At 43.2% G+C, this 49,519-nt stretch carries 39 protein-coding genes and 1 other RNA gene (1 of these 40 running past the window's edge); 9 read left to right on the top strand and 31 right to left on the bottom strand.

What is annotated here, in order from left to right; genetic code table 11:
* Positions 1-914 (bottom strand): Ig-like domain-containing protein (locus tag H509_RS26425; RefSeq protein WP_036698739.1); only part of this gene is annotated, 914 nt, incomplete at its 3' end.
* 97 nt (positions 915-1,011) lie between these two features.
* Positions 1,012-1,182: a hypothetical protein gene (locus H509_RS28090; protein ID WP_169450997.1), complete on the bottom strand. Its 171-nt coding sequence runs from the start codon at positions 1,180-1,182 to the stop codon at positions 1,012-1,014.
* A gap of 283 nt (positions 1,183-1,465) precedes the next feature.
* Here H509_RS28090 and H509_RS26420 point away from each other — a divergent pair, with 283 nt between their 5' ends.
* Entirely contained in the window at positions 1,466-5,968 is a 4,503-nt protein-coding gene (locus H509_RS26420; protein ID WP_281169767.1) for a helix-turn-helix transcriptional regulator, read from the top strand.
* A gap of 363 nt (positions 5,969-6,331) precedes the next feature.
* Here the strand turns inward: H509_RS26420 and H509_RS0123030 are convergent, their stop codons facing one another.
* The 6 genes from H509_RS0123030 to H509_RS0123005 form a co-directional block, all read right to left on the bottom strand.
* Positions 6,332-6,952: a class I SAM-dependent methyltransferase gene (locus H509_RS0123030; RefSeq protein WP_028547141.1), complete on the bottom strand. Its 621-nt coding sequence runs from the start codon at positions 6,950-6,952 to the stop codon at positions 6,332-6,334.
* A 27-nt stretch (positions 6,953-6,979) separates the two neighbouring features.
* Positions 6,980-7,741, bottom strand: coding sequence for a class I SAM-dependent methyltransferase (locus tag H509_RS0123025; protein ID WP_028547140.1), 762 nt, complete (start codon positions 7,739-7,741; stop codon positions 6,980-6,982).
* 22 nt (positions 7,742-7,763) lie between these two features.
* Positions 7,764-8,603: a LicD family protein gene (locus tag H509_RS0123020; protein ID WP_028547139.1), complete on the bottom strand. Its 840-nt coding sequence runs from the start codon at positions 8,601-8,603 to the stop codon at positions 7,764-7,766.
* Positions 8,600-9,331: a phosphocholine cytidylyltransferase family protein gene (locus H509_RS0123015; protein ID WP_028547138.1), complete on the bottom strand. Its 732-nt coding sequence runs from the start codon at positions 9,329-9,331 to the stop codon at positions 8,600-8,602. The genes H509_RS0123020 and H509_RS0123015 overlap by 4 nt, the downstream gene beginning before the upstream one ends.
* A 124-nt stretch (positions 9,332-9,455) precedes the next feature.
* The gene (locus tag H509_RS0123010) at positions 9,456-10,502 is read right to left on the bottom strand and encodes a pyridoxal-phosphate-dependent aminotransferase family protein (RefSeq protein WP_211234376.1); all 1,047 of its coding nucleotides are present in this window, start codon (positions 10,500-10,502) and stop codon (positions 9,456-9,458) included.
* A 161-nt stretch (positions 10,503-10,663) separates the two neighbouring features.
* Positions 10,664-12,115: a CDP-glycerol glycerophosphotransferase family protein gene (locus H509_RS0123005; RefSeq protein ID WP_028547136.1), complete on the bottom strand. Its 1,452-nt coding sequence runs from the start codon at positions 12,113-12,115 to the stop codon at positions 10,664-10,666.
* 835 nt (positions 12,116-12,950) lie between these two features.
* Between H509_RS0123005 and H509_RS0123000 the strand changes: the two genes are divergently transcribed.
* Both H509_RS0123000 and H509_RS0122995 read left to right on the top strand, forming a co-directional pair.
* On the top strand, positions 12,951-13,568 hold the full coding sequence (locus H509_RS0123000) for a TetR/AcrR family transcriptional regulator (protein WP_245596234.1): 618 nt from the start codon (positions 12,951-12,953) through the stop codon (positions 13,566-13,568).
* Between the two features lie 65 nt (positions 13,569-13,633).
* Positions 13,634-15,475 (top strand): alpha/beta fold hydrolase, encoded by a 1,842-nt coding sequence (locus tag H509_RS0122995; protein WP_028547134.1) that lies wholly within the window; start codon positions 13,634-13,636, stop codon positions 15,473-15,475.
* Between the two features lie 129 nt (positions 15,476-15,604).
* Here H509_RS0122995 and H509_RS0122990 read toward each other — a convergent pair whose 3' ends face one another.
* From H509_RS0122990 to H509_RS0122970, 5 genes are all read right to left on the bottom strand, one after another.
* A complete protein-coding gene (locus H509_RS0122990) occupies positions 15,605-16,594 on the bottom strand; it encodes an SPFH domain-containing protein (RefSeq protein WP_028547133.1) in 990 nt (329 codons plus the stop codon).
* Between the two features lie 30 nt (positions 16,595-16,624).
* Complete coding sequence (locus H509_RS0122985) at positions 16,625-17,419, bottom strand: TPM domain-containing protein (RefSeq protein WP_036698736.1); 795 nt, start codon at positions 17,417-17,419, stop codon at positions 16,625-16,627.
* The gene (locus H509_RS0122980) at positions 17,416-18,453 is read right to left on the bottom strand and encodes a TFIIB-type zinc ribbon-containing protein (protein ID WP_028547131.1); all 1,038 of its coding nucleotides are present in this window, start codon (positions 18,451-18,453) and stop codon (positions 17,416-17,418) included. Before H509_RS0122980 ends, H509_RS0122985 begins: the two co-directional genes overlap by 4 nt.
* A 27-nt stretch (positions 18,454-18,480) precedes the next feature.
* A complete protein-coding gene (locus H509_RS0122975) occupies positions 18,481-19,155 on the bottom strand; it encodes a PspA/IM30 family protein (protein ID WP_028547130.1) in 675 nt (224 codons plus the stop codon).
* A gap of 244 nt (positions 19,156-19,399) precedes the next feature.
* Positions 19,400-19,870, bottom strand: coding sequence for a GNAT family N-acetyltransferase (locus H509_RS0122970; RefSeq protein ID WP_028547129.1), 471 nt, complete (start codon positions 19,868-19,870; stop codon positions 19,400-19,402).
* 190 nt (positions 19,871-20,060) lie between these two features.
* On the opposite strand from H509_RS0122970, the gene pdxR reads away from it, so the two are divergent.
* Complete coding sequence (gene pdxR / locus H509_RS0122965) at positions 20,061-21,503, top strand: MocR-like pyridoxine biosynthesis transcription factor PdxR (protein ID WP_342663676.1); 1,443 nt, start codon at positions 20,061-20,063, stop codon at positions 21,501-21,503.
* A 157-nt stretch (positions 21,504-21,660) separates the two neighbouring features.
* Here the strand turns inward: pdxR and H509_RS0122960 are convergent, their stop codons facing one another.
* The 4 genes from H509_RS0122960 to H509_RS0122945 all read right to left on the bottom strand — a co-directional run bounded on the left by H509_RS0122960 (position 21,661) and on the right by H509_RS0122945 (position 24,958).
* The gene (locus H509_RS0122960) at positions 21,661-21,999 is read right to left on the bottom strand and encodes a cupin domain-containing protein (protein ID WP_028547127.1); all 339 of its coding nucleotides are present in this window, start codon (positions 21,997-21,999) and stop codon (positions 21,661-21,663) included.
* A gap of 35 nt (positions 22,000-22,034) precedes the next feature.
* On the bottom strand, positions 22,035-23,018 hold the full coding sequence (locus H509_RS0122955; RefSeq protein ID WP_028547126.1) for an ABC transporter substrate-binding protein: 984 nt from the start codon (positions 23,016-23,018) through the stop codon (positions 22,035-22,037).
* Positions 23,019-23,076: 58 nt separating this feature from the next.
* Entirely contained in the window at positions 23,077-23,931 is an 855-nt protein-coding gene (locus H509_RS0122950) for an AraC family transcriptional regulator (RefSeq protein WP_028547125.1), read from the bottom strand.
* A gap of 379 nt (positions 23,932-24,310) precedes the next feature.
* Positions 24,311-24,958: a 2OG-Fe(II) oxygenase gene (locus H509_RS0122945; RefSeq protein WP_028547124.1), complete on the bottom strand. Its 648-nt coding sequence runs from the start codon at positions 24,956-24,958 to the stop codon at positions 24,311-24,313.
* 856 nt (positions 24,959-25,814) lie between these two features.
* Here H509_RS0122945 and H509_RS0122935 point away from each other — a divergent pair.
* The 3 genes from H509_RS0122935 (at position 25,815) to H509_RS0122925 (ending at position 27,363) form a co-directional block, all read left to right on the top strand.
* On the top strand, positions 25,815-26,210 hold the full coding sequence (locus H509_RS0122935) for a VOC family protein (protein ID WP_028547123.1): 396 nt from the start codon (positions 25,815-25,817) through the stop codon (positions 26,208-26,210).
* A 515-nt stretch (positions 26,211-26,725) separates the two neighbouring features.
* Positions 26,726-27,031: a hypothetical protein gene (locus H509_RS0122930; protein ID WP_028547122.1), complete on the top strand. Its 306-nt coding sequence runs from the start codon at positions 26,726-26,728 to the stop codon at positions 27,029-27,031.
* Positions 27,032-27,072: 41 nt separating this feature from the next.
* Entirely contained in the window at positions 27,073-27,363 is a 291-nt protein-coding gene (locus tag H509_RS0122925; RefSeq protein WP_028547121.1) for a transporter, read from the top strand.
* 375 nt (positions 27,364-27,738) lie between these two features.
* Here H509_RS0122925 and H509_RS0122920 read toward each other — a convergent pair whose 3' ends face one another.
* The 11 genes from H509_RS0122920 to H509_RS0122870 all read right to left on the bottom strand — a co-directional run bounded on the left by H509_RS0122920 (position 27,739) and on the right by H509_RS0122870 (position 40,717).
* A complete protein-coding gene (locus tag H509_RS0122920) occupies positions 27,739-28,497 on the bottom strand; it encodes an ABC transporter ATP-binding protein (protein ID WP_028547120.1) in 759 nt (252 codons plus the stop codon).
* Positions 28,498-28,501: 4 nt separating this feature from the next.
* Positions 28,502-30,820, bottom strand: coding sequence for an ABC transporter permease (locus H509_RS0122915; RefSeq protein ID WP_028547119.1), 2,319 nt, complete (start codon positions 30,818-30,820; stop codon positions 28,502-28,504).
* A gap of 140 nt (positions 30,821-30,960) precedes the next feature.
* Positions 30,961-31,611, bottom strand: coding sequence for a TetR/AcrR family transcriptional regulator (locus tag H509_RS0122910; protein WP_028547118.1), 651 nt, complete (start codon positions 31,609-31,611; stop codon positions 30,961-30,963).
* A gap of 375 nt (positions 31,612-31,986) precedes the next feature.
* Positions 31,987-32,351, bottom strand: a transfer-messenger RNA (tmRNA) gene (ssrA, locus tag H509_RS27420).
* Positions 32,352-32,725: 374 nt separating this feature from the next.
* On the bottom strand, positions 32,726-33,199 hold the full coding sequence (gene smpB / locus H509_RS0122900) for an SsrA-binding protein SmpB (RefSeq protein ID WP_028547116.1): 474 nt from the start codon (positions 33,197-33,199) through the stop codon (positions 32,726-32,728).
* Between the two features lie 634 nt (positions 33,200-33,833).
* The gene (rnr, locus tag H509_RS0122895) at positions 33,834-37,097 is read right to left on the bottom strand and encodes a ribonuclease R (protein WP_028547115.1); all 3,264 of its coding nucleotides are present in this window, start codon (positions 37,095-37,097) and stop codon (positions 33,834-33,836) included.
* A 265-nt stretch (positions 37,098-37,362) separates the two neighbouring features.
* Positions 37,363-37,599 (bottom strand): preprotein translocase subunit SecG, encoded by a 237-nt coding sequence (secG, locus tag H509_RS0122890; RefSeq protein ID WP_028547114.1) that lies wholly within the window; start codon positions 37,597-37,599, stop codon positions 37,363-37,365.
* 240 nt (positions 37,600-37,839) lie between these two features.
* Positions 37,840-38,664, bottom strand: a complete 825-nt coding sequence (gene pdxK, locus H509_RS0122885) for a pyridoxine/pyridoxal/pyridoxamine kinase (protein ID WP_028547113.1) — start codon at positions 38,662-38,664, stop codon at positions 37,840-37,842.
* A 74-nt stretch (positions 38,665-38,738) separates the two neighbouring features.
* Positions 38,739-39,596 (bottom strand): DUF4097 family beta strand repeat-containing protein, encoded by an 858-nt coding sequence (locus tag H509_RS0122880; RefSeq protein WP_028547112.1) that lies wholly within the window; start codon positions 39,594-39,596, stop codon positions 38,739-38,741.
* Entirely contained in the window at positions 39,593-40,240 is a 648-nt protein-coding gene (locus H509_RS0122875; protein ID WP_028547111.1) for a DUF1700 domain-containing protein, read from the bottom strand. The genes H509_RS0122880 and H509_RS0122875 overlap by 4 nt, the downstream gene beginning before the upstream one ends.
* Before the next feature lie 111 nt (positions 40,241-40,351).
* Positions 40,352-40,717: a PadR family transcriptional regulator gene (locus tag H509_RS0122870; protein ID WP_028547110.1), complete on the bottom strand. Its 366-nt coding sequence runs from the start codon at positions 40,715-40,717 to the stop codon at positions 40,352-40,354.
* Positions 40,718-41,250: 533 nt separating this feature from the next.
* Here H509_RS0122870 and H509_RS0122865 point away from each other — a divergent pair.
* Entirely contained in the window at positions 41,251-44,097 is a 2,847-nt protein-coding gene (locus H509_RS0122865) for a 2-oxoglutarate dehydrogenase E1 component (protein WP_028547109.1), read from the top strand.
* 34 nt (positions 44,098-44,131) lie between these two features.
* Entirely contained in the window at positions 44,132-45,418 is a 1,287-nt protein-coding gene (odhB, locus tag H509_RS0122860; protein ID WP_028547108.1) for a 2-oxoglutarate dehydrogenase complex dihydrolipoyllysine-residue succinyltransferase, read from the top strand.
* A gap of 179 nt (positions 45,419-45,597) precedes the next feature.
* On the opposite strand, the gene H509_RS26410 is transcribed toward odhB, so the two are convergent.
* The 3 genes from H509_RS26410 to eno form a co-directional block, all read right to left on the bottom strand.
* Complete coding sequence (locus tag H509_RS26410) at positions 45,598-47,832, bottom strand: bifunctional 2',3'-cyclic-nucleotide 2'-phosphodiesterase/3'-nucleotidase (RefSeq protein ID WP_084159359.1); 2,235 nt, start codon at positions 47,830-47,832, stop codon at positions 45,598-45,600.
* Between the two features lie 216 nt (positions 47,833-48,048).
* Positions 48,049-49,260 (bottom strand): hypothetical protein, encoded by a 1,212-nt coding sequence (locus H509_RS0122850; protein WP_028547107.1) that lies wholly within the window; start codon positions 49,258-49,260, stop codon positions 48,049-48,051.
* 246 nt (positions 49,261-49,506) lie between these two features.
* Positions 49,507-49,519, bottom strand: partial view of a phosphopyruvate hydratase gene (gene eno / locus H509_RS0122845; RefSeq protein ID WP_028547106.1) — the final stretch only. It continues 1,274 nt past the right edge of the window; only the last 13 of its 1,287 coding nucleotides appear in the window; its start codon lies beyond the right edge, outside the window; it ends in the stop codon at positions 49,507-49,509.

Genomic DNA, 49,519 nt, shown 5'->3' with positions numbered 1-49,519 from the left:
AGCTTCACTGTCACGCTGCTCTGACTGCTCCCGTCAGCAGGCAGCGTACTGCTGCTTACTGCAAGCGTGCTAGTGGTCGCCGATGGCGCTCCTGCAACAAACTGCACGGTTCTCTTCTGGGCGATCTCTACTCCGCCTACGCGGGCGCTTATCGTCGCTGTCCCTAACGTGTTCGGCGATGTTAACGTCGCTGTGTACGTGCCATCCTGCTTGTCTGTCACTGGGCCTACCGTGCCTAGTGTCGATTCTATCGACACAGTGGCGCCGCCGCTTGTCAGGGCGTGGCCCTGCGCGTCTTTGAGCTTCACCGTTACGGTCGTCTGACTAGTACCATTAGCTACTACACTTGAATGAGCAGTTGTCACCTCACTCTCCGCAGGAGAGATCGAATAGTCCGGCATCATGTAAGTCGCAAAACAAAAGTCACGGCCAATAGCCGGAGAGTACCCCCCACCGTAAACATCGCTTTGGCTAAGATACCAGCCATACCCCGCACTGCCTCCAAGCTCTGATGCAGCTACCATTCGATACATCGTATTTTTCTTTAGATACGGCTCCACTCCTGTGAAATCAAAAGACACCCAGCCTACGTTAGTAGGCGGCAGCTGAGCTTGAGCAAGTGGCGTCGAAAGATCTCCTTCTTTAAATATGCTTAATTGAAAGGCCCCCGTTGCGCCATAATAATCAAATATTTGAATATCTACCTTGCTTAAATGACCCGTAATAGCCGGAGTAAACGTCTGATAACGTGGATTATCATGGTTAACCCATACATTCCCGAAACAATTTACCTGCTCTTGATCCCTTATTACGGGATTAGCAGCATACACTGCTTCACTTGAAAATGCTTGTACTCCCATCATTAATAGGATGAGTATGACAACCCACCGCTTGTATTGTCCAAAGCTGTTCATGAATGTCCTCCATTCAGGGATTTCGTGTAGTCTAACTTCTTATAGCCTCTCATCACATTGCTTGCGTTTACGTATGCAACTGATGCGTACAATCAGATTAAGCCATCCAAAAGGTGTACAATCCCCCCACGAATGCCGCCACAAAAAAGAGCGCAAAAAACCACCTTGTGAATCGCATACTTATACCTGCACCATCCCACCAAATTTTAACGAAAATAACGACACCTAACAGCATAATACTTACAAATGCTATTATTGCATTTTCCATCTTTACTCCACCTAAACCTCTCTTTTCAGCATACATCTCGTCATTTTTGTTCCTAATTTATAAAAACTTACGTCAATTTTCCATACCTATAAAGGAGTATTTTGAGAATAAATGCTTGGTACATAGGCTTAAATGCGGCTACCAAAAGCCGTTGTGTAGTTATGAGCAACCGTTCTGCTAGAAAAGAGTAGCCCACTACAAAATAAGTCCAACATTTTGAAAAGACGCTGTAATTTAGCTGTATCGGGGACACGTCTTCTATTACAATAGAAACTAATTCTGCATGTTGAAGTTAGAGGTGTTCAAAATGAAAGTCAGACCGCTTATTGAAGGGTATGCGTCCAGTTCAGAAAGTGATGTGCAAATAACAAAATTGAAGTCAGAGCATGTGGCAGAGTTAACCATTAGAGCGTGGATGCATGAGCCGACTGGCATCCAGCCAGAACGGTTTCTCCCCCTTGCCAGGGCGATAGCATCCGCTGTAGACAAGCTTCATCAGCAGCAAATGATCCATCTCGATTTGCGACCCGAGCGGATAACTGTTCTATCAAATGGAACAGAAGTTGATTTAAAACCATCTAGTTATGTGGTGTATCGCTCTAAGGAAGGCTACATCCTCTCCGATTACGGCATTTACGAGGCAGGTCTGCCCTATTGCTCACCTGAACATACAGGTCGAATGGGACGAACAGTAGATGAGCGGAGTGACCTCTACTCCTTAGGTGTTATATTTTATGAAATGCTGTCTGGCCAATTGCCTTTTAAAGCTGACAATCCCCTGGAATGGGTCTATATGCATCTTGCGCAAAGTCCCCCGCCACTGACGAATCTGGCGACATTAATGCCTGAAGGCATTGTGCCAATTGTAATGCGATTGTTGGAAAAAAATCCAGATAAACGTTACCAAAATGTCAAAGGTTTAATAGCCGATCTGGATAAAATTGAACGTTTATCGGATACCCTTTTCATCGAGACTTGCTTTCATGGTCGTGACCATGAATGTTCGGTGCTGAACCAAGCCTTTTATGCCGCCTGCTTCGGCTCTACGGAAATGGTTTATGTATCTGGTGACGCCGGTATTGGCAAAACGAGTTTAATCGAGGAAGTGTTTCGGAAACAGGAGCATACGAGTAGTTTTTTCTATATAACCGGCAAGTTTGAGCAGTTTTCAAATGAAAGTCCTTATCATCCGATCGTTCAAGCCTTTAGTGGATTAATGCGCCATTTACTAGGAGAACGACAAGACCAATCACAGCAATGGAAGCTAAAGCTGCAAGCGGCCCTAGGTTCAAATGCTAACCTTATTACGGAGATGATCCCTGAAGTAGGTTTAATTTTAGGTAGAACCCCCGCCACGGAGGAACTCCCTGCCCACGAATCCAAGAAAAGATTCCTACATGTATTTCGGAAATTTGTACAAGCGTTAGCAACGAAAGAACACCCACTTGTGTTGTTTATTGACGACTTGCAGTGGGCCCATTCATCATCTCTTCAGTTGATTCATGCCTTGTTATGTGACCCAGAATGCCAATACATCATGTTTATTTGTGCCTATCGACAGCAGGAATGGAACAAAAACGAGCTTCCAGGCTACGAGTTGAACGGCAACGTAACAGGCCAAGCCGTTATTCGACATCTTCAACTGTCACCACTAAGCTTGGAACAAATGAATGAAATCGTGGTAGAGATGCTGCATTTGCCAGCCGCAACTACATTATCTCTAACTGAATTGCTGTATCCAAAATCCAAGGGTAACCCTTTTCATTTCAAACAAATTTTGCTTCATCTACAAGACGATCGGATGTTGTATTATCATCACGAAAAGCAATGCTGGCAATGGAATCTAGGTCAAATTATCGAACAGGAACCAAGCTACTCCATTCATAATCTGATGCAGCATAAGCTGCACCGGCTCTCATCTGGCACACAAGCGCTGCTTCAAATAGCCGCCTGTGTCGGAAGCACATTTCATCCACATTTGATTGCTCAGATTGCGGAACGGGAAAAAGAAGATCTGCTACAAGAGTGGCACGATATAGAAACGGAAGGAATCATCACACCATATGAGACCGACATGTACCGCTTTACCCACGACCATATCCAGCATGTGATATATAGTCAGATTGATAATCAAATGAAGCAGACCATTCATCTGAGAATAGGCAGATGCTTAAACAAGCATGAAACGTTATATGGAGAGAGCCCATTTGATCGAGTCAACCATCTTAATCAGGGCTCACATCAAATGACAGAGACAAGTGAGATTCTACAACTTGCCTATTTAAATCTGGATGCAGGTAACCGTGCCAAAACCGCTACCGCCTACGATATTGCATTAGCATACTATGGAAAAGGGGTCGATCTCCTTGTGTTGGTAGGGGATTGGGAGCAGAAATTTGAACTTTGCTTTGACTTGCATATCCAAAAAGCAGAATGTGATTATTTATGCGGAAATTATACGGAATCTGAACGTGAGCTTGATGCACTGCTTGACCGCGCACGCAATCCGGTTGAACGGAGCAGAGTACAAATGATTCGGATTACCCAATATATTAACCAAGGTAAATATTTGGAAGGAACCGCACTTGGTCTTGACTGTCTGCGGGAGCATCACATCCTAATCTCACCTAATCCAAGCAGCTTCATGCTTTATATAGAAGGAGTCCGAATTGAATTATTGCTGCGCGATCGGTACGACAAGCTCTTACAACTTACGGAAATGTCAGATCAGGATCGTATTTCTGCAATGAAGCTTATTTTTGCCATTACACCCTCGACCTTTTTCACAAATAAGAAGGTATTTTTTCTGCTCATGTGCAGGGCCATACAGCTATCGCTGAAATATGGAAACACCCCTGTATCAGCAGCTGTCTACTCTTCATTCGGCATGCTCTTAGGGCAAGCACTAGGCAAGTACGATAAAGGCTACGCTATTGGCAAAGTAGGCGTTGAACTAGCCGAGCATTACAATATTAGTTCACTTAAAAGCCAAACCTATACGATGTTTGGTGGAGTCCTTTGCCAATTTGCAGGAAATGCGCTTGAAGGAGAGCGCTTTTTAGTTAATGCTCTGCGTTTCGGTATGGATTCCGGTGACTATGTATTTGCAAGTTATGCTATGGGGGCGCACGTCAATTCGTTGTATACGAGGTCTTCTTTGAGTGGATTGTCCAAAACTATTGCCGATTACATGGGCGTGCTAGAAACCACAAAGGATGAGTTTGTAAGGCAAAACTTCTATTTGTATCAGCAATACATTCTAGCTCTGCAAGGGAAGACAGCTGCTCCCGATTCATTTAGCAGTGTTGGGTTTAGGGAAGAGCAATTTATATCTCGCATTCATAAAGAAGAAACTTCAGCTACTACTTTGTATCAGTACAGCACTTATAAAACGCAGCTTTACTATTTTTTAAATCGCTATGAGGAAGCTGTCCGTTCAGCCCAACAAGCCAAAGTATATGAGACGTATGCCACTCATTTGCCTCATCTACCAGAATGCCTCCTTTACGAGTCGCTTGCGGTAATGAGCCTGAATATACCATCATGGACACGCTCTCCTATGAAGAAATTGGTGTATCAAAATCTTCGTCGCTTTAAACAGTGGGCGGCTTGGAGCTCCACGAATTACAAAGCCAAGTACACGCTTCTTACTGCTGAATTAGCACGTGTCTCTGGTCAGTTCAGCCTAGCGGAGGAAAGGTATGACAAAGCCATACGCGAAGCAAGAGAACACCATGATATACAGGTGCAAAGCCTCGCCGGGGAAGCTGCTGCCCGTTACTATTTTACATGCAACAAACGCAAAACCGCTTTATACTACTTGGAGTTAAGTTTAGCGGCTTATCAACAATGGGAGATATCCATCAAGGTCGATCAGATGGAGACACTTTTACTGCACTGGAAATCAGAGGAGCATAATGACTCTACTGCTGCAAGTTTAGAAATGACCCAACAACGACGTGCTCATGATCAGGAGACGCCCGTTTCGACACCATTGCGGGATGAACCTCATTTTGTGAATAGCTTTGATCTTGCCGCTATTTTAAAAACGTCTCAGGCTATAACGAACCAGATGGACGTGGATACTGTACTTGCAGAAATTATGAATACCATTATGAAATATGCAGGCGCAAGCAAAGGGGCCCTGCTTACGAGCAGTAAAGATACCGTTCATATTCAAGTATATGCCGATTCGATGCTACAAACCGTCACATCCCCTTTGGAGGTTAATGACAGTCACCTAGTGCCAGAGGGACTTATCCGATATGTATTACGAACAAAGGAGAATGTTTATTATACCGCGGAAGAGGAAAGCTGGCTTATACATAATCCGTATATTGAAAAGCATCGCCCCCAATCTGCGCTCTGTATTCCCGTAACGGTTCACGGCACGATGCTTGGTGTCCTGTACCTTGAAAACAAGCTGACAAACGGGGTATTCCCATACGATCGCACGCCTGTGCTTCTTACGATGGCGTCACATGGCCTGTTTCTGTGTGTACTTCAAAGCTTGCCTAATCCAGCTAATACGGATCATCATAGCGAAGAACTGCCTGAATCGTCACCAAGTACGATGGAAGAACCTCTTACAGATCGTGAATTGGAGGTACTCGCCCTGTTAGCAGCAGGACTATCCAATAAGGAAATTGCTGATCGCCTTATTATCGCTGTAAGCACTGTCAAAGTTCACGTAAAAAATATATTTGCCAAGTTAAAAGTGAATCGACGCATCAATGCCATTGCGCAGGCCAAGGAGCTCAAACTGCTCACTCCTGACACTCGGTAGCGCTTGCGTTGAGCAACTGGGGAATGCCCCTTAGTCCACTTATATGCGGAGTAGCACTGGCACGGTCAGCTTATAGGTGAAGGCTAAAGGGGCATTCACCTCGGCGAAAAAAGTAATTTTTGTAGGATATTCGTTCGGAGGATAACACTCACCAGATGAGCAGGTCGACTACCAATTAGCATTTACTAATAACAACACCCCCCAGTCCATATTGGATCTAGGGGGTGCTGTTGAAAGCAAGTCGGTGATGATCGCTCCAATACTTACTGCTAGAATTCATCATCGATCGACATTTGATTGTTGTTCTCTTCTTTTATTGCAACAAATCCTTCAGAACAGGTTTTCATCCTTATTCTTCATCAATTACTTCTTTGCGATTACTCGGATAACTACCGGATTTTCATCTTTATAAACAGCATAGTTATTTCCCTCAACCATAGAGCTTATTTGAAACCCTATAAGCTGTAACTTTTGTACTAATTCATCTAATACAATAAATCTTCTATAGTGCTCGTTATAATAGTACGAATTCTTACCCACTTGTTTTCCCAAACCATAAATTTCATCTTTAATACTTCTGGCCTCTATAAAAAACTGTCCTCCTGTTTTCATAGAGTTGTATACATTATTAAGCAGGATATCTTCTTCTTCCTCCGTAATTGAATGTAATGTAAAGCGACTATATACATAATCATAGTTATTCGTTTTTAGCACATTCGAGCGAATGAAATCTTTTGCTGCAAACTGAATATTCTCATTGGCATAGTTCGACTGCAATTTCGAAATTGCATTTTTTGATTGATCGATCGCAATTACTCGTATATCGTTCGCAGCAAAAAATAAAGAATCCCTTCCATTTCCACAACCTAATTCTATTAAAGTTTTTCCTTTTTCCAAAACAGACAAAATATCGGTTGCAAACTTAGTAGGTTCATTTGAAGCCTCAGCTTTTGTATAATAATTATCCCAATACGAATAGTCCATCAGTTATTTCCCCTTGTAGCTACTTTATTATTTCTTACTTCTTTGTAATATAAATATCCATTGCTTCGTTTCATTTTGAGCCTTGATGTCATCATAAAAAAACTCTTCACTTACTTTTAATTCAAAACCTTCTTTATATAAGACTTCAAAAATATCATTATATTGCTTTTCAGTTCGATAAATTGCACTATATTCACTTTCTAGATTTTCAGAATAAAATTTATTTAAAGTTAATCTTTCTTTCAATGCAATTGGCTCAGATAAGTAGATAATACACTCTTCATCAAATCTTCCAACAAGACTGTTAAGTGCCATCTTTACTTCATCGTCATTAATATACATTAGAACTCCACCCGATATAATAAATCGGTTGAATTTTTCCTTTATAGGAAATTTATCCTCTTTATTCATTAGTTCCTGAATGGATGAATGAATAAAATAGGTCGTATCTTTTTTCTCAATATCTTCTCGCGATTGTATTAAGTCAATAAATTCCTCTACATAATCAACACCAACATATGTATCTGCAACAGAAGTAATATACTTTGATATACGTCCTGTCCCACATCCAACTTCAAGCACACGACTATTGCTATCTAAACATAAAAGAGGAAGTCTGTGTTCTATTTCAAAGCTGGTCCATATTTCAATCTTGCTTTTGTCCTTGTCACCACATAAAACTACTGGCGCATCAACATCGATAGAAACCTTTTCAACAGCTCTCTTTCTATAAAAATCTTGTAGACTTTCATGATCAATGTCAACATGTTCATTATATATTCTGTTCATAAATCTTCTCCTTACTCCGCCTTTATAGTTTCAGCTGTAGTCCATTCGAAAACTTTATAAATGACGCATAGCTATGTCCGTGTTGTTTATCAAGCGGTGGTATCTCCATGTATTCTCCATACCTTGATGTCAATATATCGTCATATCTCTCCGGTGCACGAAATGCATGCCCTTCAAAATTTACAATTATAGCTTGATCATACCATTCACGTTTATAAATATGACCTACTAAATTATGACACACTAGGAAAGGTGTTTCTTTTTTGTTATATAATTTAGAAAAGTAATCAAAAATAAAAATAGTAACCCTTCGAGGTATGAAAGATAATGCTTTAAATAGCATTTTGCTGTATATAGTACTCGCAGCCTTTTTTCCAACCTGCGCCCATAATATTTTTCTACAAATTTTGCATATAAACATAGAAAGTTTTTGTTTATACTTGTTTGGTGAAATATTATCTATTGGAAAAATATCCATACATATGCCGTCTTTTTGTTTTAAATGTTCTTGCCCTGACCGTACGTAGGATGTATTTTTTAATCGTAACTTTCCAAAAACCCAATTATAATGTTTATCGTTTTGTTGGTTTTGTAAAAAAAACTTTTCATTATTCAATTCACTTTTGCAAATTTCGCAAAATCTTTCATAATCCGATCTAAACATTTGGATATCCACGTCATCATCCCACGGAATAAATCCTTTATGTCTAATTGCCCCCAGCAATGTCCCATCAGATAAAAAGTATTGTATATTATGTTTTTCACATATACGATCAACTTCTATAAGAAGTGAAAACATCTCCATCTTTAATTGTTTTAATTGCTCATCATTTAATTTTATATAATCTACTCCCGGTTTCACACTCCGCCTCCTACAGTCTTTTCTTTTTTGTTATCCTTACTTGTGTAAGCTAATATTCTTTCGTAATCATCAAAATAATCGATTTCCGACCAGAACATCCCTTTTATATCAATAGTTTCTATGTTTTTCTCTTCTATAAGAGAATATAATATATTTTCCCACCATAGTTGATGCTGTTGATCCCCGATTAAACTTTCCAATTTCCCTTTGAATTCAAGAAGGAATTTTGATCTTATTTTTCCCATTCCTACATATTCACACGTTCGTTCCTTTAAAGGTAAATCCTTGCCGTATTTTTTTATATATCCGTTTTCCAGCTGCAAAAAATAATCGCCTTCTACTGTTCTACCTGTATCAACCATTAAAGCACAATCTTTTTTCGTCTTTACAATCAGATTTAAAATAGCATCATCAATATAAACGTCACCATTCATAATAATAGTATCTTCTGTTAATTCTTCTCTAGCAAACCAAAACGAGGCAATACTGTTAGTTACATTATAGAATGGATTAAAATAATAAGTAACATCTAGGCCTTCTAAGGCCTCATAAATTTTAGTTTTGCAATATCCAACACATACGATTGGCTGAATATTTCTTTCTAATAACATCATTACACTTCTTCTAATCAACGGAATACCATCAACTGGCAATACACATTTGGGGATTTCCTCAATCATTCTTGATATTCTTGTTCCTCTTCCTGCCGCCAACAAAATAGCTTTCATGATTTCACCCTCCCCCAACTTTATATATTTCTTACTTGGTTATTTCAAAAATATGAATTGTACTGGAATATCAATATGGGTTATCATTAGCTGGCCTTCCTGCACTGCCAGTAGCATCCCCTTGTTATAACAAACCTTTCTTATTCATATCAATTAAAGCATTTACTAACTCACTGTTATCATCTTCTGTTAATGCACCTATGTGACCAACTCTAAACAAGACCTTACTAAGTGACCCACCATTTGGGCAGACATATATTTGATAATGATCCTTTAAACATTTAAAAATTTCATCTGCAGGAACTTTCCCTATTGGCTTTAAAGGCGTGACAGCATTCGAAAGGGCACTAGACGCTATCATTAATGGTAATCCTTTAATCTTCGTTCTAAAATCTTGAGCAATACGAGCTACTTCTTCTACAGTCTTATCTACCCCTATATTATCTATTATCCGTAATCGTTCTCTTAACTGTAAGAGTATCCCAACAGCAGGAGTATACGGGGTTTGCCCTCTCAATCCGTCCAATAAGTAATTCTTAAAATTAAAGTACAGGCTTTTCACATTGTTTCTCAAAACTCTTTCCTGGGCTTTTCCATCCAACACGACAAAAGACATCCCAGGTGGTAGGGCAATTGCTTTTTGTGAACTTAATATTGTTGCGTTAACATTATATTCACTCATATCATAACGATCAGCTAGAAATGAACTTATGGCATCAACTACAAGCATCAAATTATTTCTTTTACAAAAGTCACCAACTAGCTCCATATCATACAAAACGCCAGTAGATGTTTCATGCATATTTATTAAGAAGCCAGTAAAATTCTTATTTTCATATGATTCTAAATGTTGATTCGTTAATATCTCACCATGATCTAAACAAATTTCTTCCGATAAAAATCCGTGTATATCACAGATCTCTTTAAACCTGGTGCCGAAGGTCCCTCCATTTACTATGAGCAGTTTATCGCTCGTATCAAATAAATTCATAATTGTTGCTTCCATTGCTGCTGTTCCAGAGGCTGTTAGAAAGATTACTCGAGCTGATTCCGATGCCTTTACACATTTATTCATAAGCATTTCATTCTCAAGCATAAGATTGGAGAATTGTTCTGTGCGGAAATACGGTATTTGTTCAGAACCGATCTTTAAAATATCTTGCTCCATCATAACCGGACCTACCGAAAAATTTAGCATTCTTGCCTCCAGTTAATTATAAAATAGTTTCTGTTTTTTGGTTTCACCCAATCATTACCACAATAACATTCAGAATGACGTTAGAATCCAATGCAACACTATTATCACATTGCGTCGGCAAGATTAAGAATAAACTAGTTATTAATAACTTCATTTTTAATGGTTCGATGAATCACTTGTCCACACGTACCATCTGCATTGCTTATGCTATTTTTAAATCTGGAAATTCGCTCTTCTTTTTTTAAATCTTCATTGCATGTTACCATCTCAACAAATTGAGATACTGATACTTCTTGATTTGTAAAATAACATCCCAAATAGTCAGCAAAATAATATTTATCTTGTTCCAGCTTCGTTTTACTCAGCAAACCTAACACAGGCTTCTCGGTAATAATGTATTGCAGCATAACAGAACTATAATCACTAATGATAGCATCAGATACAGCAACTGCTGGATAAATATCACCATTATTATCGATAATAATGTTCGTAGCTTGTTTCAGCCTGTTCTCCATCTGTTCAAATGCTTCCAAAAGACGAGGCCGCAATGTTTTTATTGTTATTTCCGTAAGCGGGTGTGGGCGCCAAATTAAAGTATAATTGTCATGATCCATAAAATAATTTAATACTAGTTCTGTTTGTTCAAACCAAGTGTCAATAGATAGAATATCGGCGATACCTGTATTAAATAAAAATACCCTTTTATTTTTTATCGTTTGTTTCCAGTATGTTGGTATTTCTCTATGCTCATTTAAGGCTGTAAGCATAGCATCAAGTTTAGGAGACCCCAGAACCAATATTTTATTGGCATCCGTTCCATTTGCCACATAAGCATCTTTTAATTTTTCTGACTGTACAATGATCTTTGTTGCATTTTTATACGATGGCATTACGTATATATCTGGCTTTTCTGAGCTACCAGCTACATAATAGGGTACATAAACTAACATGTCTGTATATTGTGCAAGATTGTCAGAATAGAAACGAGGGTTAACCATCGTAAGCGAATTATATTGATCAAACGGATTATGGATATAAATAATATCTGGTTGTCTATTCTCAAAGTCGTACATTTCAAAAGGTGTAATATTTAAATCCTTTGGAAATTGATTTCCTTCATAACAAAACCTAATGATTTGCCCTTGAGCATCCTTTTCATAGTATGGAATAGGTACTACATAACACGTACAATTAGGATCTTTTTCTGCTTCTCTGTATATACTTTCTAATGAGTCCCACATGGATACTTTATATGGCATAAACGCTATTTCTAGTTCCGTCTTCACATTATTTATAATCATTGATCTCACATCATTGATGATCTCTTTTATTAGATTGATGTGTGTTATAAAGACTTGTTCGTCTTGTGCTCCTGGTATCAAACTTTGAACCGTGTCAATTGCCTTTTGAACAAGCTCGCTTACTTCCTGTTCCTCACTCATTAAATTAGATAAGAACATTAAACCATCATTACAATCTTGTATCATTACAATTGTTCTATTTTTACCACTATAGCTTAAATAATCAATGCCCTCTTCTATCGTATTAATAAATTCCAGTATTTGCTTCTTTTGTTTTAATTTCATAATTTCTCTCCAATTCAATTGATCATTTGAACCCTTCACATTTAACTTTAAACAACAATTTTATTATTACGTTTCAAAGCTAGGATAGCTCTGGATAGATACTATTTAGACAACCTTTATCTTCATTTCATATTTTGAAGGTACCATTTGAAAATAGACCATTATCATACCTGATTTCACAAACAGTACGTTATTATCCTTTTATATATTTTATCGACAAAATACTACAAAAGATTAATAGTCGTTAGCTTGAATGAATGCGATTACAGACCGCAAATCAGGAAATAATTCCATAAATTAGAAAAGTGTTTCTTAAATGAAGCAACTATCCTCACCTGATACATCGCAATGTTAACTAAACAATATCTTTAGTCATTTCTGTAAGCATCTATGCACCTCTTACATCACACCGAAAAGGAAATTTAGCCATTGAAACTTCTAGTTATCTTATAACAACTATATCTTTGATTGGCATTACAAAATGGGAGTTTCATTTTCTGAATGTTCTGGGATATTTGAATTTATTTAACAACCAATTTACATCACCGCTACCCATTTATCAAATGACGAGAAAAGGAAGTCACCTCCCCTCCAGCCTACTTTCATATGCAACTTCCTAGCGCTTGTTACTTAATGTAAAATATTTCATTGCTTATTCCGATTTTCTCGATGTCCATGTTTCTACATGGTAAGCTGCAGCAAAATTCGACCTTCTATTAGTTGGTACACATGGTTGAGCATACGGTGGGGGGGATTATCTCATTTCCGATGTACAAAGTAATCCACATCCACACTGTTCCTATGCCCCGCAGATGCATCACAAAGAAGGGATTGCTTGACAAACAATAATTTAGTACTATATAGTTCTAATATGATCAAAAAAGCCAAAACCTCAAATCGCAGCATCGTTATGGAAGTAGCAACAACCCTTTTTCTTGAAAAAGGGTATCAAGTTACCAGTATGGATGAAATCGTTGCTGTAAGCAAAGTATCCAAAACTAATATTTACTATCATTTCAAAAGCAAGGAGGAGCTTTTAGCCGCTATTGTCGATCAAATGATCGGTCAATACAACCACATCATTGATGACATTACGCAAAAAACAGAGCAATCTGTAGTAGAACGAATTGGCCAAATTACGATGCTGCTGTCTGAGCATCAGTCGAACAGTTTAGGCGGATGCCCCTTTCTTACGATTTACGTCCAAACCTCTCATGAATTTGAGTTTGTGAGAAAGGCAATCAGCCGCTTTTTTCAAAATCAACAGCACACGATAGAAAATCTACTGCAAGAAGGAATTACACGTAAGGAGTTTAGTACTCAGATTCCCCCTTCACAGCTTGCTGCTCTTATTCTGTCTACTATCGAAGGGGCTTTATTTTTACAACACACTAGACAAGATGATTTATTACTGCCTAACATCCTTCAAACTTTGGCTTTTATGCTGAAGTAATTTTTTTACCCACAATTAGTACTATATAGTACTATTAAATATATTAATGAGGAGGAAATTAGACAATGAGTACTATTTTTATGACAGGTGGCAGCGGCTTTATCGGTCGGCATGTACTGGCGGCATTGGCAAAGGCTAATCATAAGATCTATGTTCTCGTCCGATCGAAGGATAAGCTAATGGAGGCCATGAGAGGCATTGGATGGCACAATTTTTCGGTACTCACACCCGTTCAAGGCGATCTCACTAAGCCTGCTCTTGGTTTAAGCCCCACGGATTTGCAGCTTTTAGGCCATGTCGACATCGTTATTCATGCTGGAGGCCCGATGGATATTGTTTTATCAGCAGAAGAGGCACAACAAGTGTTTGTAAATGCCGCTCAGGAAATAGCGAATATAGCCAAAATGATACATACATCTCATTCTTTGAAACACTTTATTCACGTTGTCGGATTCAAATCGCCCTATTCGGAACATAATACCGGCAGCAAGCCGCAAATTATTCAAGATTCGAAAGAACCTCCATATGAAAAAATGAAATTTGCAGCCGATCTCCTCATTCGTCAGACCCTCCGTCCGTTGGGGATTCCTCTTTCTGTCGTTAACCCTAGTGTAGTCATCGGTCATTCTTACACAGGCATTACGGAACAAGTCGGAGGACTAGGTATTCTAGTGGATACTGTACGTCGCAACCTTATGCCTTTGGCCCCAGGAGGGAAGGATTACTGGCTGCCCTTGGTGCATGTCGATCACGTTGCCGCATTTATTGCTGCATTAACCGCAGAGGAGCACCCTATCGATCGTACCTATTATTTATTGGACCCAAAAGAAAGCAGCCCCAACATGGTAGAACTAACGCAGCTAATTTCCAAAGAATTGCGTGTAAGCGGTCCGTTTGGTGCTATGCCCCATCGCTTCATAAAAGCAGTCTTGAACCTTGGCGCAGACAAACTCGTGAGTATGCCCAAGGAATCGATAGATTTTATCGTCAATACCGATTTTCCCGTCGCGCCCAAGCTTGCTTTGGAACAAAAAAACAACCTTGATCTATCAGTATCTCCTGCGACGTTACCTTTTGTCATTTCGGATTTAGATTACCGAATTTCGCATGGAACGATTCCTGTACCTCCTCCATTTCACCTTCATAGAAGAGCAAATGTAGCCACTATCGAAAGGCCGGGGGAAGGAACACCTATAGTTATTCTGCACGGTACATTTAATACGGCATATCATTTATTGCCGTTGGCACAGCAATTGTCCCAAACGGGACATCCGATATATGTGGTTGATCTCCCTGGATTTGGCCGTTCTCCTTTTCACCATAACCCTGCAATTATAAAGGGGTTTGAGCAAGCGATCATGGAATTGATACTTAGCATACAATCCGAGGTTATCGTTGTAGGGCATTCTTTTGGGGGATACCTTGCAGCTAACATGATGGAGAAACGACAACTACAGGATCGTCTTAAAAAGGTTATTTTGCTGCAACCTGTACTTCAGGCTTTACATTCTGGCTACAAAGCGTCATTGTTGACCCGCACCATGCTGAGATTTATGTCTAAAGCAGCATTACAGAAAAGGATGCTGCAATCACAAGCCTTCTTGCAAGAAGAGGACATTCCTGTGGATTACATCCCGTATATACAGGATGAGCTAAAATCTGCGCGTGTTCGGAAAACAACAACAGAGGTGATGTCGGCGCTCACCCAGTCGGATTCTATTTCGCTTAATCCCACCCGTTGGGATGATAACAAAGTTGCCATTCTATGGGGGACAAAAGAGCTTAACTACGAAATTCCGATGCCTTATCTTAATTTCCAGATTACTCGTTTGCCCTATGCTCACCAGTTCCCTATCTCTCATCCAAAGGATACTGCCCAATGGATAAGCAAGTGGATTAGCCATTAGCAATCACTTATGCGTACGTGCAAGCAGCAGCCCCCGAACTTATAGCTCGGGGGCTGTCCACATCGATCCCCTAATCAGTTGTAACTAAGGTCGCCCTGATTATCGATCATGATGTGAAAGGTCCATAAGTTACAGGCTCAATTTATGACCACAATTCGGGCAGAAATTAGCGCCTTCGTTTTTCGCACCGCAGTTCGGGCAAAAATTCACCTTTTTACCGCCCTCAGAGGGAGATGCCGCAGGAGCTGACTCAGATGCACGTGACTCCTTTTGACCTTGATTCATATTTTTCATCATGTCGTTTGCCATATTCATTCCGATCATCATACTTGCCATATCCGAAGCAGCTCCACCCCCTGTTGCTCTGCCAGAGGCAATACTGTCCGTCATACTAACCTGCTGATATTTTTGCAAATTGCCGATCATTTCATGGGAAGCCGTCTTCGTAATCATATCTTGAATTTCTTGAGGATAACTAAAGCTCATAATTTGGAAGCCTGTAATCGTCATCCCATTGTCCATCACTTGCCGATCCAGATCTTCACGAATCCCATTGGCGATATCAGAAGCATTGGCTTGTAAATTAAACATATCCTTCCCTTCTCTACTAATCCACTTCATTAACAGTTGATCCAGCACAGCCATCAAGCGGACTTTAACATCGTCAACCAAGTAACTTTCTTTTATTCCAGCAACTTTATCAATCAGTGCAACATAATCGTTCACCTTAAAGTTAAATGTGCCGTTAGCGCGAATAGGCATACCGCCTGGAAGCTGTGGAGTCGGAATCATAATCGGTTGCTGCGTTCCCCACTTGACCATAAATTCCTTTGTGTTTACAAAAAGAACTTCCACCCGCATCCCGCTGTTAAAACCAAACTTAAAACCTTTTAACGTGGACAGGAAAGGAATAATATCCGAATCAATCTTATACTCTCCTTCATCCTCAAATACCCCTTCAATCTTGCCATTATTTATAAAAATAGCGTCCTGGCCTGGACGAATAATTAACCTGCTTCCCTTTTTAACTTCTGGGTTGTCCCATTTCCAAAAAATCATATCATCTCTAAATTCTTCCCATTCTACAACGTTTGCAAATTGATTTCTAAAAAAGCTCATTGTGCACCCTTCCCTTCTGCTTCAGTTGAGTTAAAATGATCCTCTGCTACCGCTATGTGAGTGGCCTCCTGAGGTAGTCCCTCCCCCTCCACTTGAGCCGCCGCTACTGCTCTTTTCGATTTTCCTTTTAGTTGTGTTTGTATGAAGATACGTGTCCTCATTATCTATAATGCCTGAGGAAGCTGCATCCTCGTAGGTTCGTGCATTTACGGTTACACGTCCTCCAGATCGATAAACCATCGCCGTAACGATTATTCCACCTATGAGCACAGAAATACCCAATTGCACCCAAACCTTATAAAAGGGGTTGTCTGGATTTACTCCTGGCTTGAATCCCATATATTCATGTGCGGTTTGAATGTAGGTTTCAAACGCCTGCTTGTAATTGCCAGCTGTTAAATCGGGAGCAATCTGGTCACGTATACGATCCAGCCTCTTGTCATCCAAGTAAAGCTTAGCTTTATAGAAGCCGGCTAGATACAATTCCCGAGCATGCATGTCCAACGTCAAAATGACAGCATTGCCATGAGGCTTATCGTAGCCAGGGGCGTGTTCATCGTAAAACCCTTGTGTCATTCTCTTTACATCGATAGCAGATTCGTTGTTTACGGTAACAATGATAATGTCAGTTTCGTTTTCAACTCCATATTGATTAGCCAGAGCGTTAAGCTCATTGTACGCTTCTTGACTGAGTAAGCCCGCTTCATCATAAATAAGCTGCTTATTGTGTATTGAAGCCGCTTCTCCTGCTGCCAATTGCAAGGGAGCGACCAACGTAGTAACGATTAAGAACAGAACTGCAAAAAATGTATACTTTCGGTTCACCAAGTTGTCCCCCCTATCATCCAAAAGGTCAGCAATTGCATAGCTAAGAATGAGATAGCGGAAACACCTGCAAACCAAGCAGCCACTTTTGCCTTACTTATCGGTGGCTTGCCAACCACCTTGCCCGTTTGACCGTTCATAGCAAACGTGTATTTTGACTGCTTATAGTCGTAATGAATGACCCATACAGGAAGCAGCACATAATCAGCACGCGCTATTACAGTATCGATTTGCACGTCAGCATAACTAACGCTGCTATAGGCCGTTGTCGTAGAATTGATGTAACCATTAATGTATTCGTAAATTTTATCCTTTGCGCGGGGCAAAAGCTCCTCATCATTATAGCTGTACCTTTCAGCCACATAGCCGGCAAGATAAGGCGTCTTAAAGCTTTCTAGCCGCTCATAAGCAAACGGCTCTAATTTATCCATGAGCTCATCATTCATTTTCTCAGCAGCATCAATCGGCACTTTTGTATAGTTCAGACCTATTTTCCGGTATATCTGAAAATAATCAGTCTTTGTGTACTCATACTCACCGCTCCTGTAGATGCTCACTTTTGTACCGCTGCCATGTACCTCAACCTCATTATGCAAATCATAGAGCCAAAATGGAACGTACATTCCAGTTATCCCCTTGATTCGATTCGCTGACATAAATCCCCTAGGTGTTAACGTGCCCCTCCTGCACCATTTTCGAAAAGCCTTCATCGCTTGCTCTTTACTAACTGAAAACGGAATAATTTTCACTGGAGCCAGCTTTCCGGTCAGTCGGTCACCGAGAACAACGGCCGAACCGCAAAAGCTACAGCTTGTTGCACTCGTCTTAGCATCAGTCATAATGACAGCGCCACAACTAGTACAATGATACTCCTGTGCTTCATCTTCTTCTGCAAACACATGTTGTGTAAGCGGATCTGAAATGTGCTCTATATTGTCTTGTCTTCCGCAGCTGTGACAGGACAACGTCCCTGTCTCCACATCAAACACCATCCCGCTGCCACAGCTTGGACATTTGTACGCGATAACTGGCATGTGCTCACCTCGATAACTAGGGAACGGTTAGTCCTTATTTTTTATGTTTCCTTTGCTTGCAGCTAGTTCATCCTCTGTATACACTTCTGGGGTCTTCTCAAATTGAGCGAATTGCTCATCCAGATTGTCCTTCGTTTCTGCCCTAAGCTCGGCTATTGCCATCGCTTCATCGTAAGCAGTATTAACTTCTGCTTCCATTTTCCCAAAAATCGAATCTCCATCCCCTGAAGGAGAACCCATTGCATTTATAAGCTCTTGTGCTTGGGCAGCCGACAACTTTCCCTTTAACTTGACACGCCGTGCTTCCAACTCATTACGAGCCGACTCCATTTTATGTTGGAGCTGCTTTAGGTTTGCGGCGCTTGACGATACCAGCTCATAAGAAGCTTGTAATTGGTATTGTTTTTCAACCAGTATTTGCTTTCTCTCCAGTAACTTTTTCGCTTCCTCCTCGTTCCCCTCCGCTACTGCCTGCTCCGTATAACGTCGCAGCTTATCGATCTCCGACTGGCATTCATCCAGTGCTCGTTTTGACTTTCTCTCATCCGCCAATACGGAAGCCGTTTCTGCGTTTACTTTTCTGAGCTCATCGTTCAACTTCCGCATATATTCATCGACAGCCTTCACCGGATCTTCTGACTTACCCAGCAAGGCGTTAACGCGTACTCTAATAACATCACCAAATCTTGACAACATTCCCACGGCGAGTTCCTCCTTGAAAAGTGTGTATGTTCTCTAATCATACATCAATCGGGCTCGAAAAGATTTATTTGCTAACATGGACATGCTGTGAGTTACAACTATTGCTGTGTAATACCAGTAGAACCAATGCCATTGTCCCACAGTCAAGCGTCAAAGTGAAGCAGCCCCGTTCAAATTTGTCATGCTTCCAAGAACGCAAAAAAAGCACCTCTACGGTGCTTTCCTGATGATTGCCTTCAAACTTCTAACTTCCCCCAGATTGCTCGCCTTCCAAGCTGTAGGTAATCCAATCTTCCGGTACGGCGCCCATTTTCCTATAGAACGCTTGCGCACGGTTGTTGCTGCTTGCCGTCTCCCAAATCATTGAGGCGTAGCCATGCGATAGTTGATAGGAATGGCACGCCTGAAACAAATCGGTTCCTACTCCTGCACCACGCAGCCCCTCCACAACATACAAGTCGTTCATAATCGCAATTTTGTGTGCTTTGATTGAGCTGTATGTGAAATAGAGAGTTGCAAAACCTACAAGCTCCCCATTCTGCTCGGCAACAAATTGAATGCCTTCCTTTCCTTGGAGCAGCATCTGAATGAGACTGAATAGACGTTCCTCCTCAGGTCGAGGACACTTGTAAAAATCAACGATGTACGCCTCCATAAGCAAGCTGAGCGGCTGAATGTCCTGCTGCCCCGCCTTTCGTACCACATAGTTATCCATGCTTTCCCTCCTTAATTAAGTCTATCTCACGCCTTGACATCATCATAAAACCAGAACAGGAATAGTCTACGTATACAATAGTCATTTAAGAAAATAACCGATAGTCGTCTGTTCAACTGGAAGTGATATAATTGTATTATTCCTCTGACCCCTTTAGTAGTGACAGTTCTTAATTAAATGACAGGGTCAGATTGTAAGATCGGGAACGGAGGGGAAACTGATCGATATCACACTAATACTGGATGAAAAGTCCACAAAACCATACTATTTTCAACTATATCAACACATTAAAACAGATATTATACGAGGCAAGCTTGCCGCCATGACGCGATTACCCTCTATCCGCGCTTTGGCATCTCACCTCCATATTAGCCGTAATACGGTTGAACAGGCCTATCACCAATTGATCGCGGAAGGCTATGTGCAAAGCAGACCACGAAGCGGACTGTTTGTCATTGCATTGGAACTGGAAAAGATACCAGCCCCCTCTACAGTGCGTCAAACATCTTTTGAACCAAGTAAGCAGGTCAAACCCTTGGTGCAGTATGATTTTCGGTATGGCAACGTGGATGCCTCACACTTTCCGGTTTCCATCTGGCGTAAGCTATCCAACCAATGCTTACAGCCAGAGCAAGTGGAATTGTTCTCTTATGGGGATTCTCAAGGGGAGTATGAACTCCGAGTTGAAATTTGCAAGTATTTGTACGGATCAAGAGGGGTCAACTGCTCACCTAATCAAATTGTCATTGGAGCAGGCGTTCAGTATCTGCTCGGTATATTAGCCCGTTTAATGAGATCTAGTCAGAGCAGCATTGGAATGGAAGAGCCGGGCTACGATGGAGTTAGAACGATGTTTCAACATTATGGATTTCACGTTCATCCCATTTCGTTGGAGCAGGATGGACTTAACATTCACGAGTTATATGAGAGTAATACAAAAGTCGTCTATATTACGCCCTCTCACCAGTTCCCTTACGGAATGGTTATGCCATTTGCCAAACGGATACAATTGCTGAAGTGGGCGGAAGAGCAGGACGGGCTTATTATTGAGGATGATTATGACAGCGAGTTTCGATATGATGGCAAGCCGATCCCTGCTTTACAAAGCTTGGATGCCCATCATCGGACCGTCTATTTGGGAACCTTCTCAAAATGCCTTCTCCCCTCTCTGCGCATAGCCTACATGGTGCTGCCTCCTACTTTGCTAGCGCCGTATCATACACAAGACTACCGTTTATACGATCAGACCGTATCCCGATTCCATCAAAAAACGTTGGAGTTATTTATGCGAAATGGGCATTGGGAAGCTCATATTCGTAAAATGCGAAACGTATATCAAAAGAAGCATTCCGCGCTGCTTGAGACCATTCAAGCGGTGATGGGTCATTATACTACGGTGGTCGGACAGGGGGCTGGCCTGCATATTTTATTGCGTGTACACAACGGCATGAGTGAATCCGAACTCATCCATGCCGCAGCAAATGAAGGCGTTAAGGTTTATGCCGTATCCCCCTTTTGGGCGCGGCCAGACCAAGCTGAGGCATCGATGGTTCAACTCGGCTTTGGCGGGTTGAGCATGGACGAAATCGTAATGGGCGTCCATGCTTTGCACCGTTCTTGGCGCCATTCGTAATTGTTGGGCTACTATTCGATGGGATATAGACGAGATACTTTAGTACCTCAGTAAACGAAAACAGCAACAATCCACAACCTCGTGCGGTTGCGGATTTGCATGGTGAAAGAGGGGGAGGACTTCCCCCTCTCTCGATCTATGTAACATGAACTGCTGTTTAGACGGACTCTGTTTCGTCAGTGTTTATTACGCCTTTAGGCTCCACCAACATAATATGGCATTCCTTTTCGGCGAAAGGCTTGTGATCGGCTCCTCCGGGAACGATAAACATCTCACCCTTGGATATTTTAACCTCCCCTTCACGGAAAGCAATAAACATTTCACCTTCGAGCACAAGAAATAGTTTGTCGGCGCCTTGATGCTCGTGCCACATAAAATCTCCTTCAATCTTAATCAGCTTGAATTGAAAGTCATTGATTTCACCAACGACTTTCGGAGACCAAAGCTCGTTGAATTGAGATAACTTCTCGTTCAAATTGATAGCTTGGTAATACATAGAAATTCCTCCCTCTGTCGTATAAAGTTCGAAGTTTAAAATTTAATCAAGGCACTCTTTATATTTTGCAAAGCGTATTCAATCGCTAACGGACCACCCGTAATTGCAGAAGTGTCCATCAAATAAATGTGCCCCTTCTTTACGGCATTCAGATTATTCCATACCTTACTTTGTTTTAAGTCATTCATTAATGTTTCTTTTTTTGTAATGTCGCCTATAAGGAAAATATGGTCTGCTTGAACCGTTGACATGCCTTCAAACGAAGTAAACTCATTGTTAGTACCTTTAAATGTCTTATCCGCTGTAAGTCCGAGCCCCTGTTCTTTATCAAACGCCAGTGTATAAACAGGATTGCCTTCACCTAGAACGTTATAAGTTTTTCCATCCCAAGACAGGATAAGGGCTACTGACTCTCCTTGAATCGACTTTAAGGCTTCACGCCCCGTTGTAATTTCGTTCATCATGTTACCAATTACTATTTCCGCTTCGTCTTCTTTTCCAATAATATTAGCTACTGTACGAAGCCCATATTGCCAGTTATCATAGATGTCTTTAGAGTTTAGCGTAATGACTGGCGCAACCTTTTCGAGTGCATCATAATGTTTTTCATGATGTTCTGTGGCTAAAATATAATCCGGCTCAATCGATAAAATTTGTTCAACACTGGGAGACAATTTATCTCCTAATTCCGTAGTGGAATCCATCTTCCCCTTTAAATAAGATAAAGAAGACAAAAACTCTTTATCCGTAGAAGCAGTGGGCGGCTCACCTAATGCAACTAAAATTTCAGGATAAAAATACCATAAAGATGCTATTTTCTCCGGTTTTTTCTTAATCACAAATTCCTTACCCAAGGCATCCTTAAACGTCCTTGGCCAATCGGTCGCAGCTGCCTGATCTGCTGATGCTGACGCCCCTTCTGTAGAAGCGACTTTATTTTCAGCAGGTGCCCCGTTACAGCCTGCCAATATACCTGCCACGACTAACATTGGGATTAGCAGGCCTTTCATCCTTCGCATATGAAACTCCTCCAACATGATGTATTCTCTGATTGCCCTTAGTATAGTAAAGTCATGTTTAGATTAGAATGGATGCTTGTTGAGATTGGCATGGATTATGGATGAACTTCTCTCGATATTCAGTAGGAGAAATGCCCTTTTGTTTTTTGAACACTCTACTAAAATAATACGGGTCAGCAATGCCTACCGATTGTGCAATTTGTTGTATGGACACATCACTTGTAAATAACATTTCTTGCGCCATGTGTAGTCGATATTTTAATAAATATTCCGCTGGTCCCATACCTGCATGCCTTTTAAATACGTAAGCAAGTCGATTTCGATTAACGTTATTTTGTTCTGCAAGCGAGGCTATTGTAAGGCTTTGATCGTAGTATTCATGGATATAACGAGAGACGCGTTCAAATAAAGCATCTGATGTATAGCTATTCTGCCTATTTTCCACACATAATAGAGCTTCATTTAATACGTTGCGAAACAGCATTTCAGTCTGAAACATTGAAATACCTCCACGCTGATTATACACACGCCAAAGACGCATAATTAACTCGATCAGACGAGGGGATTGTCCCGTTGACAATTCAAAATGCTGATGAGAAAAGCTTGTCTCTTCAAGTTCGGTGTCACCTATTCGGTATAGCACCAAAATGTATTCCCAGTTCATGTTGCCAAACATGGTATGGGCCAGTTTCATTTTGGCCCCCCCATGTACTACTTTTCCTGGCGAAAGGATGTACGGTGTATCATTAAATTGGAATTGTGTCTTTCCTGTAAGTGGAAACACAAATCCAGGTAGCGTATCTGTATAGTCAGCGTGAGGCACACCTGGATTTCTAGCATAGCGATATATACCTTCTACTTGAAATGGAATGTTCGCAAAATGTGCTGCTAACTGATTAACGTCGATGTTCATATTGCATACCTCATTTTAATCGTAGTTTGTTCGGTAGAATTGAGATCAATAGTTATATTTCCTGTGCAGCTTCAAGCTACAAGCCGTATATTCGTTTCCACAAGTTGCTCTGGCAGCTGTCGAGATTATTATTTAGATGGGCCTCTCTGCTTTCCTCTATTTCCACATTATTGATAATGATTATCGTTGTCAATATAGGAGGGCAAAAAAATGCCGCTCTCGGCTAATGTTCAAACGACCAAGTAACGGCATACGAATAATTAATATAATGGAAAAGATGGCGGGATCGTCCGTTATGGGACGTGTAGCATTTCCATCTGCATTTGCACAGCGCCCTGAATACCATTGTCTTCAGAACATTTCACCCCTGTGCCAGTAATTAGGAACGTCGATAAGTTTGTCGTCTCATCCACATCGTTGCCACCCACTTTTCCCCTTTGATCACTGGTGTACCTGCATGCAAGGTGAGTTGGTTTAATTCATGCTTACTATAAAAATATTCAAAGTAGACCGCCATACCTTTGTTAGGAAAAACAGAGAATTGAAGCTGGGGGAACGTCGTTTCTCCACCATCCTCCACATCATTTAAATACATCACAAGCGTACTAATGCGATTGTTAACACTTGCTCGACTCGTTTCAGCAAAGAAATCATAATGAGGTTTATACTCTTGGCCAGGGGTATACAGCAAAACTTGCAAGCCATCACCATGCTCGATAGGAATATTCATAATTTGTGAGATTCGCTGCTCAATTTTTGTAATCGTCTCATTTTCCTCACAGAACACACCGCTGCTCGTTCTGATTTGATTGACCGCACGCTCCTCGCCGATTTTAGACCGCTGCAATCGTTCCCTTGAATGTTCTACTAGCTCATCACATTCCTCTTCACTAAGCACATTTCCCAATACGACAACCAATGGCTCCTCAAACCTGGCAACGATACGAATTTCTCGATCATCTGTCCTGATCGTATTTCCAGTATGATTAAATATGGCCTGTTCTTTTGTTGTCGTATTCCCCACCATCCGTTTTCGCCCCCCATTTTATAACATAGATCACAAAAATAAGATACCATAAAATGGTTTTAATTGCTCACCTAATTTCAGAATAATCACACTGTCTGATATGGGGGGATGAACCGAACCTCCGTCCGAATACAAAGCCATATAGGAGGACTCAACAGTATAGTCAGTACAGCGCTGCTCCTAGTCAGAACTACATCACCCGTCTTGCCAATTAATAAATACAAAATAAGTTGTTTACCTTGATCCGTAAGTTGCTTCGGATGTGAAGTGCCTAATGCCTTTCAATGTATAATCAAAGAATTTGACTTCAAAAACGTTATCCTTGCAGTAAGTAAAAACCTTTCCGTCGACGGCCTCGAAATAATAGATATCAGTCAGCTTAATACGGTGAACTCTATCGTCATGATATCCCAGCAGGGTGAAACTTTCCATTTTTAACTTGTCTACGATTTCGTGGACTTTATCATTTACCTCATGACATCGGATAAGAATTTCCTCTTCTAGGTCTTTGCCGATCTCTTGGATTGAAACTTTTATGAACTCACTCACACGCTCGCTCGTATCGTCATATATGATTTTTGCCGCGGTCTTATACACCGCAAAGAAGGCATCTAAAACTTCAGGATGTAGATTCTCTATAGCATACGTACATTCTAACAAATCTATCTATAGACACAGAGCAAATACCCCAACCTCTTGTGATTGGGGTATTACACGGTGGAAGCAAGAGGAAACCGTAACTATAGGCTTTATTTTGAAAATGTATAATTTATCACAAATTTTTAATACTAAAGCAGGAGAATCCAATGGAAAAACATAATTAAGAGAAACGATAGTTCATATCTAGGAGGTAATTATGAGCAGATTAGTTCATTTTGAGATTCATGTTGATGACATGGAGCGAGCCAAAAAGTTTTATGGAGAGGTATTCGGGTGGACATTTCAGGATTGGAGCAGTTATGCTGGCATGCCTTATTTCGGAGCTGTAACGGGCGATGAAAATGAACTCGGCATTAACGGAGCTTTGATGCAGCGCCAAGGTCCTTCCCCGGCACCAGGCCAGCCTGTGAATGGCTATGCATGTACAATGGGAGTAGCGGACTATGATTCTTCTGAAGCCAAAATTCTTAATCATGGAGGCAAAGTCGCATTGCCTAAGTACGCCCTTCCTGGTATGGCGTGGCAAGGCTATTATTTAGATACGGAAGGCAATATTTTTGGTATTCATCAACCAGATGAGAACGCAAAATAGACTTTATGTTATATATCTAATTAAACATCGTAAAACCCAGCCCCATGCGGACTGGGTTTTACGATGTTTAATAGGCGATGACGTTTATAGTGGCCGGATGTCGATGCCGTACTCCGCCCCTATCAAAGCATGTCTTACTTAATGGGACAATCTGTCTGATCTCTGACTAGAGCCCGAGCGATTTACCTAACCTAGTCGAGTCCAAATAAGAAAAAAAGCGACCTTCTAAGATCACTTCAAAGCGCATCTCACGCTTCCTGCACGCGGGCGAACCACTGTCCAAAGATAACGCAGCACAAGCTTCTACTGTATAGTCACAGTTATGAGGTCACCTTAAATTCGAACGACTAGCCATCATAAACGTATGCTTCTCCCTTTTTACCGGATCTCCCTCATGTCATTCTGTTAAAAGAATGGAGACCCGTGTTATTCATCCAACGCTCAGATCTTCACCCCCTTATAGGCTTCTGCATACGATAGAGAAAATGAACGAATCTAAAATGGAGGCCATGACCATGAGTTTGCAACAACAGGGGCATCAAGAACAAGCACTGTATCAAATGGATCCAACTACTATGCATAACTTAAAATCCATACAAGATCAAATAGGGGATATTTGCAATAACCATGTTAATAAACTTGTCCGTGTGGAGACAGTGGATGGCGATGTTTTTGAAGGGTTACTTATCCACTGCGAAAGAGGAATTTTATACTTAAGACTCCCTAGCCATGGGCCTAGTCGCGGATTAGTCCCTAATTTCCACAATGATTTCATTTTGCCCTTAGTGCTGTTCAATTTACTTGCCATTTCATTAATATAAACGTGATCAAACTTAATCCTCTAATTAAGGAGTGAAATCTTATGGCATTTACACCGCCTCAAGGACCTCAAGGAACACAGCAGCTACCATCCTCCCCTCCTCCACAATTCACACCACAGCAACCCGCTGCTGCTGCGTTCGCCATCGACCCTGGAGCAATTTCCGGTTGTTTATTCCGCAACACATTTGTGTGGTTGAGAAATGGAAACGCGTTCTGGTTGTTCCCAACCTTTGTAGGACGTACATCCGTTGCAGGCTTTAGATGGACCGGTCGGAGATGGATGTTTACTGGGGTCGATCTAAGAAGCATTGTGTCATTTACATGTTTTTAGAGAAGGAAATTATTACGTGAGCGAAGATCGGGCGTTACCAATGAATAATCTCAAATAAATAATTATATCAAGAAACTTTGTATTAGAAGATGCTTATTAACACCACTATGAACACCATCCGCATGAGGATCGTATTCATAGTGGTGGAGGCGAGGGGGATTTCACTATTAATTCTACATAGAACACCCAGATCTCTTTGGGGCAGTCCCATCGGAATATAAATGTCTATTCTAAGGGATGCACTCCAGTCTACGGATGTCACAAGAAGTGGACAGGATTCAGTGAAATTTTCAGTTTCCTAAACTAGCCGCAAGGTAAGCAGGCACTTCCATCTTCGATCCCCTTTACTTTTTGAGGAAGAACCTGCAATTGATATTATATTCCTATTTCCCTCATTATCTCCGTTACTTTCTCAATCCTGCCATCCATATCCGCCCCCTCAAACTTCGGAAGCTTTAGTTCACTTACGATTGTTCCGTCGCGCATAAACATAATACGCTCCGTCCGCGCCGCAACCTTAGCGTCGTGAGTTACAAGCATAACCGCAGTACCTTCCGCGTTGATCTCGGAAAATATATCCATAATATCCTGTGCAGATTTTGAGTTGAGCGAACCCGTCGGCTCGTCGCCGAAGATTATTTTTGGGCTGTTCATAAGCGCTCGGCAAATTGCCGCACGCTGAAGCTGACCTCCCGAAACCTGTGTAATGTCGCGCTTTTCAAGCTCCGTAATGCCTACCCTCTTCATAAGAGCCCTTGCCTTCTCCGAAATTTTTGCAGCGTTTTTTCTGTTGTTGCGCATTGACGGAAGAATGATGTTGTCGAGGATATTGAGATTTTTCAGCATAGTCGGCTGTTGGAATACAAATCCCATTTTTATTCTGCGTATATCTGAGAGCTCATTCTCCCCAACCGCTGACAAATCCCTGCCGTCAAAAACGACCTTCCCGTCATTAACGCCATCCGTTCCGCTTAGCACAAACATTAGCGTTGATTTTCCTGACCCCGATGGTCCCATAACCGCAACAAATTCACCCTCATTTATGTAGGCGGACACTCCATCCAGAATATTACGCTTTTCGTCGCCCTCGCCGTAAGATTTTACAATATGATCACCGATAATAATCTTCTTCATATGCCTACTCCTTTATATTCTCTGAAATTTTTATTTGTCCCGCGCCTGATGTGCCGATCATTGTTGCGATAAGTACCGAGCATATCATCATTAATGGACTAAACAGATACGCCGAAAGCGGATGGATCGCAAACTTAAACGTCGAAGCCCCAAAGGAGGAGATCACCATGCCCGCAAGTATCTCTCCGAGAGTGTTGGCCAGAAGCGTGCCGAGAACAATTCCGACAATTAGAACGAATACCGAACGCGAAACATACTGCGCTCTAATATCCGAGTTTGTAAAACCAAACGCTTTCATGACGGCAATGGAATATCTGTCTTTTGCGACAAGCATTTTCATAAACAACAGTGTAACCAGTACCGTAATAATGAGCGCAACGGCAATTGCGGCACTAGAGGCCTTTTTGACGGAGTTTATTATCGAGCCGAATGTCTGTGTAACAAATTCATCAATGTTTGAAATCTTCACAAAAACAAACCTGCTCGCATATTCCGAAGTTCTTTCTTCGACAAGAGATTTATCCGAAAGCTCCGCGCAGATAATGCTCCACATAATGTCTGCCGAATTATCGGTAAAAACAGCCTTTGCAGTTTTGCCGCCGTTGGTAATGTCGGAATAAATTCCGCTTATCGTGAGATTTTTCTCTTTCCCCTCCATCACTAGCGTAATAACATCACCGACCTTTTTGCTCAGCTCATTGGCGTTCAAAACCGAAAGTGCAATTTCGTTTTCTGCGGAGGGTGCTCTGCCCCCGGAGTATTCTATAGGAAATATCGAATGGTCGCCGAGTTCAACTTTTATATTTTCCTCCGATCTGTCCTCCGTTTTTACTTTGAATGTTTTTGTTGTAAGGACGGCATACTTTGAAATGGTACGGTCACTGTTCAACATTTTAATAATTTCAGCGGCTTTTTCAGAGATATTGTCGGTCTGCTGAATATCAATACGCATATCGTAGTTCCCAATCCCCATATATTTGCTAAAGCTTTTTGAGGAAATCGTGTTGTACAGGTTCTGCGGTACAATAATGATAAATGCCGAAATCACCAGCACCGCAAGCATTGTGGCGTAAAGTCTTTTCCTTGCGAGAACATCTTTGATACCAAGAAAAACATTCGTGTGCAGCAGCCTGTTCCCGCTCAGGCAAAAGTGCTTTGCGCCCACGTCTTTTTCCTGAGAAGTGCCAAAGCGTATTGCTTCCGCAGCGGATATTTTCCGAAAGCGTCTCAGCACTCCACTTACATAAGCAATAATGGCAAGGAATACAAGCAGTATACCGATTATTCCGAAAAGCAAGGCAAAAGAAGAATCTCCACTTTCACCCATATAAAGCCGGATATTTTCAAGAAGCATGCCTTTGAACATAATCGAAAGTACAAAACCGAGAAGACTGCCTACCGCCGCAATCGCTGCGTATTTCGCTAGATAAATCTTTTTTATGTCGGAAACACGCAATCCTATTGCCTTCATAACGCCAATTTCGCGGTAGTCATCTTCGATTTTCGCAAGGAGCGTAAAGCGTATGCACATGAATGCGATTGCAACGACAAGTGCGCTCACAAGAAGTATAACCGCAGTCATCATCCCATCTGAAAGTGCATTCATCATTTTGAAAAGTCGATATGTAACCGTTGGTCCGTTGGCCTCAAGTCCTGCGGAAGCATAAGCAGTCTCAAATGCGCCGAGCGCCGACAAATCCTTTAATCTGAACTCAATCAGATACTCCGTACTTCCAAGGTTTTTTATTTCCGTGTAATCATCTTTACTGACAAGAAATCTCTTTGACGCGGAGAGCGTGGAATTCATCTGCGAATCTCGGAGAAATCCCGCCACTGTAAATTCCTTTCCGCTTATTACTGCCCTATCACCGACCTTTGTGGTCTTGTCCCTCATATAGCTTATTGGAACATAAAGTTCGCCGTTGGTTACGTTTATGATGTTTCCGTTAAGATCAAGGAGATAATCGAATTTTTCGCTCTGTATGCTGAAACCATTATCCTGAACACTATTTGCAAGCGAACTACCGTCCAAAATAATCTGTGCACCGTCCATGTTGAGAAATTCAATCACCTGAAAATCATCGACATTGTTATTTTGCTTTGCAAAAGATGTGAGCCGCGCAATATCAATTTCACCCGAGTGCATCTGCATAAAATGCGGAGTTTTAGCTTGTTTCATAAGCGTATCTAGCGCACCCGAAAGATTGACGACGAGTATAGCCGCAAGCGAAACAAGCATAGCCGAGGCAGCGATAAATATGATTGTTGTCAGCGTAATAGCCTTGCTCTTTAAAATGTCATTACGGATTATTCTGTTATACATAAGTCACCTCTGTTTTCAAGCTTTTTAACCGATTTCAAGTTGTACAGAATTACTGAAGTAATACATAACAAAATCCCAGCTGTGAAATCACTTGCCCTTGTGTACTCCTCCTCGGTAAGCAAATCCGCAACCGTCCCAAATTATTCATTGCTGCGTCCATTCCCGCTGTCGAACATCTGCATAACGACAGACATTAGACTTCCGCTTTCAGCACCAAGCAGCCTTTCTACGTTGAAAACAAATGCATGCATGCGTGAAGCCCGCCCCTCGTTCGTCATTTCAACCATATCATCATCAAAAATGGTATTCATATATACCACGACCATTTCCATGCATTCATACGGGAACGGCGTGCTGAACAATCCTTGCTCAATACCCTCGCGGATTATTCCCGTCAGTATCGGGGGAACGCCATTGATGATGACCTTTTGTATTTTCTGATGCATAAGCGCGTTCTGCGGCTTGTGCATGTGTTCCATAATTTCTTTGTTGCTTCCGTCACTTATGTTCAGGGCCATTACAACGCCAATAATGCGCTCATTTAAGGCAATGCTCTTGTTTGCGCCAATTTCCTGTGCCGCACTTAAAAGACGAACACTATACCGCTCAATTAGCGCGTTCATAATATCCTCCTTAGACTTGAAGTGATAATACAGCGTTCCCCGCGCAATTCCGACCTTTTCGAGAATATCGTTTGTACTCGTACCGTCAAAGCCTTTCTGACCAAAAAGTTTATCCGCCGCGTCAAGTATTTCGTTCCTGCGTTCCTCGGCTTCTTTTACAACTCTCATTCTAATACCTCCTTCTTAACCGACCGACTGCCTGTCGGTTAAATAGTAACATGCTAGTTTGTGATGTCAAGGGCATTCTAAATTACGTCAAAAAATGTTCACCTAAACACATCAATAAAAAAGAACTTTTGCCCCGATGTACTCTATTAAAACGTATCTGTTCTATTAACATTACTGTCTCAACGTGTATCGAATATGTAATCAGAAATCATATATTTTCTATTAAATCTCCGACAAATTTTCTGGGAAATAGTCGTTGAATTTATTAATCATACCTGATGTCTACGCGCGCGGACGAACTCCTACAGTGGTTCAACTCCCTTTATCCCGTTCCAATGCAAAAAGCCGACCTCTTGCGGTCGGCTCTTTCAGGTTTGGTGGAGGCGAGGGGAGTCGAACCCCTGTCCGAAGATAACGCAACACAGGCTTCTACGGGTGTAGCTACAGTTTTGATGTCACCCGAGCAGCGCCCCGTAACCGGCTATGCTTTGGGTCAGCCTGATTGTCTTCTTCAGCACACCTCAGGCGGAGATGTGACAGCGTATCCCACTAAAGTTGAGCCCCTATCCCGCCACATGGGCGATGGAGAGTAGAAGCACGCTAACAGGTTATTAAGCTGCTAAAGCGTAGTTTGTTTGTTGTTTGCCGTTTAAATAGGCGTTCGCGTTGTTGAAGTGGACGCAGCCCCACTACCCGCTACCCGCGCCCGAACTATCCCCGTCGAATCCAAGAACGCCCCCATAATGATAAGCGACACATCTCGCCAATCTGGGGAGTTGGGTCTTGAATTAAAGAGAAAAGTAAGACACGATAGTGTATTTCCTTCCACACTATGCAATTGTCAATGTAACTCACATGTCAGCCTCGATTATGCCAAGCAGGTAAGCTTGTTATCGTTACCGACAAACTTATTATAACACAGATATAGAAATGGTGTTAGCCAACTTGTTGCCAGCGCTACATTCCTTTTCCTTGGAATCATCTGAGAGTGCTGCCACGTCATACTCTAGCATGCCACATACCTCTCGTACCAATACTCAAAAGTGTATGACTTAAGCCGTATATTGGTTTGTGTTGCTTGCACAAGGCTTGCATCATGCTTCATGAGCTTACCTTAATACTTCTGCTTCTCCCGCAACGCCCGCTGAATTTGACGATCCGCATCACGCTTGGCAGCCGTCTCGCGCTTGTCGTAATTTTTCTTACCACGACCAAGTCCGATCAACAGCTTGGCAAAGCCATTACGAACATATATTTTAAGCGGTACAAGCGTGTAGCCCTCTTGTTTGGTCTGACCAATCAGCTTGCTAATTTGCGATTTGTGAAGCAGCAGCTTGCGTGCACGTGTTGGGTCCGTGGGATTGAATCGATTCCCCTGCTCAAACGGACTGATGTGCATGTTGTGAATGAACACTTCACCTTTACGGATCGTTGCAAATGAGTCACCGATATTGGCTTTACCCAGACGCAAAGACTTTATTTCCGTACCTGTCAGCACCATGCCCGCTTCATATGTGTCCTCGATAAAATAATCATGGGACGCTTTTTTATTCTGGGCTAGCACTTTATTTTCACTTTTCTTACCCATGATTATCCCCTCCAACGTTAAGACCTATCCATGCTTGTTTTAAAAATATAATTTGTTCTAACGCTCGTTCTTTATATGTAGGTAAATCGAATAGTTGCTAAAGCTACGCATGCGAACATTCCAGCATTCCACACCACAAAACAACGACTAGACTTCTATTGTACCAAATAAAGTACTACTCACTCAAGCTATTCCCACAGTTGTACATCGCTATTTAAATGACCCGCTTAACTAAACCTCCATATGCACATCACGTACACCCTCCATTTTCAACCGTGACTCGCAGCAAACTTCTACAGCTTTCTCGAACCACATTTGCCTTACCTTAACCCAAGCTCAACTTTCTTACCATCTTCCCCTTATTTACACTGGACATTTCACACCAACACTTCTTTATCACAATTCATTCGTACCAAAAGAACTAGAAGCCCCAGCCCCATTGTTCTCGTTCTAAAGTTGTCGCAAACCAGCCTCTTCATACATGCGAAAGAGAGCCTCCAAAACCGCTCCATAACGCGGCTCTGAAAGCTCCCAGTCACTGAATCGCATACATCCACTAGTGCATGACAACCCCTAATGAAACTCTCCATAATAAGCTTTGACATACAATTTTCTTAAAAAACTGCTTTTGCACTTAGCGATTTTTACGTACAAATTTAGCCGTTCCGCTGTTGGACTTGCCTTTTTTCCGAGCCGCTTGATCAGCGGATTTAGCTTGCTTGCGCGCTTGCGCGTTCGGCTCGCCGATAAAGATGCCGCTTTCCGAAGTGGTCTTGCGTCCCTTCTTGCCGCCCGTCATCTTGCCGCGGCCAGAGCGATAATCGCCTCCACGCTTGTGATCTGACGAGTCGCCAAAGCCACCAGCTCCGCCTCTGCGGCCATAGCCACCGCGACCAGAGCCAAAATCAAAGGCTCCCTGCCCGCGTTTAGCTTCTTGCTCCGCATTGTTGATCAGACGATCAACCCAATTGGCATCGTCTGATGGAGCAGCTGAACGAGAGGATTCTTCCCCTTGGCCCCCACCTTGGCCAAATTGAATGCCGTGTTTGCCCTTAGCAGGCTTGTGTCCACCCGAACGCTTCTCATAAGGATTAACGGACCCTTGATGGGCACGGTTTCTGCCGCCTGCACGGCCGTTCCCCTGGCGTTCACGATGACCAGACCTGTTCAACCATTCCTCACCGGCGTTGTCCTGATGTCGCTCCGGATATGCGTCTATAGGGAACTGGGACGGTAAACTTGCGTCCTCTTTTCCATAGCCGCCGCGCTGCTTCAGTACAGAATCAGCCCCGAATTGGTTATAAGCTGCTGCGTCCGCTCCCTGAAGCTCGCGTCCGTCCGGACCTCTACGGTCAGCGCGAATACCATCGGCTTGTCGCCCTTGTCCTCCACCATGGTCACGGCGGAACCCACCATCGCTCTGCCCGCTTCGGCCTGAACGCCCGCCTGTCCCACGGCTGCTTTGGCCGAACGGACCTCCGCCGCCTTGACCGCGGCCATCACGTCCGCGCCCGCCTGCATGGCCTTGGCCGTCACGCGCTCCACGGCCTCCTTGGCCAGCTGCGCTGCCGCCTCGGGCTGGTCGTCCGCCTGGCGCACCATTGCCGCCCCCGCGACCCGCACGGCCGAACTGGCTGCCACTATCACGTCCACGGCCTGCGCCACCTTGACTGCGGCCATCGTGACCGCCGTCACGCGACTCGCTCCTGCCACGCTTACGGCGTTCAAAGCCGAACTCGCGGCCTGCGCCTCGATTGCGCGGTGAGCTATCAGCAAGCTCAAAGTCAATCGTATGGTCATCCATGCTTACACGTGCTACACGAATCCGAACAGCGTCGCCAATTCTAAACATGTTGGACGTACGCTCGCCAAGGAGCATCATATGCTGTTCATGGAAATGATAGTAGTCATCCGACATTTCGCTTAATCGAATTAGACCCTCTACCGTATTTTCCAGCTCAATAAACATCCCGAAGCTGGTCACACTGCTAATAATGCCGTCAAATTCTTCGCCGACTTTATCCAGCATGTATTCTGCTTTTTTCATCTGCTCCACATCACGTTCGGCGTCTACCGCGACACGTTCCCGCTCCGACGATTGCTTGGCTATATCCGCCATGCGCGCTTGCAACTGCTCATGCCGCTTCTCAGGCAGTGCACCGCCGTTATCAATCACCTCACGCATGACACGGTGAATGACTAAGTCAGGGTAACGGCGAATTGGTGATGTGAAGTGTGTATAATACTCCGCAGCCAATCCAAAATGGCCTGTGCTTTCCGCATCATATTTGGCTTGACGCATCGAGCGCAGCATCATCGTACTAATGACAGTCTGCTCGCGTGTTCCTTCGATTTCTTCCAACAAGGATTGCAGCGCTCGCGGATGAACCGAATTTCCTTTGCCCTTTACAACATAACCAAAATTGGCAGTAAAGGTCATAAAGCTAAACAGCTTCTCGCTATCCGGCTCTTCATGAATACGATAAATGAAGGGCACGCGCAGCCAGTGAAAATGCTCCGCCACCGTTTCATTAGCGGCTAGCATAAATTCCTCGATCATCTTCTCAGCAATCGAACGTTCGCGCTTCACGATATCAATAGCCTTGCCCTCTTCATCGACAAGAACTTTGGATTCTTCGAAGTCAAAATCAATTGCCCCGCGGTGCATCCGCTTGTCACGCAGCTTTATCGCAAGCTCTTTCATCAACATGAAATTATCAACCAAATAAGCGTATTGCGCGCGTACATCCGGGTCTTCGTCTTCCACGATCTTGCGGACATTGGTATACGTCATCCGCTCTACCGTACGAATCACACTCGGGAAAATATCGTGCTTGACCAGCTTAGCCTTGTCATCAAATTCCATCTCACAAGACAACGTTAACCGGTCCACTCGCGGATTCAAGGAGCATATCCCATTAGATAGACGGTGCGGCAGCATCGGAATTACTCTGTCAACCAAATAAACACTGCACCCGCGTGCATAAGCCTCACGATCCAGTACCGAGCCATCCGGTACATAATAGCCGACATCTGCGATATGAACCCCTAACTTGTAATTACCGTTAGGCAGCCTCTCGACATTTACAGCATCATCTAAATCTTTTGCATCCTCGCCATCAATCGTTACGATCGTCAATCCCCGCAGGTCACGTCTGCCTTGGCTAATAATTTCTTCTTCGCTAATGGCGTCCGGCACCGATTCCGCAGCCTCCATCACTTCGCTCGGAAACGCTTCCGGAAGTTGGTGTTTGCGGATAATGGACAAAATATCAACGCCCGGGTCATCCTTATGACCGAGAATCTCGATGACTTCCCCTTCTGCCGCTGCACGTCCTTCCGGATAATTAACAATCCGAACCACAACTTTCTGCCCCGTAACTGCACCTAAAAATTTATCCTTCGGAATAAACACATCCCGATTAATACGACGATCATCAGGAATAACGAACCCGTAAGAGTCTAAATTTTGAAATACACCAACAACCTGCTCAATGGCCCGCTTAACAACACGAATCACTTCGCCCTCCATCCGATTGCTGTCAGCCGCCTTACTTGTCACTCGTACCAGCACGATATCCCCGTGCATTCCCGTTTTCAAATCGTTTGCGTGAATATATACATCAGGATGCCCTTCCTCATCCGGAATCAAGAAGGCAAACCCTTTCGCATGCGCCTGCAGCCTGCCGCGCAACAAATTCATTCGTTCAGGGACCCCGTAGCGGTCTGAACGGTTTCTAATAATATGACCGGACTCTTCAAGTCCTGTTAATGTCTTCAGTAGTTCTTTAAACGCCGCCGCATCCGATATGTCAAAATGCTGCTCTAATTCCCGATAAGTCATCGGCTTGTAAGCCGTTTCGCGCATAAAGTCCAATATCTGCTGTTCTGTTATCATTCCTTCACCTCGCACCCTGCCTCTTCACCCACCTGCACAGTATACCAATATATATCTTAGTATACACGAAATTAATTGCTGACATCCGTGCGAATGAACAGCTTACCGTAAAAGGGCTCATACCCTACACCCTTTAGTCTATTCCCCACAATGCTCGAAATAAAAACAGCCCTGTATTACATCTTCATAGCACAAAAAAAACGGAAACCTGTGGTTCCCGCTTCTTGTTATCCATAATTATGCTATTCGTTTATGCTATTCGTACCTATGCTTTAACGAAATAAGCCACGATCAAAGCTAAAATAAAGAATCCAGATGCCAATCCAACTGTTAATCGTTGTAATACCAAATCCATACCGCGTGCTTTTTGTTTTCCAAATAAATGTTCTGCACCGCCGGAGATGGCGCCTGAAAGACCAGCACTTTTACCCTTTTGCAGAAGTACTACGCTAATCAAGCCGATCGAAAAAATAATGAGCAATATTTTGAAGAAAATGACCACGATTCCACCTCCTAATGGTTACCTCATAAGAACGTTCACAAAAAGCTTATAAGCTTAAAAACAGCATTATTATTGTAACATAGGAACGCCTGTCACACAAGTATCGAACAGGATAGCAAACGAACAACTTTGAGATGATCCATGACCTATTCCTATGCTCTTTCAGATCCTTATCCCAGTCAGAACATGAAACGTCACCTGTGTGCAGCTGCACCCGATAGGTAAACCTCAAAATGAAGCTTATTCTTCGGACCCCGACTCTTTGAGACGCAGTCCATTATGCCGCAGCGGACCGACGTATTGATTCAGAGAGAACGAATACCGAATGGCCTCTGTAATAAAACGCTTAGCTGTGCGAATACTTGTAACCACATCGTAGCCCTTAGCCAATTCTGCCGTAATCGCTGCGGAATACGTACAGCCTGCGCCATGTGTATACGTTGTCGAAATGAGATCGGCTTCCAAAATCTCGAAATTACGACCATCGTACAATACGTCAATTGAAGTCGGAAGGCCAATCTTCGAGCCACCCTTCACAAGTACATACTTAGCACCTAGTTCATGAATGCGCACAGCTGCCTGCTTCATATCCTCTAACGTATGGATTGGAGCAGTTCCTGCCAATTGCGCCGCTTCAAACAGATTAGGTGTTACTACCGTTGCTTGTGGGACAAGCACATCACGCAGCGCCTCGTTTGTCTCAGGATGCAGAGCCTCATCGGCACCTTTACAAATCATCACTGGATCTACGACTACGTTTGTAATCTTATAGCTCTCAATTGTACGTGCGGCCAGTTCAATAATGTCAATCGAACCTAACATTCCCGTCTTCATCCCTTGAATGCCCACGGATAAGATCGTCTTTAATTGCTCCTCCACCGTGGATAGCGCAATCGGAAACACGCGATGTGCCCACTGATCGTCTGGATCCATTGCAACGATGGTCGTAAGCGCAGTCATCCCGTATACACCGCGCTCCTGAAAAGTTTTCAAGTCAGCTTGAATACCTGCGCCACCACTGGAATCCGAGCCTGCAAGTGTTAGTACTTTATTAATCGGTTTCATTTGATCGATACCCCTTTATTGCATCATATCTTCTCATTATAACCGATTATAATGCCAATTCCTGCATGAACTCATTATTTTTCTACAATGTTGATGCTGCCTGCATCTGCACGTACTTGAATCAATTGATCGCTTTTGCCTTTTGAAAGAGGGACATCTACACTGCCAAGATTAGAGCTAGCAGCATAAGAACCTTCGTACTCTGGTGAAACTTTAATCTCGATACTGCCCAGGCTGCTGCTTACTTTAGCAGAGTGAGGGCGTTTCTGCTCTATAAAAATGCTGCCCGCATCAGCGTCTACTGTCACATTTTGAGTCGTATCAATCAGATCAATTGTTCCTAATGCTGCGCTGACATCCAGCTTAGCATCTACGTTATCGGCAACTACTTTCCCTGCATCTGAGCTTAAATTAGCTTGTTGGCCCTGCACTTCCTTAACGATCACGCTTCCCAGTTCGCTTTTCACAGACAAGTCATTAATTTTTCCGCCCTGCATCGTAAACGTACCAGCCGATAACCTGCCATTTAACTGTTCCAATATAAACTCCTGAGTAGTATGAATTACAATAGTATGCTTGCGATCATACGTGCCCAGATTGATCATTCGGATCCATTGCAAGTCATCATTGTGCTTATAATCAAGTTCAAGTGTCTGATTTTGTAACGTCGTATGCTTAATCTTCTTGATCGTCTCCTCATGTGCTTGACCTGACAATTCAATCTTGTTCAGACCGTCCAGCTTCCAAGTGACGTCAACTGCTCCTTCGTTTGCCATAATCTCGATGCGCTTAAGATCAGCGTTGATCGCGATGCTGTGCTGGTAGCTTGGCAGCTGAGACTTCACTACTGTATCCATCCCAAAAAATAACATGCCGCCCACACCAACTACGATGCAGCCTATTGCTAAAATGTTAAGCAGAACTCTCTTCACATTCTTCTCTCCCTTCCCACGTTAGCAACCCAATGTAAATAAGCAAGATTCAGCTTTGCATACAATCGGCATAACAAGACGGTTGCCTGCGCTAATAAAATGCCGACACCAAATGCAACTAAACACATGCTTAATTCCGCTCCAAAGAAAGTAGCACCAAAACTAAGCTTTATGACATATACAAATGGTACTAGTACAAACCCTAACGAAGCTCCGATCAAACCTATACATACACCCCAACCACTGATTAACAACGGAATAACCATAATACTAACAAATAGTGCGCCGATTATGCCGAACACGCGACGTGAAGCCTCGCCTGATCGGGGTTGCTCTGGATAATACGGTGGCATGTTGTGCATCTGTGGCACAGCATGCGATTGACTATAATCTGATTCCCCATAGAAAGGCGGAAACTGTTTGTTTGGCTGCTGATTGTCTGGCCTCGCATCAGGCTCCCCCATTAGTTCAACCGCCAATTCCTCAGGGTCACCTAATTCCTTCGCAATTTCCTCTTCTGTCCTGCCTTGTTGTTTGCCAAATTCAAAGTGCGCATCGTATTCTTCCAAAATTTCATTTCTATCCTTCTCCGGCATGGATATCAGTCCAAGCTTGAGCTTTAACATAAAGTATTCTTTATGCACCTGACTTCACCCCTACGTCTATTAAATTACACATCATCATGTTCAAAACAGGCGTGTGCTTGATTTTCTCCTCGATATTCTGCAATTGCTCCCCTGATCGGGGTCCTTATCCTAATCACCGGATAGTTCACTTTGATCTTGTGCGGGGTCATTCTCACTGCCCGATTGCTCTAACAAAGTGGTCACCCCGCTTACAAAGCTCTGCCACTCGGACACAAGCTCATTCATATATGCCTTGCCCTCAGGCGTTAATGTATAATATTTACGAGGCGGACCTTCCGTAGATTCCTGCAAATAGGTCGTACAATGCCCATCCGCCACCATCCGCCGCAAAACGGGATACAGCGCCCCTTCTGCTACCTCTACATGCTTCGATATTTGCTGGGCGAGTTCAAAGCCATAACGGTCTCGTTGGTTAATTAATACCATGACACACAGGCCAAGCACGCCCTTTTTAAATTGGATAATCTCCTTCAATTGGCTTCCCCCTTTACTTTCAGCACAATGACATTTCGCACCTGTTATGCTGCCGTTGAAGCTAAACATACATCTGAAAAAGTTGTTAAATGTTATATTTATCATTCAGTATTGTATATTGTGCAGTAGCTAGTATTGATTATATCGACGCTTTCCTTTTCCAACAAGTGGTTTTCCGCAAAACTAGCCTCAGGTCCAGTGCATTTGCGACTCCAGTCTCGTCATTTGAGATTGTTGCTGACAGCATATTCATCTCATTTGTGAGAACCTAAAACTCCACACAATTGTGTTCAATCTCATGTTGCGCTTGACTCTTTCGACATCTATCTCCTTTTGATATGGTTATCATCTGAAAAAGCTATCTTAAATAAATCTAACTTTTTGATAAATTCGTTCAAATGTTTAGTATAATAGAGCCGTTTCCAGTATTCACTAGCGAATAGATGAAAGCGCAATAATTGGATGAATGAACATATAGGGAACTACGATTTATCCCTAACAACAGGATAGATAACATGAGGAGGTCATGATCCATGTCGGTTGGAACGTCTAACCGGGGGTGGGCTTGGGAGCAGTATTATGGCCCGAACCTTGGATACGTGCAAGAACAATACGAAGAGTATGTAATCAATCCTGAGGCGGTAGACGCTCAGTATCGGGAACTGTTTGAACAGTATGGTCCGCCTCCAATGGATTCGTATAGTGAGCCAGCTCATACAACTGTTAATAGCAGCACGTCTCCTATCGGGGAGGCCCAGCTTCAGCAGGCAGTAGCCGTATCGAAGCTTGCTGATCATATCCGTCATTTCGGCCATTTGGCTGCGGACATTGATCCGTTGGGCGCTGATTCCGTGCCGTTACTACAGCGTTTCGAGCCTGAATCTTATGGCCTGACAAGCGAACAACTGAAGTCGCTCCCAGCATCCTTGGTCTGGAATGAGCCCCCGGCAAACATCCGTACTGCATGGGAAGCGATCGAGCAGTTAAAGAAATGCTACACGCGTACGATTGCTTACGATTTTGGCCACGTTCATGACGTTAATGAGAAACGCTGGCTGCGTGCTCAAGCAGAAAGCGATCCGATTGAGCTGACAGTGGATGAGAAGAAGAAGCTGCTCAGACGTATGATTCAAGTCGACTTATTTGAAAAATATATGCACAAAACCTTTGTCGGCCAAAAGCGCTTTTCCATTGAAGGCAACGATGCGCTTGTGCCGATGCTTGACGAGATCGTATTGTCCTTCGCTAAAGACGGCGGCAAACACATCTTGATGGGAATGGCCCACCGCGGCCGCTTGAACGTGCTGGCACACGTTCTAGGCAAGCCTTACGGCGCCATCTTCTCGGAGTTCCACCATTCACCGAACAAAGACCTGTACCCTTCTGAGGGTTCTACAGGCATTAACTTCGGCTGGACGGGCGACGTTAAGTATCACCTTGGCGCAGATCACGATTTCGAGCAAGATCAGTTGCGAACGACCATCACACTAGCCAATAACCCGAGTCATCTGGAATATGTAAACTCAGTAGTGGAAGGCTTCGCCCGCGCGGCACAGGAAGAACGCAGCACTCAAGGATATCCGGTGCAAGATACCGATCGAGCATTGGCTGTACTTATGCACGGTGATGCAGCATTCCCTGGCGAAGGTATCGTAGCCGAGACACTGAACTTTGATAAGTTGCGTGGATTCCAGAATGGAGGAACTCTCCACCTTATCGTCAACAACCGGATTGGCTTTACGACGGAAAGCTCAGATTCCCGTTCCACTTTATATGCAAGCGACTTAGCTAAAGGATATGAAATTCCGATTCTGCATGTAAACGCAGACGATCCAGAAGCCTGTATTGCAGCCGTGAGAATGGCATTTGAATATCGGGATACGTTTAAGAAAGACTTCCTGATCGACCTGATCGGCTATCGCCGTCACGGTCATAATGAGATGGATGACCCAAGCTCGACACAGCCGCTCGTATACGAGAAAGTGAACAAGCACCTGATCGCTCATCAAATATATGCAGAGAAGCTCAAGCAATCGGGTGTATTGACGGAAGCCGATGTTCAGCAAATGAAGGATGACATCGAAGCTGCATTCCAGCAAGCATATGAGAAAATGCGTGAACGGACAGCAACGGAATATCGCAATCAGAGCGATAAGTTACCACGCGCCAATGCCCCTATTCCATCAGATACGGGCATAGCAGCAGAGCAATTACGTGAGCTGAATGAAGCTTTGGTTCAGTATCCCGAATCGTTTACACCTTATCCGAAGCTTGACCGCATCTTAAAGCGTCGAGCGGCAGCCTTTGCGGAAGAAGATAAGGTAGACTGGGCTTTGGCGGAAACACTCGCCTTTGCTTCCATTCTTGCAGAAGGCCAGCCTATTCGTTTGAGCGGCCAGGATGTGGAACGCGGAACATTTGCACAGCGCCATTTAATGCTGCACGATCCTACGAATGGCAGCAAATATTGCCCGCTGCATTCGATTCCGCAGACGAAAGCTTCATTTGCCATTCACAATAGCCCGCTGACTGAAGCAGCGGTACTCGGCTTTGAATATGGCTATAACGTATTTGCACCGGAGACACTTGTGATTTGGGAAGCTCAATACGGAGACTTTGCTAACGTGGCGCAAGTCATATTTGATCAATTCATCGCCGCTGGCCAAGCGAAGTGGCATCAGTATTCCAATTTGGTTATGCTGCTCCCGCACGGCTATGAGGGGCAAGGTCCAGAACACTCCAGCGCTCGACTAGAACGTTACTTGCAGTTGTCCGCTAATGGCAACTGGATGGTTGCAAACTTGACGAGTGCTGCGCAATACTTCCACCTGCTTCGCCGCCAAGCTGCGATCGGTGGAACCTTGCAAGCACGTCCGCTTGTTGTGATGTCGCCGAAGAGCCTGCTGCGTAACGCTCGCAGCGCGACTCCTGTTGCTGCTTTGACAGAAGGAACGTTCCGTCCGATTCTGGAAGAGCCACTGCTCGGCAGCAAGCCTGCCAAAGTGCAGCGTCTGCTTTTATGTTCTGGCAAAGTGGCACTTGATCTGGAAGCTGAATTGGAGAATTACCCAGATCAGGATTGGAGCTGGCTGCATATCATTCGTGTTGAACAGCTTTATCCGTTCCCAGAAGAGGAAATCGCCGCCGTTATCGGCCGCCTCAAGTCTTTAAAAGAAGTGATGTGGGTCCAAGAGGAGCCTCAAAATATGGGTGCTTGGACGTTTATGGAACCTAAATTGCGTGCTCTGCTGCCTAAAGCAGCTTCTCTCGAATATATCGGACGAGGCGAACGCTCAAGCCCTGCTAGCGGCTACGCGGATGTGCACAGCCACGAACAACGTCAGATCGTCCATAAAGCACTAAAGCTACAACAAGCTTAATCATACGCGCATTGAACTCAAGGGGGTAGCCATCGTGGCAGAAATTAAAGTACCTGAACTAGGCGAGTCCATAACAGAAGGAACTTTGCATAAATGGCACGTAAAGCAAGGGGAGGCCGTGAAACAAGGCGATGTACTGGCCGAGCTTGAAACCGATAAGGTCAATTTGGAGATTAGTGCAGAGGAAGACGGCGTCCTTGAGCAAATACTTCGTCCAGACGGCGAAAATGTTCAAGTTGGTGAGGTTATCGGAATTATTCGTGCTGGAGGTAGTGCGCACGCGCCAGTTCAACCAGCGGGCGCAGCCGCGGTAGCTGTGGCTCCACAAACACCAGAAGCTCCTGTCCCAAATGCTGTTGTCCCTACTGCAACACCGACAATCGTACCGACTGTGGACAATAGTGAAACTTACGCCACTCCGCATGCGCGCAAGTTGGCTCGTGAACAAGGCATTGACTTGCGGGATGTACAGACACGTGATCCACTCGGACGGATCAAGCAGGAGGATGTTCAAGCACAAGCTCGCTTGAACAGCGCACCTGCCAGTGCAGCAGCACCTCGTCAGGTTGCTGCTCCGCCAGCAGCTAGCTCCGCTTCGGATGCAGCCGCTCAAGCCGGCAAGCCAGTTGAGGTCCGCAAAATGTCGCGCCGCCGCCAAACGATCGCCAAGCGGCTCGTAGAAGCGCAGCAGTCTGCTGCAATGCTAACGACGTTTAACGAAGTCGATATGACTGCGATTATGGATGTACGCAAGCGTCGTAAAGACAAATTCAAAGAAAAGCACGATGTGAACTTGGGCTTCATGTCCTTTTTCACCAAAGCTGTAATCGGCGCTTTAAAAGCATATCCGCTCCTAAATGCCGAAATTGCGGGTGATGAGCTGTACGTTAAGAAATATTATGATATCGGCATTGCGGTATCCGCGAAGGAAGGCTTGGTTGTCCCAGTTGTTCGTGATGCGGATCGACTAGGCTTCGCTGATATCGAGAAGCAAATTATCGATCTGGCTGGCAAAGCGCGGGCCAACACGCTAGCGATTTCTGATTTGCAAGGCGGCACGTTTACAATTACTAACGGAGGCGTATTTGGCTCCCTATTGTCTACACCAATCCTAAACGCGCCGCAAGTTGGTATTTTGGGCATGCATAAGATCCAATTACGTCCAGTTGCCATTGATCAGGAGCGTATGGAGAACCGTCCGATGATGTATATTGCACTCTCTTACGATCACCGTATCGTAGATGGTGCAGAAGCCGTCAGCTTCCTCGTCAAAGTGAAAGAATTGCTCGAAGACCCTGAATCCTTGTTACTGGAAGGATAAGCAGCATAACAGGCGATGCTTGAACGCATAGTATTCTCGATACACGCATAAAATGGCTGCCCACTAAGCTAAAGTTACGCTTAGTGGGCAGCTTTTATTTATGGCCAAAAGCAGCAAAAAAAGAAGCTATTCCCCAGTCATCACATGACATAGAGAGCAGCTTCTTTTACTACAGCAGTTTATTTTGTACCTGGCTTAGCAGGTGTTGCTGGCTTGCCCGATTTATCGGATTTACCCGGTGTTGTCGGTTTGCCTGGTTTATCGGATTTACCTGGTGTTGCCGGCTTGCCTGGTTTATCGGATTTACCTGGTGTTGCTGGCTTGCCTGGTTTATCGGATTTACCTGGTGTTGTCGGCTTTCCTGGTTTAGCCGGTGTGCTTGGCTTTGCTGGTGTAGCTGGTTTAGCCGGTGTTGCTGGCTTCTCAGCTGGTACTGCTGGCTTGGACAAATCAATGGAATATTTAGCAAAGCCACTTTCAAGCACGTTAATAAATTTAATTTTGGATTCGCTCTTCACAAACTGCTTTGCTTCCGGAGCCGACATAAAGGTTACGTTTGTTTTGCTGGCTATAGGTGCAAACGTCCAGTTGTTATCGGCTGCTGGATTAATATTTTTCTCGTTTAAAATGTAGTCAATGACGACTTGACGGTTTTCATCTGGAGAGTCAATGATAATATTTTTGCCGTCCAGACCAGGGAAAGCACCGCCACCACTTGCACGATAATTGTTGGTTACGACAATATACTTGTCTGTTGCTTTAACCGGCTTGCCTTTAAACGCCAAGTTCTTAATTCGGTTGGCATTAATATTGGCTACTGTACCATCAATTGCGTATTTATTCGGTTGTGTAACATCGATTTGATAAGTAACACCGTCGATCACGTCAAAGTTATAAGTAGGGAACGACTCGTTAACAAGCGGCTGTTCTTCTTGTTTCTTGACGTCGATTTGATTGAACTGGCCAGCAGAGCGCTCTAGCCATTCTTTCACCTGTGCCCCATTAATCAGTACCGCTTTTAGCGTGTTCGGATAAATGTAAAGATCAGACACGTTCTTAATCGCAATCGTTCCGGCAGGAATGTTGGAATAGTAGCTTACGCCATTACGGCCGCCTGCTTTAAATGGCGCACCTGCTGACAGCACAGGAATACCATCATATTCTGTACCTTTAATATTTTTCTCTACAAACCATTTCTGGGCGTTGGTTACGATCTGAATAGATGGATCATCTTGAACAAGGGCAAAGTAGCTATAAATAGGAGAAGTCGTTTTTCCTACAGCTGAACGCACCCATTTTACCGTGTGATCGTGTTCATCTTTTACAGCATCCAAAATGGATTGGTCAGCATCCGCAAGAGATGCTTTCTTAGCTTTATCGTAAATAGGAACTGCTTTGGTAGCAGACTCCGTCACTTTCCATTTTCCATTCGCTTGAGTTAATGTCAGGTCAATGACGCCCAAATGGTTACCCCAGTAACCAGGCATAACCGCAGGTTTACCATTAATCGTTCCTTTGGCTGCATCAACACCTGGGACATTATCATAACCTGGTCCCGGGAATACAAGGTGGGAATGTCCAAACAGAATCGCATCGATGCCATCAATTTTACTCAACTGGTAACTGGCATTTTCCAAGTTGGCAGCTGTCTCTACAGGGCCCAGACCGGAGTGAGGCACTGCGACGATAATGTCAGCTCCCTTTTGCTTCATTTCAGGCACAAATTTGTTAGCCGTAGCCAGAATGTCTTTAGCTATAACTTTGCCTTCCAGATTAGACTTGTCCCACATCATAATTTGTGGAGGAACAAAACCGATGACGCCCACTTTCAAAGTAACTTCCTTGCCGTTCTCATCTTTAAATTTACGCTCAAGGATTTGATAAGGTGTAAACAGGTTTTTATCGTTATCTGGATTTTTGTCTTTATCGTCTACATAGACGTTTGCATTAATATAAGGAAACTTAGCACCTTTCAGGCTGCGGTTCAGATGGTCCAAACCAAAGTTAAACTCGTGGTTCCCGATATTTCCCACATCATAGTTCAGCAGGTTCATCGCTTTATAAACGGGGTGAGTCTCGCCGTCTTTTAACGGATCGATCTTAGCAACATAATCACCGAGTGGATTACCTTGCAGCAAGTCTCCGTTGTCAATGAGAATACTATTTTTTGCTTCATCTCTTGCTTTCTTAATTAAGGTTGCCGTTTTCGCCAGGCCGAATTCGTCGGTCGCTTTGTCCTGGTAGTAGTCGTAGTTAACGATGTTGGTGTGGAGATCTGTCGTTTCAAGCAGGCGGAGCTTCAAGATCGAACTGTCTTCGGCTTTTACTGATGTAAGGGGAAAAGATACGGCCCCAACCACCAAAGAGGTGCTGAGCAGAAAAGCAGTCAGCATTTGCTTGCGTGTTTTTTTCATGTGTAAAATTGACCTCCTATATGTATACAAATGCCAAGCAGAAATAGTGTAGCACCTGCAACTTATAATTGGTAGATAACTAAATGAATAAATTTCTATATTTAGGATTAAATATATGATATATGGGCAAAATTAATATGTTTTTTTAGTAAAATCGCCTTCTTTGGGACCAAGCAGATAAAAAATAAACCCATTTAATACCATCCTATCTTAAGATCATAACAATAAACAAAGTTGATGATAGGGTTCATAGATCAAAGTCCTATTTTCAAACCTAAATAACTCTTCCGAGGACTCAACGTCATATATTTTTGTGATCGTTACAGCCGCTCCCGATAAAATTTCCTCGCCTTCTGATATTACAATTTCATCATTTGCAAAAATAATATGATTGCCCCACCAGTCTTTTGTCCATAAAGGATCTTCTACGGCTTCTAGTGTAATGCGGTTGTTCTCAAGACTTTTGAGAATGATCTGATTGCCGTTATAAATCTCGGCATTTTTAAAATGCTCATAGGTACGATAAATAACTGTCTTTGTATGCATGTCTACATCGAAACCTAGTAATTTTTGCTGACCAGTAGTAAAATCAGCCTTCTCCAAGAACAGCTTCTTATCCGTAGCACCTACATATCTAATCGTTCCCTGCTTATCTACTAGTTCCACAATCGGATGTGAGAGCGTTTCTTTGTTTTGGATAGCTGAAATAAAGGCTTCCTTTTCGTATACAATCCAAGACTGCGTCTCATCCTCATAATCTTGAAATTGTTGGGCGTAGCATTGACCTTCCCAAATGATTCTTTTTTCACGATTCGTAATGATACCCGTTACGCATATGATTACAACCTTTCTCGCTATCCTTTCGATATGTATCGTATTTACGCGCCTCATAGTATCCAGACTGTCAGCGTCCTCTCGAAGTTCATCTATTGTCCTCTTCTCTGCATCTATTAATAGCAACTTATCGTAGAACGTTTTTGGCGATCTATGATCATCGTTCAAATATAAACAAGCTAATGTATAGCGATCATCAATAGGAAATAATTTGGTTTGATATAGATTAGCCGATATATTTTTCAACTGATGCCGAACACAGTATGACTCTACATACTCTTCCTTCCCCTCCACACATGCTACCCGATAAAAATGAAAACACGCTTCTTCAGCATTAAACTCTGGGAAATAGTACATTAAATATTGATTTCCTGTAGGGGAAAAGCATCTACAATCTATATTGTGGCTTAATTCAATCGGCTTGCTTAGATAACTATGTATATTAAACAACTGAAGGCTAAAACTGCCTTGTGCTACTCCATCTTCGGACTGCGGCGGTTGATAAGCAAGCCATAATAGGTGATCAGCGAGGGTATAACAAAGTGGCGTGGCATTCTTTATTGAGGTCTCATTCAAGTCAATAATAGATATCAAATTAGCCTCCCCAAAACGGACGACGTCCGAGACTTGAAATGTTTATGTGTTTTCGTGCGTTGCGTTAAACGTTCGTGACCGCTCATACGCGCTTGAATGCCATACGTACGAGGCAATTATTACGGGATATTGTACCATAATATTACAGACTCATAAACTTTACCCCTATCACGTAAAAAAGGATACCCCTAAGTAATAACTACTTAAGGATATCCCTTGTTGTATAACACTCGCTTATTTAGCGAATTACTTTCTCAAG

This window comes from Paenibacillus taiwanensis DSM 18679 (assembly GCF_000425125.1).
GTDB classification, from domain to species: domain Bacteria; phylum Bacillota; class Bacilli; order Paenibacillales; family Paenibacillaceae; genus Paenibacillus_B; species Paenibacillus_B taiwanensis.
The sequence above is the reverse complement of the archived record's forward strand: the minus strand, read 5'-3'. Positions and strand labels throughout refer to the sequence as shown.

Excerpts from the sequence above, each read along its gene's own strand:
- H509_RS0122945 (WP_028547124.1), bottom strand. The coding sequence starts at position 24,958 with ATGGTGGGGAATACGACAACAAAAGAACAGGCCATATTTAATCATACT.
- H509_RS0122935 (WP_028547123.1), top strand. The coding sequence starts at position 25,815 with ATGAGCAGATTAGTTCATTTTGAGATTCATGTTGATGACATGGAGCGA.
- pdxK (WP_028547113.1), bottom strand. The coding sequence starts at position 38,664 with ATGAAACCGATTAATAAAGTACTAACACTTGCAGGCTCGGATTCCAGT.
- H509_RS0122980 (WP_028547131.1), bottom strand. The coding sequence starts at position 18,453 with ATGCCAGTTATCGCGTACAAATGTCCAAGCTGTGGCAGCGGGATGGTG.
- H509_RS0123010 (WP_211234376.1), bottom strand. The coding sequence starts at position 10,502 with ATGATGGAGCAAGATATTTTAAAGATCGGTTCTGAACAAATACCGTAT.
- H509_RS0122915 (WP_028547119.1), bottom strand. The coding sequence starts at position 30,820 with ATGTATAACAGAATAATCCGTAATGACATTTTAAAGAGCAAGGCTATT.
- H509_RS0122910 (WP_028547118.1), bottom strand. The coding sequence starts at position 31,611 with ATGAGAGTTGTAAAAGAAGCCGAGGAACGCAGGAACGAAATACTTGAC.
- H509_RS0123005 (WP_028547136.1), bottom strand. The coding sequence starts at position 12,115 with ATGAAATTAAAACAAAAGAAGCAAATACTGGAATTTATTAATACGATA.
- H509_RS0123025 (WP_028547140.1), bottom strand. The coding sequence starts at position 7,741 with ATGAACAGAATATATAATGAACATGTTGACATTGATCATGAAAGTCTA.
- H509_RS0122930 (WP_028547122.1), top strand. The coding sequence starts at position 26,726 with ATGAGTTTGCAACAACAGGGGCATCAAGAACAAGCACTGTATCAAATG.
- H509_RS0122925 (WP_028547121.1), top strand. The coding sequence starts at position 27,073 with ATGGCATTTACACCGCCTCAAGGACCTCAAGGAACACAGCAGCTACCA.
- H509_RS0122960 (WP_028547127.1), bottom strand. The coding sequence starts at position 21,999 with ATGTATTACCAAGCTATCAATTTGAACGAGAAGTTATCTCAATTCAAC.
- H509_RS0122950 (WP_028547125.1), bottom strand. The coding sequence starts at position 23,931 with ATGAACATCGACGTTAATCAGTTAGCAGCACATTTTGCGAACATTCCA.
- H509_RS0122920 (WP_028547120.1), bottom strand. The coding sequence starts at position 28,497 with ATGAAGAAGATTATTATCGGTGATCATATTGTAAAATCTTACGGCGAG.
- H509_RS0122970 (WP_028547129.1), bottom strand. The coding sequence starts at position 19,870 with ATGGATAACTATGTGGTACGAAAGGCGGGGCAGCAGGACATTCAGCCG.
- H509_RS0122995 (WP_028547134.1), top strand. The coding sequence starts at position 13,634 with ATGAGTACTATTTTTATGACAGGTGGCAGCGGCTTTATCGGTCGGCAT.
- rnr (WP_028547115.1), bottom strand. The coding sequence starts at position 37,097 with ATGATAACAGAACAGCAGATATTGGACTTTATGCGCGAAACGGCTTAC.
- H509_RS0123015 (WP_028547138.1), bottom strand. The coding sequence starts at position 9,331 with ATGAAAGCTATTTTGTTGGCGGCAGGAAGAGGAACAAGAATATCAAGA.
- H509_RS26420 (WP_281169767.1), top strand. The coding sequence starts at position 1,466 with ATGTTGAAGTTAGAGGTGTTCAAAATGAAAGTCAGACCGCTTATTGAA.
- H509_RS0122990 (WP_028547133.1), bottom strand. The coding sequence starts at position 16,594 with ATGAGCTTTTTTAGAAATCAATTTGCAAACGTTGTAGAATGGGAAGAA.
- H509_RS0122955 (WP_028547126.1), bottom strand. The coding sequence starts at position 23,018 with ATGCGAAGGATGAAAGGCCTGCTAATCCCAATGTTAGTCGTGGCAGGT.
- H509_RS0122865 (WP_028547109.1), top strand. The coding sequence starts at position 41,251 with ATGTCGGTTGGAACGTCTAACCGGGGGTGGGCTTGGGAGCAGTATTAT.
- smpB (WP_028547116.1), bottom strand. The coding sequence starts at position 33,199 with ATGGGTAAGAAAAGTGAAAATAAAGTGCTAGCCCAGAATAAAAAAGCG.
- H509_RS28090 (WP_169450997.1), bottom strand. The coding sequence starts at position 1,182 with ATGGAAAATGCAATAATAGCATTTGTAAGTATTATGCTGTTAGGTGTC.
- H509_RS26410 (WP_084159359.1), bottom strand. The coding sequence starts at position 47,832 with ATGAAAAAAACACGCAAGCAAATGCTGACTGCTTTTCTGCTCAGCACC.
- H509_RS0123030 (WP_028547141.1), bottom strand. The coding sequence starts at position 6,952 with ATGGACTATTCGTATTGGGATAATTATTATACAAAAGCTGAGGCTTCA.